We start from the raw sequence: 54,502 nt of genomic DNA on the forward strand, positions 1-54,502 counted from the left end.
GTACACGGCCGTGTACATCCTGGACATAACCCAATGACTGTCGTAAGTAAACAGCCGTGTACATGTCCGGCCCAAGCGAGCCCAGGAGAGCGACGCGCCAGCGCGATGCGGAGCGCACGCGCATCGCGATCCTCGACGCCGCACGAACCCTGTTCTCCACGCGAGGTTTCGCCCACACCGGAGTACGCGAGGTGGCGGAGCTCGCCGGGGTGAATTCCTCGCTCGTCGGCCGCTACTTCGGCTCGAAGCAGGGGCTGTTCCAGGCGACGTTGGAGCGGATGATCGACATCACCCCGATGCTCCACGGAGATCGGCGCCGCTTCGGCGTGGACATGGTGGCGGCCTTCTTCGACGCGCCGGACGCACCGGGCCCGCTGGCGATGATGATCCTCTCGGCGGCCGACCCCGAGGCGCACGCGGCGAGCGTCGAGCTCCTCCAGACGAAGGTGATCACCCCTCTGGCCCGGTGGCTGGGACCCCCGGACGGCGAGGGGCGAGCGGCGCGGCTCAGCATCCTCTGGACCGGCTTCCTCACCAGTTGGAAGCTGCTGCCCATCCAGTCGCTCACCGGAGCGCGCCTCGCCTCCACCCGCCGCTGGCTGGAGGCCGCGACCCAGGCGATCGTCGATGAAGGCTCGGCCTGAGCGTCACCGCCGCCACGAGTCTACTGAGTGAAGGAGCAAAGACATGAAGCCAGCCGCGAATCCGTTTCACCCTGACCTGCAACGCGCAGCGCGCCTCATCCCGAAGGTCACGGTGACCCGGCCGGTGCTCGCCGTGATGCGGTTCCTCACCCGCCTCCAGCCGACGCCCCGCGCCCCCGAGGACGTGGCCGTGGAGGACGTGCGGGTGCCCGGGCCCTCAGGGGGGCAGCCGGTGCGCGTGCGGACCTATCGGCCCCGGAGGGTCCGGGGACGGACGCCGGCGCTCCTGTGGATTCACGGGGGCGGATACATCCTCGGCCGGCCGGAGATGGACGATCTTCTTTGCGTCGAGTTCGCGCGTGAGCTGGGCATCCTCGTGGCCTCCGTGGACTACCGGCTGGCACCCGAGCACCCCTTCCCGGCACCGCTGGAGGACTGCTACGCGGCGCTGCGATGGCTCTTCGCCCAGGCGGGGGCGCTCGGCGTCCTCCCCGAGCGCATCGCCATCGGCGGGGCGAGCGCCGGCGGAGGGCTCACGGCGGCACTGGCTCAGCTGGCGCACGACCGCGAGGAGGTCCGGCCCGCCTTCCAGCTGCTCGTCTACCCGATGCTGGACGACCGCACGACGACGCGCACGGACATCGACGGCACGAACCACCGCGGCTGGAACCAGGGCAGCAACGTGTTCGGCTGGCGGTCCTATCTGGGACGCGAGCCGGGTGGCGCGCAGGTGCCGGCGCATGCCGTGCCCGCGCGGCGCGAGGACCTCTCGGGACTCCCTCCGGCCTGGTTGGGCGTGGGCACCTGCGACCTCTTCCACGACGAGGACCTCGCGTACGCCAGGCGCCTGCAGGCCGCCGGCGTGCCGTGCGACGTCACCGTGGTGCCCGGCGCCTTCCACGGCTTCGACGTCATCACTCGCGGCGCCGGGGTGGCGCGCGAGTTCCGTGGGGTCTACACGGCCGCGCTCCGCCGAGCCCTGTTCCCGGCGCCCGGCGTCACGGAGCTCGCGAAGTCAGGCTGATACAGCACGCCCTCAGGCGGCGAGCGCCTTGTCGATGGCGGACAGCACCATGGGATCGTCCGGCGCCACGTCCGGCGCGAAGCGCGCGACCACCTCGCCGTTCTTGTCGACCAGGAACTTCTCGAAGTTCCAGAGCACACCCGGCTCGGGGTTCGGCGTCATGCCATAGCCCCGCAGCCGCTCGCGGAAGTTCTCGCCAGGCCGCGAGGCCGCCTTGGGGAACCGCTGGGTGAGCTCGCGGTACAGCGGATGGATGTCCGGTCCGGTCACCGTGATCTTCGAAAACATCGGGAAATCCACGCCGAAGGTGGACCGGCAGAACCCCTGGATCTCCTCGTTCGTCCCTGGCTCCTGGCCGGCGAAATCGTTGGCCGGGAAGCCCAGCACCACCAGGCCCTTGTCGCGGCGTTCGGCGTAGAGCTTCTCCAGGGCTTCATACTGCGGCGTCAATCCGCACTTGGAGGCCACATTGACCACCAGCAGGACCTTGCCGGTGTAATCGCCAAGCCTGGCGTCATTGCCCGTGATGGTCTTCAGGGGTACGTCTTGGATGGCGGTCGACATGCGGATTCCTCCCTCAGCGCGGTGTTCTCGTCTCGAGGCCTGGCTGCGGTATCCGATACTGCCGGTCCAGGTTCAAGCCCTTCCGCTCACATGTGCGGCGCCGAGCTGTAGACTTGGCCCATGACATGGGAGCAACTGGTCAAGCTGGGTTGCCAGCTGCCCGAGGTGGAGGAGGGCATCTGGTTCCGTACGCCGGCACTCAAGGTGCGCGGCAAGTCATTCGTCCGCTTGAAGGAAGACGGCGAGTCAGTCGTGTTCCTGTTGGAGAGCGTCGATGAGCAGGAGTTCCTGATCCAGGCGCTGCCAGAGCTCTACTTCATCACGGACCACTACCGGGGCTGGCCCGCGGTGCTGGCGCGGCTCTCGAAGCTGCGCGTGCCGGAGTGTCGGCGGCGGCTCGAGCAGGGCTGGCGGCTCAAGGCGCCCAAGACGCTGGTGAAGCAGCGTGAAGCCCCGCGCGGCCCACCTCCTCGAACTTCGCCTCGCGGAAGGTCGAAACGAAGCCCATGAAGCAAGAGAGGACTCAGGGATGCTCCAGCATGGGGAGCGGCATCCCTTCCCTTGCCACGTACGAGACCGTCACCAGGGTGCCGGCACGGGCGTCACCCTGCACGGAGGAATAGGAGGCTCCATTCCAGAGCACCGGCTCGGGCGCCATCAGGACCTGCTCGCGAAACTGTTCCAGCTCCTCCTGGTTGGGGTGCGAGGTCTCCAGACGGCACAGAGAGGCACCGCAGTGCACCGACTCCAGCCGGGAGGTGGTGAGGATGCGCGCCAGTCTGGCGCGGGCCAGCTCCTCAGCCTGCCGGCTCCACTGGGGATCTCCCGGCTCGGCGTGGACCGCCTCCTCCAGGTTGGCCACCACCTCCTGCTCGGACGGCGGCGCCGGGTGGTCCGGCGGGGCCGGCGAGACCGGGCGCTCCACCCCATCACCGGAGGCGGGCGGCTCGGTGGGGAGTGCCTGGGTCTGGCCCGGCGCGAAGACGGGCGGGCGCGCCACGTCCCGGGAGAGGCGCTCCAGTTGGGCCCGCTGCTCACCCAGGGCCCGGGTCGCCTCTCGAAGCTCGCGGCGGGTGGCCTCGAGCTCCGCCTGCTGTTGCTGGCGTTGCTCCTCCAGCGAGGTGTGTTCCAGCCACTGCCAGCCCAGGAAGGCCAGCAGCACGGTGATTCCGGCCAGGATGGGGGTGCGCTGCATCGCGAGTCTCCCGGGGCGGTGGCGAAGGAACTAGTTGTCCCACTGGATGGAGTAGATCTTGGCGTTCTGCGCCAGGTTGCACAGCACGTAGAGCGAGCTCTTGGTGTCCGTGAAGAGCGTGCCCAGCTCGATGGTCTGCGGGCTGCCCGCGGCCGGCAGCGAGACCCAGCTTCCCGCGTAGATACCGGTCTGGGTGTTGGCGGTGGCCGCGATCCGGCAGCTCACATCGCCGGTGGTGGCCCCCTGCGCCATCACGGAGAAGGTGCGATACCCGGCGGTGCCAGAGAACGGCAGGGCCACGATGAAGGACTTCGTCGTGGTGCAGCTGTTGGCGATCCACCCGTAAGCGTAGACGGGGCAGTTATCGTCCGCCGTGCCGGAGGCCTTCATGGCGGCCCCTCCAATTCCACTCGCGTGGGCGGGGGTCGCCTTGGCAGCGAGGGCGAAGGCGGCGGCGAGGGACAGGGTCTTCAGGGCGGTCTTCATGGCTTGCTCCGTTGTGGTGGGTTCATCCGTTGAGAACCGCGAGCGGACAAAACGGGCAAGCGAGCGCTTTTTTCTTCAGGGCTCCGGCACGAATACGCCCCCGCTCGGTGACTCCGGACACCAGGTGGTGACTGCCGTCACCATGCCGCGTGATGCGGGAGGACGGGCGTGCGCGTCCCAAGTGACTGATTTTCCGGGAGGAGGGATGCCCGGGCATGCGTGGGCGGTGGGGCAGAGGTTGGCATGCGTCCTGCTCCTGGTCCTCACATGCCGCGCAATGGCGGCCCTGGCGTGTTCCACACGCCCCACGCCCGAAAGCAGCCACGCCATGTCCATCTCCTCCATCTCCCACCGTCCCGTCATCGCCTCCCCCATCGAGACCGTGTCCTCGCCAGTTCAGCGGGTGGAGAGCACCCCGGCCTCGCGGCCTGGGAATGACCTGCGGCAGAAGCTCATGGCGGACTCCTTCGAGCAGGGCCCGGGCAAGCCAGGCGCGGTCTCGGGTGTCTTCGAGAACACCTTGAATCAGGTGTCGCAGGCGCTTGGCGACCTCATGCAGCTGCTGAAGGGCCTGGAGGGACAGGGAGGCCAGGTCGGCGACCTGGGCGAGGGACCGTGGGACCTCGCGTCCGGAGTGGATGGCTTCTCGGTGGGCGGAGTGGGCGGCGCGACCGACACCCAGCCCCTGGGTCCTGGCTCCGACGCGGGTCCCGGGTTCGGCGCGCCATCCGCCGGGTCCACCGACCCGGTGAATCCGAGCGAGCCGTGGCTGGCCAAGAACAACGTCGGCTCGCCCTACAACAGCAACATGCGGCTCATCGAGCCGAGCCAGAAGAGCCAGTACAAGTACACGAACACGTTCACCAACAACACGAACGAGCCGCAGACCATCACCCTCTGGAACAAGACGGGCGGGAACGGCAACCCGAACGACGGACAGAACTTCGACAAGAGCACGCCGAAGAAGTTCACGCTCCAGCCCGGCGAGTCGCGGATCGTGGCGTTCGACAGCAACAGCAGTGTGGCGTGGTGCGCATCGAAGGACGGCACGGCGAATCCGGGCGCGAACTCCGGTCAGACCTGGGGCGAGGCGACTTTCGCGAACGCCGCCACGGGCTGGAGTGGCTACGACACCAGCCAGATCAGCCCCGCGGGCCACAATGGCAGGATGTCCATCACGAACGAGGCCACGGGCCACACCGTGACGGAGGCCAACGCCTGGCAGACGCCCTCGGATGACCCCGCTGGCCGCGATGTGGGTGTCCCCGCCGGCCCGCTGAACCTGGTCACGACCTTCAGCTGAGGATCAGGCCGGCCGGCGCCGCCCCAGGGAGTGCCCAGGGGCTGGACGCCGGCCAGCGCGGTGGCTCAGTTCCGCTTGAAGCCGATGGCGTCGGCGTGGCCGTCACCCGTCACGTCCGCCACCGCGCACACATCCTGCGCGAGGCAGAGGCCGGTGCTCCACAGCCAGCTATAGCCGTTGAAGCTCCCGCCGCTGGAGGTGGCGGCGTACACCGTGCCCTGGCTGCCGCGCACGAAGGTGACGATGTCATCGCGGCCGTCACCATTCACGTCGCCCACGGCCGGAATCTCGCCGCTGTAGGCGAAGTCGCTGTGCCACAGCCCGGCGCCGCCGAAGCTGGAGCCGGTGGACAGGGCCACGTACACATCACTGGCGGAGCCCTGGGTGAAGGTGACGATGTCGTCGCGGCCATCACCGTTGAAGTCGCCCACCTTCGGCGTCTCGCCACTGTAGGCGAAGTCGCCGTGCCACAGCCCGGCGCCGCCGAAGCTGGAGCCGGTGGACAGGGCCACGTACACATCATTGGCGGAGCCCTGGGTGAAGGTGACGATGTCGTCGCGGCCGTCACCGTTGAAGTCGCCCACCTCGGGCAGCTCGCCGGTATAGGCGAAGTCGCCGTGCCACAGCCCGGCGCCGCCGAAGCTGGAGCCGGTGGACAGGGCCACGTACACATCATTGGCGGGGCTGTGCGTGAAGACGACGATGTCATCCTTGCCGTCGCCATTGACGTCTCCCACGCGGGGAGTCTCTCCGTCGTAGGCGAAGTCGTCGTGCCACTTCCAGCCACTGCCGTTGAAGCCGGTGCCGGTGGAGAGCGCGACGTAGACATCATGGGCGGTGCCCCGCGTGAAGGTCACCAGGTCCTGCCGGCCGTCACCGTTGAAGTCACCGGTGAGGCAGACCTCGTTGCCGATGCAGAAGCCATCGTGGCGGGCCTGGCCGCTGGAGAAGCCGGAGCCGGTGGAGCTGCCCACGAAGACGTCACCGCCGCCGCCGTACAGGCGAGCCAGGCCAGCCACGTCGCCCTGGCTCAGGTTGCCCCCGTTGTTCCAGGTCGGGTTGCAGTAGGCCATGAGCGAGCCCTGATCGAAGTTGCCCACGTACATGTCGCCGTTGGTGCCCTGCGGCGAGTCCGTGCAGCTCGACGGCTTGTCACCCCGGTTCTGCTCGTGGGCCAGGCTCAGGGCATGGCCGAACTCGTGCACGCCGATGGCCTCGATGCAGTAGCGCCGCCCCGAGTCCCCCACCGTCGCCGTGTTGCAGCTGCCGTAGCCCCAATTGTTGAAGGTGAAGTTGAGCACCATGCCGTTGGCCATGCCGTTCAACCCGCGGCCCAGGGCCTTCACCCGCGGATTGTTGTCGGACGTGGTGTCGGAAAGCTGGATACGGATGCCCGACGAGAACACGCTGCACTGGCCCCAGCCGGTGAAGTCCACGTGGAAGAACGGCTGTCCCTCGAAGCGCGCCTCGACGATGCTGCGCACCCAGCCCTTCTCGGTGTCGAAGCCGGTGCTGTCCCAGCACACGGGGATGCTGGCCACGCCATTGCTCATGGACCACGCATTGCCGTTGTGGATGTACGAGGCATCCTTACGCGAGGCGAGCTGCTCGCCGGTGGCGGGCTGCGATTCCTCGGGGGCGGGACCTCCACAACCCAGGGCCCACGAGCCCGCGAGCACCGAGACGGTCAGGTTGAACAGTCCGTAGGTACGACGCTGCATATCTGTTTTCCTTGGTGGATGAGAAAGCATGAAGAACATGCGCCGTCTGCTCTGTCGGCGACATGTGCGCACCGAGGTGTGTCCGGCTTGCGAGGACACAGGTACAGAATCGCGCGAGCGTCCGTGAGGGCCATGCAGTCAGGCGCTCTGCCCATGCAGTGAACCGGCCCGTCACGCCCGTGAGCTGTCTGGGGGTCGCACCAACTCCGCCGGGTACGGTGCGGCGCCCGGAGTGGTTGGGCTGACGTCTTGCGCGCGTGACTGCTCGATCAGGTCGAGCGCGACGCCCACCGTCGTGCCAACCACGCGGTTGACCCACCGGACCATCCCATACGAGCCCGAGACAGCCAGGTCATGGAGCTCGTGCACGCCCCGGACGGGGACCGCGATCGGGGGCACCTTCTCCAGCAGCTCGAAGGGCTTCGCGGCGGTGCGCTTGTGCACCTGCTCCACCGCCGTCGCGCCCTTGTCCACCGCGTCCCGTACCAGCTCCATCAATCCGTGCCACTTCTTCATGGAAGCTCCTGTTCGCACCAGGCCCTCACCTGGGCATAGACAGCCGCGTGGTGGGCCAGGGCGATGTGATCCACCCCCGCCACGACCTTGACGTTCTCCTGCGGAAACACAGGCGAGCGGTCCTCCGGCTCCGCCCGTCCCGCGGCGCTCGCCAGGGGCACCACGCCGTCTCCGAAGAGCATCGAGAGCAGGTGGCGCTCGTCGTTGCCCAAAGAGCCAACGAGCAGGTGATGGGACAGCTCCGGGAGCAGCGGGACGGGGTGGCGGCGGTTCTGGAGGCGCGCCTCGCCCTCGGTGCCCTCCCAGTCCTGCTTCACCAGGTTCCCGTATCCCAGATCCTTCACGCCGCTGCTGCGCAGGTCGACGACGTCCGCCACCAATTGCGTGTAGGGATTGGGAATCGCTCGCAACACGTGGCTCACCGCCCTGCCCGCCCGTTCGAGCGGCGAGCCCAGGTGCGGTACGCCCAGGTAGAGGGCGCGGCGGACCCGGGACAGCCAGGTGTGCCCCGCCTCGGCGGCCACGTGGCACGCGCTGCGCACCACGAGCCCGCCCATGCTGTAGCCCACCAGGATGAGTTCCTCGACGGGGACGGGGAAACAGGCCACCAGCGTCTCCAGCAGCCGGGCCAGGGCCTCGCCGTTGTCGGAGATGTGCAGGCCCGTGTTGTAGCGGAGGTAGAGCGGCGTCACGCCCTGGTCCCGTTGCAGCAGCGCGCCGTAGGTCACCGCGGGCTCGCCAGGGAAGGACCAGACGGCCTCGGTGACGGCGAGCCCATGTACCCAGAGCGCCAGCCGGCCCGTGGGCGCGGGGTACGCACGCAGGAGCGACTCCCGGTCCAGCCGCACCGGGTGCCCGTCGAGGAAGAGCTCCATCGGCGTGGCCAGCCCGTTGTTCTGGCGGTGGAGGTAGTCCCCCAGGACGCCGTTGAGGACCCCGAGGGCGAACTCCAGCTTGCCGCCACCAGCCCGGGCGGCGGGCAGCGGCGCGGAGAGCGCTCCGGCGGGGACGGGCGGGGCCAGGTCGGTCTGCACCGCTGGAGCTTCAGTGTCTTTGGGTGTCATCAAGGTTCGCTCGCGGCGGACCATGACACGGATGACGCACCGCGTAAATCCTGCGGCCCATGGACGGAAAGATGGAGGCGCCTCAGTCGAGCCCGCGCTTCCCCACGGACCAGTACGCCTTGACCTTCTGCGGCGCGCCCACGCCGTCCGCCCGGAGCCGCGCGCGCAGCGCCTGGATGGCCTGCGCCCGACCCGTCATGACGAGTTGCGCGCCCGGCCGCCGCTTCAGTGCGGCGCCCAGACGCTCCGCCACGGCGGGCAGGTGTCCCTCGTCGGACGCGCGCTCCACCACGGCGCTATCCGACAGCTGGAACTCCCGCAGCACCGTCTCGGACTCGTCTCGGGAGGAAACCTCGAACACCTGCTCGACGCCCTCCGCGCCGGCCCGCAGGTTCCGCAGCGTGTGGGCCACGGCGAAGGACGTCTCGTCTCCGAACAGCACCACGGGCCCCTGCAGGGACATGAGCGCCAGGGAGCCGCGAGGCCCCATGAACTGGCAGCCGTCCCCCACCCGCACGTTGCGGCCCCACTCCGCGCCGGGGCTGTTGCCATGGAGGTAGACGAGCAACTGCGTCGCCCCGCGAGCCGCGTCCCACGCCAGGGGCGTGTACGTCCGCATTCCCACGCGCGGAAAGAACACCTGCACCTTGTCCCCCGCGCTCCAGGAGACGTCGCGCAGCGCCTCGCCTTCCAGCTCCATCCAGCGGAAGCGAGGTGAGATGTCACGCACCTGCGCCACCCGCGCGTCGCGGAACAGGAACCGCCCCAGCATGCCTCCGAGAATCGCCTTCCCTGACGCCATTCCGTGTCACTCCCGGGGGCACCCTGCCCCCCTTCATGCGTGCCATCCTCGCACCGGCCCGCCAGAGCGAGCATGAACTCGTGTGACGGGAATATGAAGAAGCGTGAAGCACCCAGGGGCCATGCGGTTCATTCGGGCCTGCCGGCCTTGAGCCGTTTCATCCACCGGAGCAACAGGCCGGATGAAGTTCCCGCATAGGCGGATGCCGCGTGGATCCGCACTTCCACCTGCGTGCCACCCTCCGGCGCACTGAGTATCCGCAGTGCTCCACCCTGGCGCCTGGCGCGCTCGAACATGCCCTTGATGCCGTAGCGGCCCGGCTTGCCGTTGTGGCTGGCATGGATGGGGTCCAGGCCCATGCCGTCATCCTTCACGCACAGGCTCAAACAGTGCTCGTCATAGCTCAGGGACACGGCGATGGACCGGGCCTTCGCGTGGTGTACCGCGTTGGCCACCGCCTCCCGGGCGATCATGAGCAACTCGTCGCGGACGGCGGCGCGCAGCGGCCGTTCGTCGCCGGTGACGGAGACGTTGACGAGGTGCTTTCCATCCGCCAGTTCCCGCGCCGCACAAGCGAGCGCTGTGCCGAGCGGCCCGTCGGTCGTGCGCAGCTCGGAGACCCGGTCGCGCGCGGCGGAGATCACGCCCTCGGCCTTCACGATCGCGCGCTCCATGCTTTCGTTGAGCTCGGGGTCGACGATGCGCCTGGCCAGGCTGTCGAACTGAAGCACCAGGCCTTGCACGCCCTGGAGCAGCGTGTCGTGCAGTTCCCGGGCAATCCGCTCCCGCTCGCGGTGGCGCTCTTCCAGTCGCAGCTGGACCTGGTTTTCGATGACGCGGGCCCGCATCCGGTACGCGCTCCAGGCGATGGCCAACAGAGAGACCACACAGGCAACGGCGAAAGCCTTCGTCTGGACCAGGGTGGGCTCGATGGTGAAGTCCAGCGCGGCACCGGTTTCGTCCCACACGCCGTCACCGTTGGAGGACACAACGCGGAAACGATAGCGACCGTGGGTGAGATTGGCGTAGGTCGCCTCGCGCAGCGAGCCGCCGTCGTGCCACTCGCCGTCCACGCCCTCCAGCCGGTAGCGGAAGCGTGCCCGGTCCGCCGCCGCGAGCGTGACGGCGGTGTAGCGCAGCGTCACGCTGTGGGTACCTTCCGGCAGATGCAGGTCGTCCCCAGCGAGATAGGTACGGTCGCCGGCCCGCACGCTTTGGATCTCGGTCCGGGGCGGGCGCTCGTTCCTGAGCAACGCGGCCGGGTCCAGCCACGTGACGCCGCGGTTGGTCGCGAACCACAACCGACCGCGCTGGTCCCGCACCGCCGTGGGGACCGGGCCCGCCTGCAAGGCGATGCCGGGCAGCCCGTCGCGCCAGTCGAACAGGCGGTAGTTCAGCGCACCGCCGGGCCGCGAGAACATCCTTTCGATGTCGCCAGCCTTCACCTGGACCACGCCCCGCCCGCCGTTCATCCACAGGTCTCCGTCCGGCGACTCGACGATGCCGGTGATGAGACCAAAGGCGATGTCCCGGCTCGCCAGAATCGTCGCGAAGCGCTGGCCGTCGAAACGCGCGACCCCGCTCTCGCCGGCGACCCACAGGTTCTTGTCGGTCGCGTGGATCGTGGTGGCGCGGCCGATCGCCAGCCCATCACCCGCGCCGTATCGGATCGAGTGGCCGCCGGACCACCGGACCACTTCGTCCTCGAACGCCAGCCAGACCACGTTGCCGGGACCGAGCGCCATGGCGTTGGGGGCGGGGCTGTCGCCGAACCGCCTTTCGGGCTGGATCCCCTTGGGTGTGGCGACGAAGATCCCGTGGCCGACGATGGACAGCCACATGCCGTCCTCGCCGTTGGGCATGAAGGCCATCACATGCGTCTCAACGGCTCCGGCGGGGAGTTCGAACTTCCGCAGCGTGTCGCCTACGCGCCGAAACACCTCCCGTCCGTTGAACCACCACAGCGCGCCATCGGCGGCGAAGATGGCCGTGCGGGTCGGTACCGGACCCCCGTAGGCGCGAGGTGGGGCGGGAGGGTCCACCACCAGCGCGGTCCGCTGATTGCCCGCCATCACCCGGGTATCCAGAACCGCGAGCGTAAAGCCCCCTTGAGACGCTGACGACAGCTCGGGGATGTCATGCAAGCGCTTCTTCTGGAAACTCGCCAGCCCGGCGTTCGTGCCCACCCACACGGTGCCCTCGGTGTCCTCGATCACCGGCACCACCACCGGGGAGGCCAGTCCATCGGGCTGCTCGAACTTCTCCAGCGGGTCCGAGGGGCGCAGGCCGCGCCCGGTCGGAATGCTGGCCGGGGTGGGCAGTCGCCAGATGCCGGCACCCCAGATGGTGAGCCAGAGGCTGCCGTCGCGGGCGAACAGCATCTGCTTGGCCCGTGCGAAGGCAGGCGCGCCCGCCGTCGAAGACGACGAAGATGAGCCGGATGTCGGCGGAGCCGCTGAAGACACGGGTGCGGTGCCCGGCGGGACGGACCGGGCATGATCCGGCAGAGGACGCGTCCCTTGGAGCTCCTCGCTCAGCCAAAGCCGACCGTCGAGGTCCTCCGCGAGCACGGCATCCCGGGAGATCGTTTCTCCCGTGTCCTGGAACCGCCGCTCCCCCGGGCGGAGGAAGACCAGCCGGCGTGGCGTGCAGACCCAAAGCACGCCGCGCCGATCGACGTAGACATATTCCGCGGCGCCGTCGTCGTAGCCCCATTCCCGGCCCACGACATGCCATTGCCCCTCCTCATACCTGGCCAACCCGCCCGCGGCGGCGGCCCAGAGCGCACCGTCCGGGGTGCCGGCGAACCTCAGCACACGGCCGGGCGGCATCCCCTCTCGGGGGCCGAAGACGGTGGAGCGGCCATCACGCAGTCGCGCCGCACCTCCGGCGAAGAAACCCAGCCAGATGTCACCGTTGGGCAGCACCTTCAGCGCGTTGATGTTGGAGGAGGGCAGCCGCTGCCCCTCCCGCAGCGGATAGCGGTCGAAGCGGACACCATCGAATCGATAGAGGCCCATGCCGGTGCCGAGCCAGAGGTATCCCGTGGGCGCCTGCGCCAGCGTCCAGATGTCGGCGGGCGCGCCGTCGTTTACCGGGAGCGGGGTGTAGGCGTAGTGATCGAGGGACGTGGCCGCGGCGTCGCAGGGGCCCAGCGATGCGGCCAGTGCGAGCAGGAGGGTGATGATGGACGACCGGGGACGCATGGAGTCTCGGGCAGGCGGCGAAGTATGGCCGATCGCGCACGGTGCTTCCATTCAGGGGATGCAGCAAGCCCGGTCCGAATGGTGCATCAGTCCTCTCGGTGGCTGGCGTCCTTCGAGAGCCATTCCGACATTCTGGAGCTCGCCGCGTCGATCAGCCCAACGTCCCGGCCTGCCGCGGAGGCTAATTCCAGCCCGGCAGCTGCTCGCGCGTCACGACGTTGCTCGAGGTGTAGAGGTTCTTGATCGATTCCCCCGTCGTCCGCCCAGGCCAGGATCGCCAGCAGCCTGATCGACCGTCACCCCCAAACCGCCGGATGACCTTCAGCGGTTTTTTCCGTGCGGTGTGATAGGGTGCCGGCAGATTTCCATCAAGGAACGTCCCATGTCTCATCGCCGATGGCTGACCGCCGCGCTCTGGTCAGGCTCGTTGGTCGCGGCCTTTTTCATCGGTAGTCTTGTCAGCAAACTTCAGGCCGACACCCCGGAGCGCCCCCCCTCTGCCTTGATACAGGGACTGCCTCCCCATTGGGAATCCGCGACAGCGGAACTTACCCGCCGTGTCCAGGCCGCTTTCCCGATAGGCAGCAGCGAGGCGGCTATGGCTTCAGCTCTTCGAGCGCAAGGGTTTGAGCTACAGACCTGGAACGCCAGGCCGGGCGAGGAGAAACGGGCCGACCGAGACCATCACACCGTCTTTTGCCGGATTCGGGCGTCTGTCCTCTGGCGGATTGACGACGCGGGGAAGCTCACCGAGCTCAAGGCCGACTATCGCGAAGCCGGTTGCCTTTAGAGCGTCTTGGTTTTGTCGGTCGGATTTTCATCCATGACCTGATGCCGGGCAGCGCGAAGAGAACCAGCGGCTCTTATCCTTCCCCCCATGAGCGAGACATGGAGGCGGGCGGACACCGGACGTCGTTCCTCGCGCGGGCGGAGGACGCGCTGATGGGGACGTTCGCCCTCACCCAGCTCGTCGCGGACCGGGTGAAGGCGCCTGTCATCGCCGCCGGTGGCATCTCCGACGCGCGCGGCATCCGCGCGGCGCTCACGCTGGGCGCACAGGCCGGGCAGCTCGGCACCGCGTTCCTCGCCTGCGAGGAGTCCGGCGCCACGCCGAGCACCGCGCCGCCCTCTTCAGTGACAAATCGCACCACACGGTGCTGACGCGCGCCTTCTCCGGACGGCTGGCGCGCGGCCTGCGCAACCGCTGGAGCGAGGATCGGCGGGGTCAGCGCACCTCGAATTCGTAGATGCGCGTCGCCGGGTCACCGTTCTGGGTCGGGGTGGTCACGTTGAACTTGATGTAGCGCGCCGAGGTGGCGCTGATCGAGTGGGTCGAGGTGTTGGCGGTGTTGTTGGTCACCGTCACCGGGGTGCTCCAGCTGGTGCCGTTGCTGGAGGTCTGGATGGTGAAGGCTTTGGTGTTCCAGGTGCTCGATTCTCCGCCGGCGCCGGCATGCTTGACCACGAAGCTGCTGACCGTCTGCACCGAGCCGAGATCGACCTGCAGCCAGGACTGAGAGGTCAACGAGCAGAACTTGTCGGTGGTGCCGCCGGAGACGCTGCCGTTGACCGCCTTGGCCGGCGTTTCGCTGCTGTTGCAGGCGCTGGAGCCGGTCGCCGGTTTGTTGAGCGCCAGGTTGACGTTGCCGACGCCAACCGAGACGGTCTGGGTCTTGGTGTGGCTGGCGCCGCCGTTGTCGGTCACGGTCAGGCTGACGTTGTAGTTGCCGGTGCTGGCGTAGACATGGCTGGGGTTGATCGCGGTCGAGCCGCTGCCGTCGCCGAAATTCCAGCTGCGCGAGGCGATGCTGCCGTCGATGTCGCTGGAGGAGTCGCTGAAGTTCGCGGTCAGTCCGCTCACGCTGACGCCGAAATTGGCCACCGGCGGGGTGTTGCCGCTGACCGCGGTGTTGATCGCCGCCGCGTACTGCGCGGTCGTGCCCTGCGACCAGCACAGCTGGATATCGTCATACAGCCACATGAAGCCGCCGATGATGCCGGCGGTGGCCTTCCAGTTGCTCATCTTGCTCTGCACCGTGGTCGGACTGTCGCCGCTGCCGCAGCCGGTGCCGTGGCGCGACCACAGGCCCGGGTCGACGGTCATGCCCATCGCGGTGTTCCAGCTCGCCGGATTGTTGCCGGCGCCTCCGTCGTACACCTGCAGGTAGATGGTGTCGACCGCGCTGCCGAGGTTGTCCTTGAGGTTCTTCCAGAAGCTCTGATTGGTGTAGGGCGCGAAGGAGATCTTGTAGCCCTGGCCGATCAGCATCTGACCGAACTGGGTGGTCGGGGAGAGGTCGTAGGCGCTCTCGTCGTCGAAGTTGACCGCGTCGGCGCCGGTGACGGTCTTCAGCGCCTGGAAGTTGCGGTACAGGATGCTGTTGCTGCCGGTGCCGCAGACGATGGTGCTGCCGCAGCCGGCGGCGGTGCCGTTGACCAGCCTGGCCATGCGCTCGAAATCGGGAACGCTCCAGGCACCGATCGACACTTCGATGCGATTGACCGAGGTCGGCGCGGTCTTGAGCGTGGCCAGCCGCGTCGGCCAGGCCGGGTCGCCGATGTAGGCGCCGTTCTTGACCACCGGGATGTCGTTGTAGACCAGGTCGCCGTTGTCCTCGATGTGGAAGCTCCACAGGATCACGGTGGTGAAGCCCGAGTTGCGCAGGTCGTCCATCACCGCGGTGCCGCCGGAATAGAACGGGCCGCCGCCGTAGATCGCCGAATCGGCATGGGCCGTCGGCGCGATCGCGGCCAGGGCGAGGACGGCGAGCGCCGGCCAGGCTCGGCGGGCGGAACGGAGGCTGGACGAGAGTTGCTTCGACTTCAACATGGTGCGATCCCCTGCAATGAGCGTCGTGGACGCGATGGCATCGATGCGCGCCGTACGTGCTGCGGGACTGCCCGCGGCGCGATCGCGCGCTCCCTGTCGCCGACCTCGGCGACGGGCCAACATTGCGAGCGCCGAAATCCGAGTGTCAACAGGTTAATTCAATTTAAACGGGGAGATAATGTTTTACCCGGGCGCTGGTCGGGTTTTTGCCTGGCAGCTCGAGACCAACCTCACGCCGAGCGCTTCGACGCGCGATAGGCCGCCCACGCGCCGGTCGACCAGAGCGCACAGGCGACGAGGACGGGCTGGAAGAAGAGCCGGATGAACCGCGCCCTGTCGGTGTCGAGACCGAACGCGTCGATGCCATTGGCGTACTGCGAGATGTTGCCCGGGAAGACCGCGACGAAAAACGCGGCCGTCACCCACCCGACGTGCGGGCGCAGGCGGCGCGCGAAGATGAGCGCCGCGCCGAGCACGAGCTCGACCACGCCCGAAGCGAGGACGACGAAGTCGGCATCGAGTGGCACCCACTTCGGAACCTGTGCCAGGAACTCGGTGCGGGCCCACGTGAGGTGGCCCGCACCCGCGAGGAGCAAGGAGGCTCCCAGCCAGATGCGTGCAAGGGTCTTCAGGAGACTGGGGGCTGCCACGGCAACGTCTTGAGACATGAATCCTCCAAGGAAAGTTCGTGAATGCTGGCCGGCAAGCCGTGAGCAGCGGATGCCCCTCAGCGCTCGCAACTGACCTCGCCCGGCGCGTGGATCACGCGCGTCAGGGCCTGAAGGTCCTCGCGGAGCTTGATGATTTGTTCGAGGGAGACACCGACGCTGCAGACGAGCTTTCCAGGGTTCGGGCTGGCAGGCGTCGACATGGTGGACTCCTTCTGCTCGCGCGGCGCGCGGCTCGGTCGCCACCCATATTGCTTAAAATTAAATTGCATGCAACCTATTTCGAGGTTCGCGCTCCGCACCGCCGTCTCCAACACGAAGCACCCGCCGCGCCCCCTCCGACTCGTCGCCTCCCGCCAGGCACGACGTCTTCAGGACCAGCACGGGCATCTTCAGCTTGGAGCGAAAGGCCGCGCGGTTCCGTCGGCTTCGCGGATTAGAAGCAAGCTGGGCGGTATACGGTGCATTCACGAATGACGAACGAGCCGTCGGGATTCTCTTCAAAGGGAATGCAGGAGGAGGAGGAGGAAAGGCAGAAGGGGTCGGCTACGACCATCATTCCAGTCCCCAGCAGCATCGCCCCCAACACGCCCAGGCCGAGCGCGATCTTATTGGGACGTAGGTATCCAATAACCAAGGCGATGACCCATCCGATGCCCCCCATCAGACTCAAGGACTGCGCCCACCTGGTGGGGATTTCGCTGCAAATAAACACCCAAGTGAGCACCGCCAGGCACACGAGTGAGGTAGCCGCCGGCAGTCCTTGCAAACTCCTCTTCGGTTGGCGATACGCACTGAAAACAAAGGACATACGGTGAGCCTCATCAATCTCCGAGTCTCATTGTACGAGAGGTGCTCGCAGACTTGAAGTAACAAGCTGGGCCAGCGGGAGCGCTCACGACTGCCCACTTCCCCATCGAGTCGTTCACGAGGCCGACTTCGCCACGCACGAGCAGGCTCGCATGGCGCTCTTCGACGTAACCGGGGCAAGCCCCCCTGCCTACTGGAGTCGCACGGGATCGAACACGAAACCGCCACCAGGAATGCTGCGGACACGCCCGAGACCCGGGAACGGGAAGTGGTAGCCGTGCAGGAGTGTGTCGGAGCGATCACTTGCCTCCTGCAGGATGGCGCGGCGGACAGCGACAGTGTGTTCGGGCTCGACGTCCGCCAAGAACCGCCACTCCGGGTGGCGGAAGGACAGGACGTGGTGAGCCAGGGCGTCGCAGCTGAGGATCACCCTCTGACCATCCGATTGCACTTGTAGACCGATGTGTCCAGGAGTGTGCCCCAGCAAAGGGGCCACGTTGACCCCACGTGCCAGCTGCACATCCCGGTCGACCAGCAGTACCCTTCGCTCGATGAGCGGAAAAATCTGCCGGGTGAAGGTGAGGAAGAACGCGCGGCTGCCTTCGTCCAGATTCGGGGTAGGACGCTCTTCCCGCCAAAAGTCCCACTCTTCTCGGGCGAAGACGATCTGCGCTTCGGGAAAAGCGAGCTCCCTTTCCGAGTTGATGAGGCCACCCAGGTGATCGGCACTGGCGTGAGAGATCACGATGGTGTCTACATCCTCAGGGCGGTACCCCGCAGCCCGCAGCGAGGCTTGCAGATGCCCTGCGGTGCGCCGCCCGTCCGGTGTCGGGAGTGCACCAAACCCAGTGTCTAGTAGGACCAGCCGGTCCCGCGAGCGCACCAGTACTGGACTGATCTGACTGCGGACTACGTCGACGGGTAGACCCGCCTCTTGTAACAGCGGCTGCCACTGCGCGGCTGGTACACCGAGGGCGTAGTTCGCGGCCGGTAGCTCCACGAAGCCGTCATCGAGGACCAGCAGTTCCAGGTCCCGGCCGACTCGGTGGCGAAAGAACCGGCGGTCGGCAGACCGCCTGGGCTGGGCTGCGTTGGCCGCGGGAGCGCTCTCACAGGAGAGGAAAGAACCGGCAACGCCGGCCGCCGCCAGCCCCAGCGCCTGCCGGCGCGAAAACCCGGCGGCAGCCGAGGTGTTGCGAGTGTCCGTTGCTGAATCAGTCATGACAGGGCTCCTTGAATCGTGCAGCGGAGGACGGCGCTACCCGCTTCGTTGCCGCCCAGGGCGAAGGCTGGGTAATACGGTCGGGCAAGCTGTGCATCACCCCGAATGAAGCCAGCCCCGGCCACGGGGAGGGCGTGCGCGGGGGACAGCTCAAACATCCTCAACGGCCAGCCGCTCCGGTCTGAAGTCGGATGGCTTCATGAGCGCCTGCACCCGCGTCCAGACAATCCCAGCAGCGACCGCCCTGCACCCCGGCCTCGTGCCCCATCGCGCGGTGTCGTCGAGCTCGCGTCCGTCATCGCTTCATCTCCTTCTCTGCAGGGTGTTGGCCGCGGCCTACAGGTCCGGCGCCCCCTGTTGTCTCGAGCCTACAACCCCCGCACCGCCGCCTCGTCGTTTCGCGGGTTTGGCGTTGGTCCGCCCCTTGCTCATGGGGAGCACGTCGTTGTCCCACCCATCACCCCGTTTCGCGAGTCACCCCCATGCGCATCTCTTCCTCCCTCTCCCTGCTGTCCCTGCTCCTCGTTCTCCCCGCGTGTGGCCCGACCACCCGCGAAGATGCGCAACGCCAGGCCACCGACTCCGCCTGCGACTACTACGATGAGTGTGAGGAAATCGGCTCCGGCGATGGCAAGGAGTTCCAGGACCGGAAGGAGTGCGAGGTGAAGGCCCGCGATTTCTTCCAGGGCGCGTGGACTGCGGACAACTGCCCCGCCATCAACGAGAAAGGGCTCGAGACGTGCCTGGAGCGCATCCGCACCACCTCGTGCTCGAGCGGGACGGACTTCTTCAACACCGCGTTCTTCGTCTGTGGCTCGGGCTCGGTCTGCCAGGACGCCCAGGACTGAGTGTTCGCCCGCTATAGTGGCGCGATGACGCAGTTAGGAGAGGCAGGCACGGTGGGCCGCTACCGGCTGGTGTCCCGCCTGGCGCGCGGAGGGATGGCGGAGGTGTTCCTCGGCGTCCTGCCCGGGCCCGAGGGCTTCGAGAAGCCGGTGGTCGTCAAACGCCTGCTGCCGGAGCTGGCCGGACAGGAGGCCTACCGGCAGATGTTCGCCCAGGAGGCGCGGCTGATGGCCACCTTCGGCCACGCGCACGTCGTCTCGGTGCTGGACTTCGGGCTGGAGGCGGGTGCGCCCTACCTGGTGCTGGAGTACGTGGAGGGGGTGGATCTGGCCCGGGCGCTCGCCGCGCGAGGACCGCTGGCGCCCCCGCTCGTGCGGCACCTGGGCCTGTGCCTGCTGCGCGCGCTCGAGCACGTGCACGGCCTGCGCGACACCCGGGGCGAGTGGCTGGGGCTCGTCCACCGGGACGTGAGCCCCGCGAACGTGCTGCTGGGCCACACCGGCGACGTGAAGCTGGCGGACTTCGGCATCGCCAAGGGGCTGCGCACGCCCTCGCGCACCGCGCCCGGCAGCACGCGCGGCACGCTGCGCTACATGTCCCCCGAGCAGGTGCGCGGCGGCCCCCTGGACGCGAGGGCCGATCTCTTCTCGCTCGGGGTGCTCCTCTACGAGGCGGTGGTGGGCCGCGGCCCCTTCGCGGCGGCCACGGAGGCACAGCTGCTGCTCGCCGTACGGGACGCGCGCCTGGAGCCCGCCGAGCACCTGCTGCAACGGGCTGGGCCGGCTCTGGCGGGCGTCCTCCAGCGCGCCCTGCGCCCCCACCCCTCCGAGCGCTTCGCCTCCGCGGGAGACATGGCGCGCGCCCTGCTGGACGTGGACACCGGCTCCGGGGCGGAGCAGCCCTGGCATGTGGCCGAGCTGGTGGCGGAGACGCTCGCCGCCGGGCGTACCCCGGGGGCCTCCGGGCCCGGGAAGAGAGCCGCGAGCCCGTTCTCCGCCGCCCTGCTCGAAGGCCAGGGGGACGAGGAGACGTGACGCCGGCGGTGCCCGTGCTTCCTCGCCCCGTGCCCTCCCGGACGGAAGGTGCTATGCACGGCGGGCATGTCAGGGCGTACCGAGCTCATCCCCGCGCAGACACCGGCCAGCGGGCTCTCCGTCCGGAGGGTGAACCTCGAGGTGTCGGCCGGCCCGGACGCGGGCACCACGGTGAGCAGCTCCGCCGAGAAGCTCACCGTCGGCACGGCCCCGGGCAATGATCTGGTGCTCACCGACACCACCGTGTCGCGCTTCCACGCCGAGCTGGTGCGCGAGCGTGGCGGCTACCGGGTGAAGGACCTGGGCAGCACCAACGGCACGAAGGTGGACCACGTGCGCGTGCAGGACGCCTATGTGGCGGACGGCTCCACGCTGACCTTCGGCGGCACCACGGTGCGCTTCTCCCTGGTGGCCACGCGGGACGTGTTGCCCCTGCACCCCGAGCCCCGCTTCGGCAAGCTGGTGGGCGAGAGCGCCGTGATGCGGGCCCTGTTCGCCCAGCTGGCACGCCTGGCCGCCACGGACGCCACGGTGCTCGTCGAGGGCGAGAGCGGCACCGGCAAGGAGCTGGTGGCCGAGGCGCTCCACCAGGCCAGCCCGCGGGCCTCGGGCCCCTTCGTGGTGGTGGACTGCGGCTCCATCCCCGCCGAGCTGGTGGAGAGCGAGCTGTTCGGCCACGAGAAGGGCGCCTTCACCGGCGCCACCCACGAGCGCCGGGGCGCCTTCGAGGCCGCCAGCGGGGGCACCCTCTTCCTGGACGAGCTGGGCGAGCTGCCCCTGGCCGTGCAGCCCAAGCTGCTGCGCGCGCTGGAGCGCCGGCAGGTCAAGCGCGTGGGCGCGGATGGGTACCGGAGCGTGGACGTGCGCTTCGTGGCCGCCACGCACCGCGACCTGCGCGAGGCCGTCAACCGCGGGCAGTTCCGCGAGGACCTGTACTTCCGGCTCGCCGTGGGCATGGTGCGCGTGCCACCGCTGCGCGCGCACCTGGAGGATCTGCCGCACCTGCTGGAGCACCTGTGGACGGAGACGTTCCGCTCGCTCGGCCTGCCGCCCCGGCCCTTCACCGCCCCCAGCCCCGAGACGATGCACCAGCTCTCCACCCTGCCCTGGCGCGGCAACGTGCGCGAGCTGCGCAACTTCGTCGAGCGCAGCGTGGCCCTCTCCGGCGCGCTGGATGCCTCGTTCCTCCAGGCGGCCAGCGCCCCGGCGGCGTCGGCCGGGGCCCCCACCGTGCGCGTGGAGCTGCCCTACAAGGAGGCCAAGGAGGCATGGCTCGCCCACTTCGAGGAGACGTACCTGCGCCAGCGCCTGGCGGCCTCGGGTGGCAACGTGAGCCAGATGGCGCGCGAGGCCGAGGTGGACCGGGCCCACGTCATCAAACTGCTACGCAAGCACGCGGTGCGCTGACGTCCATGACCTCTCCTCCCCTCGTGCCATGAAACCAGCTCCCATGCCGCGCTGCCCGACGTGCCAGAGCGAGTACGCGGAGGACGTCTCGTTCTGCCCCCGTGACGGCGCGGCGCTGCTGCCCGCCGTGCTGGAGGGCCGCTACCGGTTGCTGTCCCCGCTCGGCGCGGGAGGCATGGGCGTGGTGTACCTCGCCGAGCACCTGGGACTGCGCAAGAGCGTGGCGGTGAAGCTGCTGCGCGGTGAGCTGTCGAGAGATCCCACCTTCGCCCGCCGCTTCGAGCTGGAGGCCATCGCCGCCAGCCAGATCGGTCACGAGCACATCGTCAACGTGACGGACCTGGGCCGCACCCCCTCCGGTGAGCTCTTCTACGTCATGGAACTGCTGGAGGGAGAGAGCCTCGGGGCGCTGCTGCTGCGCGAGCACTTCCTCCCGCTGTGGCGCGCCGTGCCGATCCTGACGCAGGTGTGCCGGGCGCTCGAGGCGGCGCACGCGCGCGGTATCGTCCACCGGGACGTGAAGCCGCAGAACGTGATGCTCCTGCGGCGCCAGGGGCAGGCGGACTTCGTCAAGGTGGTGGACTTCGGCATCTCCAAGGTGATGCAGGGGCAGCCGGGCAGCGGACTCACCGAGGCGGGCGCCATCCTCGGCACCGCCAACTACATGGCCCCGGAGCAGGCTGCGGGTGGGACGGTGGATGCCCGGGCGGATGTGTACTCGATGGGTGTGCTCACCTACGAGGTCTGCACCGGCTCGCTCCCCTTCCGCGGGGACAACACCTTCGCCACGATGTTGCAGCACCTGGAGGCCACCGCCGAGCCTCCCAGCCGGCGCCGCCCGGACCTCGGCCTGCCGCCGGAGCTGGACGCGCTGGTGCTGAGCGCGCTCGCCAAGGACCCGGCCGCCCGCCCCACCCTGGAGACGTTCCGCGCCGGGCTGGAGGCCCTCGTCCCGGGCCGCGTGCCCCTCCAGCTCACGCCGGCCATGGCCACCGGCCCCGTGCCCGTGCTCCCGCCCGCCGCACCGCCCGCTCCGCCTGCCGTGACCGAGCCCCTCGAGCCCACCATGGTATCCACCCGGAGCCTGGAGCCGGTCCACCGTGCCAGGCGCGGCGGGCTCCTCGTGGGAGGAGTGGGAGTGCTGCTGCTCCTCGGCGGCGTGGGGCTGTGGACGGTCACCTCGCGCGGCCCGGCCGTGGAGCCCCCGAAGGAGTCCTCTCCCCCGCCGGCCCCGGCCCGTTCACGCCTGTCCATCACCTCGCGGCCCGAGGGCGCCACGGTGACGCTGGGCGAGCAGGTGCTCGGAGTCACCCCCCTGGAGCTGGAGCGCCCGGACGGAGACTCCGGCCCCCTGCGCCTCACGTTGGAGGGCCATCTCCCCGAGGTGCTCGAGCGCCTGCCCGAGGGCGATCGGCTGGACGTCACGCTGAAGAAGCCACCGCCGCCGCGCGCGCGGCCCGACAAGCCCCGGACTGGCAAGGCCCAGGACAAGGTCCAGGACCTCAAGCCCAACCCCTTCTGAACCGACGATGACCACCCGCCACCGCCGCATGTCCTTCCCGGCGCTCCTCATCGCGCTGCTGCTCGCCCTGGGAGGAACGGGGGCGAGCGCCGCCGAGCCCGGGGCCGCCCGCGCCGCCGCTCGCAGACACTTCGAGCGCGGAACCACCCTCTACCAGGAGGGCCGTTACGCCGAGGCCGCCGCCGCCTTCGAGGCCGCCTACCAGACGCTCGCCAACGGCGTGGTCCTCTACAACCTGGGCCAATGCTACGAGAAGCTCGGGGATCTCCAGCGGGCCATCGGCTACTACCGCGACTACCTGCGCATGGTGCCCGACGCGGAGGATCGGCCGCTCGTCGAGTCACTCATCGCCCGGCTGGAGAAGCGCTACGAAGAGGAGCGCCGTCCCCAGGTGACCGTCTCCAGCGAGCCCGCGGGGGCGCGAGTCCAGGTGGATGGCGAGGCGCGCGGGGTGACGCCCTGGAGCGACAAGCTGGAGGTGGGCCCGCACCGGCTCGAGGTGACACACGAGGGCTACCAGCCGTTGCGGCGCGACATGGAGCTGCGGCCGGGGGAGCCTCTCGAGCTCCAGTTGATGCTCACGCCCCTGTCCAAGAGCGGCGTGGCGGTCGAGAACCGCCCGGGACAACCGCGGCGGCGCGTCTGGACGTGGGTGGCCGCGGGCGCGGCGGGGGTGGCGACGGCGGGGGCGGTGACGCTCGGGCTGCTGGCGCGCTCCGACTCGCGGGAGCTGCTGGCCCGGCCGCACGAGCGCGCCGAGGCGCAGCGGCTGCACGACTCGGCCCTGGGCCGGGCGCGGGCCTCCAACATCCTCACCGGTACCGCGGGCGTGGCCCTGCTGGCGGGCACGGCCCTGTTCTTCGTCGAGGGGAGCTTCTGACGTGCGCGCATGGCTGATGGTGATGATGATGGCCCTGGCGGGCTGCGGCGTGCAGGTAACGGGCGCGCCGTGCCAGGACGACCTGCAGTGCCCGAGTGCCCAGCGCTGCACCCCCGAGGGGCTCTGCGTGGCGGGTGCCCGCTCCGGAGAGCACCTGCTCGAGTCCTGCCGCACGGCGATGGAGACGCTCGCCCGGCGTGCGGACCAGTGCTACGGCGGGAAGACACCGGAGAGCTACCCGCGGCTGGCGGACGCGGAGTCGGTGTGCGCCTCGGTGATGGCGAGCGTCCAGGCGAACCGGCAGGCCTTCGTCGCGGAGCGGTTCGGCGCCTGCGTCCGCCAGCTGCGCGACCTGCCCTGCGGCGCGATGACGCTCGACGACTTCAGCCAGGGCAACCTGCTGGCGCGCTGCGAGGCCCTGGAGCCCCAGGTGGAGGAAGGCAACCCGTGTGGCAGCAACCTGGACTGCCAGGGCGGCTGGTGCGACACGAACGCCGGCTGCACAGGCGTGTGCAAGCGCTACGTGCCCGCGGGGAGCGGGTGTGACGGCAGCGTGCCGTGCCAGCCCGGCTCCACCTGCTCGCTCAACGTATGCCGCGCGCATGCGAACCTGGGCGAGTCCTGCGCCTGGGGAGTGCGCTGCGCGCCGGAGGCCAATGCCGCGTGCGTGGACAACCGGTGCGTGGCGCGCAAGGCGTCCGGCGCGTGCAAGAGCGCCGACGAGTGCGAGCCCGGCCAGGCCTGCGTGAAGCCGAGCGTGGACGCGGGCCCGGACGCCCCGCGCGAGTGCCGCCCGGCCCGGGGCCTGGACGAGCCCTGCACTCCCGGCGCCTCCGAGTGTGGCGGCCTGCTCTACTGCGAGGCCGCCACGGCGCGCTGCCGTCCCTGGAGGGAGCTCGGACAGACCTGTTACGACCCGGATGGCACCAAGGAGGTGGCCCTCTGCCTCGGGAGCCGGTGCGCCTTCGGGGCCTTCCTGCAGCTCGTCTGCCAGCAGTACGTCGCCCCCGGAGGGGCCTGCTCGGCGGACGGGGACTGCGGCCCCACGGGGGCCTGCCGCAACAAGGTCTGCGTCACCACCTGGTGCCGGTGAGCCTCAGCGCGTGGAGTAGGACGCGCCGATGAAGGCGCAGTCCTTGGACTCGACGCCCCACTTCACCTGCGAGGGCGCGCTGCCGTCCAGGAAGGAGGAGCGGAAGTCCGTGTCCCAGCACTCGTTCAGCGTGACGGGGCTGGCGAGATCGCCCCCGGTGGCGCGCACGTCCGCGCGGCCCGCGCCCGTGGACGTCCAGCGGCTCTTGATGCTCCAGCGCTCCAGGGCCACCCGGGTCAGGTCGAACCAGTGGATGTTGGAGTCGGCGGCGAACTCGAAGGAGCCCTCGCCCCCGGGCACCTGACTGTAGCGGTAGGCGGCCGTGTCGGGCACGGTGGCATCGTTGACGAACTCCTTCAGGTCCACGTCCACGGTGACAGCGGCCGTGGGGTTGGGGCGGGCGTAGTGGAAGCTGACGCGGCCCTTCTTGCTGTCCTGGAACGGGAGGCGGGCGGCCTTGTCGTAGTCGATGTCGAAGCTGCCCTCGCCGTAACCCTTGATGGCCTTGCCGTTGTCATCCACCGCCACCGTGTGCGAACCGGTGATGATGGCGGCGTACTCGCTGTCGGCGGTGCCCCTGGGCTTGGCCTCCAGGGTGTACTTGAAGGCGTTGGGGGCAGTGCGCACGGCAGTGAGCTTCCAGGTGGTGCCCTCCCAGTCCTTGTTGTGCGGACCCCACACGGCGGTGGTGCCGTCGTCGGAGGTCGGCTCGAAGCCCGCCACGAAGTTGAGCGAGCCGAGCGTCCACAGGGTGACGCCGTTGACGAAGAGCACCGTGCCGCCAGTCACCAGCCAGGTGCCGGACAGGTCGCCCCGGGACTGTGCCCGCACGGTGGCGACGCCGTCGTCGATGCTCTGGGAGGTCTTCGAGGGCACGTCCAGCTTGGCCATCTCCTGGGAGGGCATGCCGTCCTTGAAGGACACCGTCTCGATCTGGGGGCCACCGCACGCGGCGAGAGAGAGGGAAGCCAGCGCGCCGAACATCTTCTTCATGAGAATTTCCTCGTGTTTGGGGGTCTCGCGCTCCCCATGAGCAAGGGGCGGACCAACGCCAAACCCGCGAAACGACGAGGCGGCGGTGCGGGGGTTGTAGGCTCGAAACAACAGGGAGCGCCGGGCCTGTAGGCCACCGCCAACACCCTCCCCGGCCAGCACTCGCGGCTCTCCGCGCGCGGCGTGCCGCCCAGGCCAACCGGCAACCCTCACGAGCCATGGCTACTGCTGTTCTAGGGTGGCGCCATCCCGAGGCGCTCGAGAAGGCTCCCGCGGACACGACCACGCCCACGAGGCCACTCGTCCTGGCCGGGCACGGCCATGTGATTGACGGGGCACGCCTCGACCTCCACGTCAGCACGTGGGTTCCGGACCTGGAGGCCCGTCGCCCTGAGTCCGACCGCTCGCATCTACGCGGACGGAGGCGTGCGGTCTCTGATGTGACGCGAGTCACAGGCGCCACGCGCCACCTCGCCGCTACCGCGATTCGTGGACACCACACAACACTCTGTGGAGGACAGTCCACACCAGACATGACGTCGCGTGACGGCAATTCCTCTCACTCAGGAATCATGAAACATCACACCGTCTCATCAATCAGGAAACAGAGGAACTCTTGTAATTTAATTTCAACACGAATACCCTGACATCATCCTATCGTTGGAGACACCTGGGGGTATTCGACATGAATCCTGTTTTGAATTGCGACGTGGGGATGTGGAGAGTGGCGTTCGTATGTCTCGCCTTGGTGGGCTGTGGCGACGGAGCGGTCGACCCTGTGCCGGCACCACTCCCCGAGACCACGACGCCGGCAGCGGAAACCGTGCCCGACTTCGAGTCCACGCTCGCCCCAGCGGGATGGGAGACAGTGGCGAACCAGTATCAGACCTTCACGCTGACCAGTCCGTCGACTGTCAGATTCGGTCAGGGGGATAGCTGGGTCACTCGAGAGCTGCCCGCGGGCAGCGTGTATTGCTTCTTCAATCCGGACCCCGCTCCGGGGCGGTTCAAGACGTGCCAGCGCAGCACGCCGCAGGAACCCGCGAGCGAGCCGGCGCTCAGCCCCGCGTGTGCCACGTTCTATTCCTCCGACTTCGCTCTCACCAGCACCCGCCAGGCCAACCCCATTCCCACGGTGGCGAAGCCCGCCAAGGGCGTGGCGGTTTCGGAGCCCACCTACAAGACATGCGTCGTGCGCGCCACCGACCACGCCGCTGACGGCGTGGCGGGCTTTACCCGAAACGACTATTCGCGCCGGCAGGCCTTCAACGCGAACAGCACGAAGCAACTGGTGTACGCCCTCGATGGATACTGGCATGTGTATGACGCCAACACCCGCGTGCGCCTGAAGAAGCTGTCGGGCCCGGGTGGCGACGCGGAGCCGCAGTGGCACCCGACGAACCCGGACCTGCTGTACTACCTGCCCACCAATGGCGTCGGCATGACGCTCCACGAGCTGAACGTGTCGACCGGGGCCTCCCGCGTCGTGGGCGACTTTGGCGCGAGGCTGAAGGCCCGGTGGCCGACCGCGGCGGCGGCATGGACGAAGTCGGAGGGCTCTCCCTCGGCGGACGGACGCTACTGGTGCTTCATGGTCGACACGAGCGACTGGAGCAGCGTGGGCGTGTTCACCTGGGACCGCGATACCGACACCATCCTGGGCTCGTACGACACCCACGGCGAGCGTCCCGACCATGTGAGCATGTCCCCGAGCGGTAACTCCTGTGTGGTGTCCAGCGACGGTGCGCTGGGCACGGTGGCGTTCTCGCGGGACTTCAGCAAGAAGACCCAGCTGCTCTCGAAGTCCGAGCACTCGGACCTCGCACTGGACACCAACGGCGACGACATCTACGTGGCCGTCGACTACCAGTCCAACGCGGGCGACGTGTTCATGGTGAACGTGCGCACGGGCGTGCGCACGGCGTTGTTCTCGACGTACGTGGGCGGCACCGCGACGGCGCTGCATGTCTCGGGCAAGGCGTTCGCCAGGCCCGGCTGGGTGGTGGTCAGCACCTATGCCGACTACGGCGGCGCCCAGCAGTGGCTGCACCGCAAGGTGATGGCCGTGCAGCTGAAGGCCAACCCGACCATCTACACGCTGGCGCACCACCGCACCGCATCGAACGGTTACTGGACCGAGCCGATGGCCAGCGTCAACCGCGACTTCACCCGGGTGGCCTTCAGCTCCAACTGGGGCAGTGGCAGCGCCACGGACGTCGACGCGTACGTGGTCGAGATTCCGGCGGGCGCGTTGAAGTAGGATCGCGGCCGCTGGCCAACGCATGAGGGCCCCACGGGGCCCTCATGTTCCAGCGCCGGAATGGAGATCGAACGAGCATGTCGAAGAACTCCCCCCCCGACACCGCGGAAGTCATGGCGAAGGTCAGGGCCGTGGCCGAACAGAAATGGAAGGAGTCGCTGGCTCCGAAGAACGCGAATCCGGCCGACGCCGCATTCATCGGCTGGCGGACCGACATCAGCGACCCTTTTCCGATGACATGGCCGTCCGTGGACGGGACTCTTGTTTTCTACGCTCTCGCACGGGGCATGAATCCCCAAGTGCTGCGGGACGGGGAGTTCGTTGGTCCCACCTGGGCCAGGATTACCTACTCGGCCCAGGACAAGAAGGCCGAGCTCACGCTCCTGGACGTCCGACTCGAGTCTCGCGGAGTCCAGGGAGTACGCCCCCTGCGACAAGAGGAGCTCGAGATTCTGAAGTCGAAACCGCTGGATTTCCTACTGGGTTCGCGGACGGCGGCCGCGGATCAGAAGCTCAAGTCTTATTACTGTCTTCAGCGCTCGCTCGGAAACATCCCGTCCGAAGCGGTCACCGCTCATGCGGCATTCTTCAAATGGCTCGACTGTGGAGCCTAGATCCGGAGACACGCGAGTACCGCTGCCAGCCTGACCGCCGTGACGTTCGGGATGAGGCGCGCGGCCTCAGCTCGCGGCGGACGCGTGGAATCGACCGGAAAACATCGCGGCGATCACGCCACCGTCGACGAGCAGGTCCGTGCCCGTGATGAACGAGGCGTCGGGGCCGAGAAGGAAGGCGGTCGCGTTCGCGATGTCGGCGGGGGTTCCGAGGCGTCCTGTTCCGGACGCGGCGACCATCGCCCGCATCATGCCGCCGTGCTCCCCGGCGAGCTCCTGCTGGCCCATCGGGGTGGCGATGACGCCCGGGCTGATGCTGTTGATGCGTGCTCCGCGTCCACCCCAGGCAGCGCTGGCGCCCTGGACACGGAGCTGGTTGGCGCGCTTGGAGAGGCCGTACGCCGCGGCGGGATGGGTCACGACTTCGGGCCGCACGAACGGCAGCTCGAGCAGCCCCTCGCTCGGCGTCATCCGGAGTGCGGCCTCCTGCTCAGGGGTCAGCGGTGCCGCCAGATGTCCTGCCATGCTCGCGATCACGACGCCCGCCCCACCGTCGGCCACGACGCGGCCGAACTCCTCCAGCACGAGCGCGACGCCGAGCAGATCGACCCGGAGGATCGCCTCGACACGCGCCTGGACCGGGGAGAGTCCGGCGGTGTGGATGACCTGCACCACCCTCCCCGCGGAACTGGCGGTCTCGGCGAGCGACCTCACCGATTCCCGCGACGACACGTCGACCCTCCGGGTCGAGACGTCGTGACCGTCGCCCCGCAGGGACGTCGCGACCGACTCCAGGGTGCCCTCGTTGAGGTCGGCCAGGAGAACCGTCCGCCCTGCTCCCTGTCGACGGGCGATGGCCTGCCCCATACCGCCCACACCAATCACGACGACGACTTCCTTTTTCATGGTGCTCCCTCGATTCGCGACATTCTCGAGACAAACATGGGGGGCCTCCGGCGGGGCTCAGGCGCTCACGCCGTGCCAGTAGCGAGAGGTGCTGCTCCTGTCGTGAGTTCCAGGCCCGCGAGCTCATCGCCCTTGCGCCAGCTCCGCAGGACGTCGATGAACTCAAGCGTGTCGCCTCCGAAGGGGGCGAAGCGAATCGCGCTCGGAGGGGGCCGGACTCCCTCGTTGTTGAGGTAGCCGGGCGTGCAGTCGACACCGCCGAAGGTGGCCCCCTTCTGGAGGCGGGTGAAGATCTCTCCCCACCACTGCTCCTGCGCCTGCTCCGTCGGTTCGATCATCTCGACGCCCCGCTTCAAGCAGCGCTCGATGATGTAGGCGGCGTGTTGCGCCTGCTCGCTGAGGATGTGAACGAAGTTGATCGCCCAGCCGCTCTGGGTCGGGCTGAACATCAGGAGGTTCGGATAACCGCGGCTGTGCATGCCGTGGAGCGTCGCCGGGCCGTTGGCCCAGCTGTCGCGCAAGGACTTGCCGCCGCGCCCGCGAATGTCGAAGCCCAGCCGGCGGGTGTATTCGCTCGAGACCTCGAAGCCCGAGGCGTAGACCAGACAGTCGACCTCGTATTCCCTGCCCTTCACCACCACGCCGGTGGGAGTAATCCGCTCCACGCCCTTGCCCTCGGTATCCACGAGCTGGACGTTGGGACGGTTGAACGTGTCCAGGTACTCGTCGTGGAAGCAGGGCCGCTTGCACATCTGGTTGTAGTAGGGCTTGAGCGCCTCGGCCGTCACCGGATCCTTGACGATGGCCTCCACCCGCGCGCGGATCTCCTCCATCTTGCGGAAGTCCGCCAGCTGGCGGAGCTCGGCCGCCTCCTCGGGGCTCCTGGCACGGCGGCTCGCGGTATCATCGAAGATATAGGTCCACCCGTCCCGCACCAGGTCGACGTCCTGCTCGCGGCCGGAGACGAGCGCGGTGAAGTTGCGGATGCGCGCCTCCTGCCAGCCGGGCTGGAGCGTCTTCACCCAGCTCTCGTCCGTCGGCCGGTTGTTCCGCACTCCAACGCCCGAGGGCGTACGCTGGAAGACGTACAGCTGTTTGGCCGAGGCACCGAGGTGGGGGATCGCCTGGACCGCGGTCGCGCCCGTTCCGATGATGCCCACGCGCTTGTCGGCCAGCTTGTGCAGCCCGCCCGTGGGGCCGCCGGTATAGGCATAGTCCCACCGGCTGGTGTGGAAGCTGTGGCCCTTGAAGGTCTCGATCCCCGGGATGCCAGGCAGCTTCGCCTTGTGCATCACTCCGCCGGCGATGATGACGAACCGTGCCGCGAGCTTGTCGCCCCGGTTGGTCGTGATGTTCCAGCGCCGGGCGTTCTCGTCCCAGTCCATCTGCTCGACCTGGGTCTGGAACAGCGCCGACTTGTAGAGGTCGAACTGCCGGCCGATCCGCTGGCAGTGGGCGAAGATCTCCGGCGCCTTGGCGTACTTCTCCGTCGGGATGTAGCCGGTCTCCTCGAGCAGCGGCAGGTAGATATAGGACTCCACGTCGCAGGCGGCGCCTGGATAGCGGTTCCAGTACCAGGTGCCGCCGAAGTCGCCACCCTTCTCGACGATGCGGATGGAGTGGACTCCGGACTGGCGCAGCCGCACCGCCGACAACATGCCGCCAAAGCCACCGCCGACGATCAGCACGTCGATCGTCTCGATCACCACCGGACGGGTGAAGCCGGGCTCGACGTAGGGATCCTTGTCGAAATCCGCGTAGAGGCCGCTGAGGTCTCGGTACTGGGCGTTGCCGTCAGGGCGCAGCCGCTTCTCGCGCTCGAGCCGGTACTTCTCCCTCAACGCTTCCGGAGAGAACGAGGTCACATCCTTCTTCGTCGCATTCATCCGCACACATCCTTCTCGGAAAGCGCAAGGCCTTCCATCTTGATACGTCTGGCCCGATGACTGATTCGGGATTCTGGTCAGTCCCGGGCGTGCGAACACCGCACCACGCGCGCGCGGGAAGAGGCCGAGGGGCGATTCAGCTCTTGCGGCGCGGCGTCGTGCCGGCAGGGGCCAGGCCGCGGATGAAGACATCGAAGTAAGCGTCCAGGGCCGCCCGCCCGTGGGCGTCGAAGCCCTGCGTCAGACCCTTGATGCTGAGTCCCGCGAGGGATTCCACAAGCCCCACGGCCACCTGGTGGGGGTCGGTGACGGCAAACGCCCCTTGGGTGTTGCCCTCGATGAGGATACGGGCCAGCAGTGCCTCCTCCATCCGCTGGTGCTCGGGCAACAGGCGCAGCGCGTGCGAGTGCATCTCCAAGAGCGTCTCGATCCGCAGGCGCTGGCCGTGCACCTGGCGTGTGAGCTGCTCCAGCTTGCAGCTGATGAAGGCGCGCACCTGGGCCTCCGGGGTCTTGGCACGACGTATGGCCGCCTCGAGTTCCGCGACGCGTTCCACGATATCCCGCCGGAGGCACGCCTCGAACAGCGCCTCCTTGCTGTCGAAGTGCAGGTAGATGCTGCCCTTGCCGACACCCGCGAGACGGGCAATGTCCTCCATCGCGGCCTTCTTGAAGCCGAAACGGGTGAAAACCTCGCCGGCCGCGTTGAGGATGGCTGAGCGAGCCTCGGAACTCATGACTGGAATCCTAACCTGGTCACTGGGTCGGCGCAAGTCACCCAGCCGATATGGGCTGTAGGCCGCCTGCCTACCAGGTGGGGACTCCCTGCGGCCTGCTTCAAGGCCGCGTATCGGACTGCCCCAGGATGCGTTGGAAGTAGCGGGCGATGAAGTCCGCGAAGGCTCGCACCTTGGGAGGCGTGAGCCGCCGGTGGGGGTAGACGAGGTAGATGTGGCGGTCGGTCACCGGATGATCGGTGAGCAGTGACACCAGGGCACCCGAGCGCAGTTCCTCCAGCACCAGGTAGCGCGGCAGGTTGGCGATGCCGCGACCCTGGAGGGCCGCCTGTCTCAGGATGAGGTTGTTGTTGGCCACGAAACGCCCCTGGACCTTCACGCTCCGGGTGCCCTCCGCTCCCTGGAACTGCCACTCCCGCACCACCCGGCCGGGCTTGAAGAGCAGACAGTCGTGCCGGGCCAGGTCCTCTGGCGAGCGAGGCCTGCCGGCACGTTGGAGATAGAAGGGATTCGCGCACAAGACGCGCTCCTCGGCCGCCAGGCGCCGGACCACCATCGCGCTGTCCTTCAAGGTGCCGGCGATCCGCACCGCGGCATCGAAGCCCTCCTCCACGAGGTCCACCACCCGGTCGCTCGCCTCGAGCTCCACCTGCACCTCGGGGAAGGAATCCTGGAACGCCGCCGCCGCGGCTCCGACGTGGACTTCACCGAGCACGGTGGGGACGGAGATGCGCAGGGTTCCCTTCGGGCGCTCATCCAGAGCCGCCATCTCGAGCCTGGCGTCTTCCAACTCCCCGAGCACCCGCTGGCAGTGCTCGTAGAAGATGCTGCCCGCCTCCGTGAGGCTCAGATGATGGGTCGTCCTCCGGAGCAACCGGCTCCCGAGCCGCTCCTCCAACTGGGCCACCTGCTTGCTCACCGCGGAGGGCGTCAGCCCCAACCGTCTCGCCGCCGCCGAAAACCCCTTGTCGTCGACGGCTCGCACGAACACCACCAGGGGCATCAGCCCCTCGAGAAGCACCGGGCTCTGCTTTTTCCGTTCAGGCACAAGCGTTTTTCCTGGGGCCCACGTTCGCAACCGCCAGGGCAAAGCGCAAGTAGAGGGTCATGCGACCTTCATCCCCGTCCGATGTCCCCACGCCCTTCTTCCGCGGCATCACCCACGAGATGGCGGGTTATCTCCTGCTGCGTCTCGCCCTCGGCCTGAACATCCTCGTCCATGGCCTGGTCCGGATAGGCAACCCCACGGCCTTCGCCGACACCCTCGTGCAGCTCTTCGCCAATACCTGGCTTCCCTCCCCCCTGGTGCGCCTCTTCGCACTGCTGCTGCCCTTCGTCGAGACGCTCCTCGGCGCGCTGATCACCCTCGGGCTGCTGACGCGCACCGCTCTGTTCGCGGGTGGCCTCGTCATGGTGTCTCTCATCTTCGGCACCGCCCTGCGGAGCGACTGGGAGACGCTCGGGCTGCAGATGATCTACGCGACCCTCTATTCCCTGCTCCTGGCCGCCGCCAGCTTCAACGGCCTCTCCCTCGATGCGTGGCGGGTCAAGGCCCGGAGCCACCCGGCGCCAGCGTCGGTGCGCGGCCCCGCGCCAGTCCCCTGAAGCGCACGGCAGCTCTCTGTCACTCCCAGGAAGAACATCATGGACCCCTCCGAACGAACGTCTCCCCCCTCCCCTCACCCACTCGAACGCCGCGAGTTCCTGCGCCAATCCAGCCTGCTCACCGCCGGCACGCTCGTCGCGGCGGCCCATTCCTCCGACACACTGGCCGCGGCTGCACGCGTCGAGCGCTCCTCGTCCAAGCAGTTCTGGCCGGAGGGGGCGCGACTGGTGATCTCCATCTCCATGCAGCTCGAAGCGGGTGCTCAGCCCGAGCGGGGAGCGAGCAGCCCGTTCCCGCCCATCGATCCGAAGTACCCGGACCTGCCCGCCGCCACCTGGTACGCGTACGGCATCCATGAGGGCATCCCGCGACTGCTCGAGCTCTTCGCTCGCAAACGCGTCAAGGTGACATCCCACATGGTCGGCCAGGCGGTGGACCGCAACCCCAAGCTGGCGCGGGAAATCGTCGAGCGGGGCCACGAGGCCGCCGCCCACGGTCAGACCTGGACGCCCCAGTTCTCGATGACCCCCGAGGAGGAACGGGCTTCATACGAGGCCAATGTGCGGAGCATCGAACGCGCCACGGGCACGCGGCCGTTGGGCTTCAATGCATTCTGGTTGCGAGGGACTCCCCATACGCTGGAGATCCTCCAGAGCCTGGGTTTCATCTACCACATCGATGACGTGAGCCGGGACGAGCCGTTCCTCCTCTCGGTGAACGACAAGCCGTTCGCCGTCGTGCCCTATACCCTGCACCTGAACGACATCGTCCAGTTCGAGGGCCGCAACGCCTCCACCGAGGCTTTCGGGCGCGAGCTCAAGGACGAGTTCGACGTCTTGTACGCCGAGGGCGCCACGCGCCGACGCATGATGTCCATCAGCACTCACGACCGCATCGCGGGCCGTCCGTCGCGCGTCAAGATGCTGGAGGAGTTCATCACCTATGCCCAGAAGCATCCAGGCGTGGTGTTCATGCGCAAGGACGAGATCGCCCGTTTCGCGCTGGAGAGCCCGCTGACCCTCCGGGAAGGGGGCTTCTGACAACACGGACTCTCAGGTGCGGAAACCTGGGAGTCCGTTGGGGATCGGTGCTCTTCACCTCAACGGCAGGGACACATAGGACGGGCTGCTCGCCGACGAGGAGAACTTCACCGTGGAGAAGCTCGGCGCCTTGTCCGCATAGAGCGGATCGACGGTATCGATGACGAGCGAGAGGCGATGGCCGCTCGGAACGTCATAGACGGTCGCCGGGAAGTCCACGTCCACGGCATAGGGGTGGCCGGCGACGGCATCCCGGAGCGTGACCGCGACGTGCGTGACGAGGCTCCCCGTCCCTCCCCAGTCCGTGTCATAGAGGTAGGCGATGACCGTCGTCTGCCCGGAGGTGCCCGGAGTGACGTTCAGGCGCAGGTGCGGAGCCCCGCGCACGCGTTGCGGACTCGTCAGCCAGTCCGACTGCCAGACGACCGCGTTGGACCGGTCCACCGCCGGAATCCACGCCGTGGGGGGTTCACCCGTGATGGCCTCCACGCCGTTCGTCAGCAGCGCCAGGCCTCCGTTGGCGATGGTGTCGTCGCCCGCGATGATCGTCGCGCTCCAGCCCGTCGGCGCGCCCGCCGCGAGCTCGCCCTCGTGGCTCCACCAGTGCACCTCGCTCAGGTTGTAGCGCGCGGTGCTCGTCGAGACAGCGCTCCACGACGGGTACGACTCATAAGAGCCCTGGCCCCGGAGCTGGAGCTGGACCGGATTCTCCGAGGCGATGCCCGTGTTCACGCCACGCAGGTACTGGTCGAACCAGCGACGCGTGCTCGTCCAGGCGTCATTGGGCAGGCCGATGATGCCGGTCAGCTCGGCGATGGCGTGGTCACCCGGGCGGAGCTCCAGCCGCTTCGGACCCGACAGGCGGGTGAAGAAGTCGGTGAGCTGATTCGGACCGAAGAAGCTGTCGCCGTACGCGTTGGCCATGAGGATGGCGGGACGGTTCGCGTTGATCTGCGACAGGTACGTCGCGGCGCTGCGCACCTGGGCGTAGGCGATGACGTCGGGCACGTTCTGGTTGGCGAAGAAATTCGTCAGGGCTTGCCGCAGCTCCGCCGAAGGCTGCCCGGTGAGCTCCGCCGAGAGCCACAGCAGTCCGGCGCTCTGCAGATGGCGCGTCTGGTTCGCGAACAACGAGTACGGCAGATCCGTCCAGCCGCTCAACGCGGCAACGGCGCGGATGCGCGAGTCGAAGGCCGAGCCGATCAACGCCATGCCCGCGCCATAGGAGACGCCCGCCGCACCGATGCGGGTCGGCTCCGCGGGAGTATTGGCGAGCGTCCAGTTGATGACCTCGGTCAGGTCGCCAATGTCCTTGGGGCCAGCGGTGTCGATGGCGCCCCCCGACGCGTAGAAGCCCCGCGGGGTGTACGAGACCACCACGTACCCGGCATCGGCGAACTGCTGCGCCTGCACGAAGTACTCCAGGTTGGGCAGCGCCCAGCTGGTGATGAAGATGATGGCCGGGTACCGCCCGGGCGCATCCGGCGTGTAGACGGCGCTCTTGAGCGCCACTCCATCACGCGTGGAGATGTTGACGATACGCAGAGACGAGGACGCGGACGCGGGAGTGGCGATCACGCACAGCGATAGAACCGCGGATACGGCGATTGCACGCAGCCAGGACATGCACTCCTCCAGCAGGGGGGTGGGGAGTCGGACACGAAGTTCCGATCCAGGGCGAGCCTAGAGCTGTTGGCTCCACCTCGCCCCCTCCGAAAGGAGGGGCGCCGCGGATGCTCCAGATTTTCCGTCCGGGAGTTGGGCATCCGCCATGTCGATGAAGGCCCTGAACGCGGGCGACGTCTGCCTGCGGCTGGGGAAGTAAAGGAAGAAACCGGGCACCCAGGCCGCGTACTTCTCCAAGACGATTCGCAAGGTGCCGTGCTGGAGCTGGGAGAGGACGCCCGGCTCGGGCTCGTACGCGAGCCCCATGCCGGCCTCCGCCATGACCACCCGGGTCCGGCGGTCGTTGCACATCAGCACCGGTACGACAGGAAGCCGCCACGTGCGTTTCCCGGACTCCAGGTTCCAGCGGGAGACAGCGCCCGTCGATTCCTCGCGCATGCCCAGGCAGGCGTGGAGGAGGAGGTCTTCCGGAGTCCTGGGCTCGCCGCGCCGGACGAGGTACGCGGGCGAGCCCACCACCAGGAAGCGGAAGCGGTCTCCCAGGCGCACCCGCACCATGTCCTGGGGAATGGCATCCATCCGCACGCCCCCGTCGAAGCCCTCGCGCACGATGTCCACGCGCCGGTTGTCCACATGGATGTCCAGCGACACCTTCGGGTACGCCGTGAGGAAGCGGGACACGACAGGTGCGAGGGCCTGCTCCATCGCCAGCGCGGGCACCGCCAGCCGCACCGTGCCCGCCACCTCATCGCCCTGCCCTTCCAGCGCGCGCAAGCCGTCGAGTGCCTGCTCCAGGGCCGCCCCGCTCCGCTCCAGCAGCCGCTGCCCCGCCTCGGTGGGGGCGACACTGCGGGTGGTGCGGTACAGCAGCGTCACGCCCAGCCGGGCCTCCAGGTTCCGGACGGATTGGCTCACCGCCGCCACGGAGACACCCAGCTCCCGGGCCGCCGCCGAGAAGCCACGCCGACGCGCCACCATGACGAAGGAATGCAGCCCGTTCAGAGGGGTGAAGGACATGGTCCGGTTCTCCTTCGGAGCCCCTGGCGTTCCACCGGAAGCGCCGCGACGGAGTGGACCCGTCGCGGCGTGGCTGGACTAGTCCAGCTTGATGAGGTTGAGCGTGGCCAGCGGGCCTCCGGGGAACTGCTGCGACCTTCCGCCGATGGCCAGCTCACCGAGGTCGACGGCGGCGAAGCCCGCCTTGCCGAAGAGCTCGCCCACCTCCGCCTTGGCGGGTGCGTCATCCCCGGACATGAACAGCACCCGGCGGCCTCCGGACTGCCGGGGGTCCGCCGCGAGCACCGCGGCGAGGAGCGTGTTGGCCGCCTTGACCACGCGAGCGCCCGGGGCGAGCGACGCCACGACCTCGCTCGACGTCTTTCCACCGAGCTCGGCCAGGCGGAAGCCGGGCAGGAGGACGGGGTTGGTGGCGTCCACGAGGATGCGGCCATTCCAGGCGGGCAGGCCGGACAACGCCTCGGGCACCTGCTCCCACGGCACCGAGAACATCACGAGGTCCGCCTTCGCGGCCTCCTGCCGCGTGCCAGCCCGGGCACGGGGCCCCAGCTGGCGAACCAGCCCTCCCAGCGACTCCGGACCGCGGCTGTTGCTGACGATGACCTCGTGGCCGATCTTCGCCATGTGGCCGGCCAGGGCCTGACCGATGCTACCCGCTCCAATGATGCCAATGCTCATGACACGCTCCTGCGTTCACACGTGTACGAAGGTGTTGCCGTACCGCATGGGGGCCGCCGCACGAGGCGGCCCCCGGGATGCCGCGCCTCAGCTCTTGGGAACCGGCGTGTTGAGCAGCTGCTGCTCCCACACGAAGCTGGTGCCGACGTTGCCCATGTGGTCCACCAGCAGCTTCGCCAGTCCGGGCACGGTGGCCTCGCGGGCCCAGTCCCGCTGGAGCTCCGAGGCGAAGACCGTCCAGGTGATGGGCACGGCGCCGGCCTGGACCATGCGCTGGATGGCAATCTCGTGCGCCTCGAGGGAGACGCCGCCCGAGGCGTCGGTGACGATGTAGACCTCGTAGCCCTCGCCGAGCGCCTGGATGGCCGGCATCGCCAGGCAGATCTCCGTCCACAGCGCGGCCATGACGATCTTCTTCCGGCCCGTCTTCTTCACCCAGTCGGTGACGCGGGTGTCCTCCCAGGTGTTGATGAAGGTGCGGTTGATGGGCTTCTGCTCCGGGAAGACGTCCTGGAGCTGCTTGAGCAGGAGCCCACCGCGCTCCTCGAGCACCGTGGTCAGCAGCGTCGGCACGTTGAACAGCTTCGCGCCACGGGCCAGGCCCACGACGTTGTTGATGATGGTCTGGGTGTCGTGGCTGCGCAGGCCGGCGAACTGGAAGGGCTGATGGTCGATGAGGATCAGCGCGCAGTTGTCGGGCGAGAGCAGGGCGTCGATACCGGCCTTCGGGTTACGGGGGGTGGTCATGGTGACTCTCCAGGGACAGCGGGGATGGGTCATCGCGGAGACCGCGGCCCGCGCCAACGGGCGGACCTGCGGCTCTGCGTTTCGGCGTCAGCACCGCGCCGGGTTGCTGATGGAGAGAACAATGCCGATGGGCCGCTCACCGCAGTAGCGGGTAGTCCGCTGAATCACTTTAAAGATGATCTTCAAAGCGGACCCGGTGGCCTTTAAGGTCCCCGTCCATGGAGACGCTCGTCACCCTGGAATCGTTCATCCGCAGCGCCCAATCCTCCAGCTTTTCCGCCGCCGCTCGCACGCTGGGGCTGACACCCGCGGCCGTCAGCCAGAACGTCGCCCGGCTGGAGACGAACCTGGGCGTGCGCCTGTTCCAGCGCAGCACGCGGGGGCTGACCCTGACGGAGTCGGGAGAGCGCCTGCTGCGCGAGGCCAGCAGCGGGCTGGATGTGCTCCAGACGGCCATCGCCAACGTGACGATGACGGCGGGACAGCCCGTGGGGACGCTGAGGGTGAGCATGTCTCCCGTCTTCGGACAGAACTTCGTGGTGCCCCTGCTAGGGGACTTCCTCTCGCGCCATCCCGGCGTCGTCCCGGACTGGCACTTCGACAACCGGGCGGTGGACCTCATCAAAGAGGGCTTCGACGCGGCGATTGGTGGCGGCTTCGATCTGCCCACGGGGCTGGCCGCGCGGGAGCTGGCCCGGGCGCACATCATCGCGGTGGCCTCGCCCTCCTATGTGGCGAAGATCAAGCCGCCCCGGAAGCCCGCGGACCTCAAGGACTTCGACGGCATCCTGATGCGCTCACCGCAGACCGGACGCATCCGCTCCTGGCCGTTGCGCAACCGCGCGGGCGAGCAGGTCTCCGTCGAGATGCGCCCGCGCATGCTCCTCAATGACCCGGAGGCGTGCACCCACTGCGCGGTGATGGGGCTGGGCATCACCTTCACCGCGATGCAGAACGCGCTGCAGCACCTGCAAGCGGGACGGCTGGTGCGGCTGCTGCCGGACTGGCACGCCGACATCGGGCCGATTTCGCTCTACTACGCGGGACACAAGCAGTTGCCGGCGAAGACGCGCGTGTTCGTGGACTTCATCGTCGACTCGTTCAAACGCCAGGGCCTGGCCCGGCAGCTCTCCGCGTGCTGAGGGAGAGCCCACTTCACACCGCGATTTCGCCCGGCCAGCGTCCCTCCGCGATGCACCGAAGGGTAGACCTTGCCCGGATGGTTTGCCTCATATACCATTTCCTTCATAAATGAACGGAACGAGATTGTCCGCGCTGAGCCCCCATCCCCCTCCAATCCTGTGAGCCGGCCCCCATGAGCGATTCCCCGTCCCTGTCCCTTCCCGACAACGCCTCCCTGTTCACCCGCCTGCGCGTGGCGAGCCAGTGCCTGAAGGTGCTCAAGCACGACGCAACGAATCCCACCGCCGGCCAGACGTTCAACCTGAGCCTGAACGGCAACGTCTACGCATCGCTCGCCCAGCAGTTCCAGCGCAGCGAGGAGGGGCGCCGCATGCTGTCCAAACGCCCGTCCCTGGAGGCCAGGGAGTTGGATCTGGCCGCGTTCGAGCGCCTGCCCGAGGGAACACTCGGCCATGAGTTCGCGCGCTACTACCGCGACAACAAGATCTCGCCCTTCCAGACGACGCTCGAGCTCAAGAACGACGTGGACTTCCTCTCCAAGCGCTACCGCGAGACGCATGACCTGTTGCACGTGCTGACGGGCTACGGCACGGACGTGGTGGGCGAGATGGAGCTGCAGGCGTACGTCCTGGGCAACCTGGGGCTGCGGACCACGATGTTCGTCCTGCTGAATGGCACGCTCGGACAACTCAAGGCTCCGCAGACCGGCGTCGAGCGGTCCGAGTACGTGCGGCGGCTATGGGCCGCGTTCCGCCGTGGCCTCGCGTCCCCGCGGTTCCTCGACTTCTGGTTCGAGGAACACTGGGAGACCCCCGTGGCCACGCTGCGCGCGCGGCTGTGCGCCCCCGCCGCCGCGTAGGGAGCGCTTGGGCCGCCGCGAGTTGGACGCTCAGGAGCGGGCGAGCAACCGCAACGACATTCCGTCTGCTCCAGGCGGGGCGCTAGAAGAGCACCGGGATGTTCTTGAAGCCGCGCATGGCGGCCCCCACTCCCAGGCGGAGCGAGTCGGCGCTCACGGCCAGCCGCAGCTTCGGGAAGCGCCGGAACAGGGTCTCGAAGGCGATCTGCGCCTCGAGCCGGGCCAACGGAGCCCCGATGCACACGTGGATTCCCTTGCCGAAGGCGATGTGCCGGTGGGCGTCAGGCCGCGTGATGTCATACGCCTCCGGATTCTCGAAGCGCCGCGGATCCCTGTTCGCCGAGGCGAGTCCCACCGTCAGCTTCGAGCCCTTGGGAACGTGGACGCAGCCCAGCTCCACGTCCTCCTTGACGGTGCGCGGGCTGCCCAGGAAGTCCACCGGCCCCCAATAGCGCAGCGTCTCCTCGACCATCCCCTTGGCCATGCCAGCGGGGTCCGCGAGGAAGCGGGCGTGCTGCTCGGGGTGCCGCAGCAGCGCGACGACCCCGTTGCCGAGCAGGTTCACCGTCGTGATGTGGCCGGCGAGGAAGAGGATGAACACCATCGACAGCAGTTCCTGCGGGTCGAGCCTGTCGCCATCCTCCTGGGCGTGCACCATCTGGCTGATCATGTCCTCGGTGGGCTCGCGCCGCTTGCGCTCGAACAGGCCCTCCAGGTAGCGCGTGAATGCCATCATTCCGGCCCGCGCCTCCTGGTTGCTCATGTACTGCTGGGGATCCGCCTGGAGGAACCGCTCCGCCCAGGCATGCACCTGGGGTTGATCCTCCACCGGGATGCCGAGCAGATCGCTGATGACCTGGACCGGCAGCGGGTAGGCGAAGGTCTCGACGAATTCCATCCGGCGCTCCGGTGCCGTCTCGCCCCGCTCGGCCGCGGCCCGCTCGGCCTTGTCGAGCAGCTCATCCACGAGCCGCTGGATGCGGGGCTTGAGGGCATCCATCGCCCGGGCGGTGAAGTTCGGCTGCACCAGCTTGCGCAGCCGCGTGTGATCCGGGGGATCCAGCATGATGAGGCTGTAGATGATGGGCCGGAACTCCTCGGGCATGGCGGCCGCCGCGCGCTCGCGCTGCTCCGGCGTCATTCCCGTGCGGAAGTCGGAGGCGATCCGCTCGTCGAGCAGCGCCTCCACCGCCTCGTCGTACCGGGTCACGAAAAGCCAATCATTTCCCGAGCCGCCCTGGGCCTGGCGCTCCGGCGAAGCCGCCGCCCGGGCCCTCTCCGCGAAGTTGGTGCCAAAGGAGACGTGCACGACGGGGCCCTGGGCCCGCAGGCCGGAGTAGACGGCGTGGGCACCGGCCAGGAACTCTGGATCCGCCCTGTCCAGCTTCACCGTGGGGGGCGCGACGGGCGCCTCGTTCGGGGCCGTCTCCGCTCCGAGGCTCGGGTCCGTGTGAGGCGTGGTCTCGCGCTTCTGTACGTCGGGGGGGGTCGTCGCCATGGCGTCCTCAACACGTCCAGGCCCCGGCTCGTCCGAGCCACCGGGCCAGATTCATTAGCGTGGCATACTATATTCCAAGCAAAAGAATTGGCAACGACCGTGGGGCACGCCGCGAGCGTGCGGCTCGAGCCATGGACTCCGCCGCGCGCCGCCCGGCCGGTCTCCGGCCTTTCGCTCCTCCGTGACACACCGATGGGTACACGTGGACCGAAGGGTTCGTATAGCGTTCGTGACATAAACGGCATGGACGAGATTGTCCGCGGCACAGGACCAGGAGCGATGACTCGGAGCGACCCCCTCATCCAGCACGCGGAGCGCGCACTGCAGGTGATGTCGCGCCTCCACCGCTGGGCCGCCGCGAGCGTGCAGGCGAACCAGCTGAGCGGAGAATTGAGTCTGCGCCAGCTCACCATGCTCTACGCCATCCGGCAGGGAATCTCTTCTCCCGGGCTTCTGGCGCGGCGGCTGCTGGTCACGCCGGCCGTCATCACCGGACTGCTCGACCGCCTGGAGCGACAGGGCTACGTGCGACGCGAACCCGAGCCCGACGACCGGCGGCGGCTCCGCATGGTGCTGACGGAGGCCGGACTGGAGGTGAGCCAGCAGGTCCAGCAGGCGGTGACCGGTGACCTGGCCGCCCAGTTCGCGAGCGCCTCCCCGACGGAGCTGAAGGAGCTGGGCCGGGCGCTGGACCTCATGGAGCGTGCGCTCGGCGCGCTGGAGCAACGCACGCCCTCGCCTCCCGAAGGAGGGCTGGAGGATGAGGAGGTGCGCCCCGCGCGGCGCAAACGCGTGCCGCCCGCGGGCAGCCGCCAGAAGAAGTGACACGCCCTGAGCACCTGGGTGTCAACCCCCATCCCCCTCGTTCGACTGCGAGCTGTACGAACGCTCCGATTCCCCGGGGCTCGGAGGCTCAGGTCTCCGGCGGCGCGAAGTGCCGGAGGAGGACCTTCGCGAGGAACGCGCGGAAGCGACGCATCGAATCGGCGTCGCTCGCGAGGCCGCTGTTGCTCAAGAGGCTCGGACCGAGCACTGGCAGCCCGACCAATGCGAGCGCTGCAAGCACCACGAGGTGCGCCGTGTCCTCGCGGGGCAGCGTCTTCTTCCGACCGTGCTTCGACTTGCGCAACGCGTGGGTCGCGTCGACGACCGCGGAGAGCGTGACCTCGCCGCCGTCGACGTGACGCCCTTCGAGCGCGAGCCACATGAGCACGCGCGCATGCCCGGAGCCGGCCATCGCGTCGAAGACGGCGTCGAGCATCGCCGCGAGCTCCACCTCCTCGCCGCGCGACGTCTGGAGCGCTTCGACCAACCGCGCGTTGATCGCCTGCAGCGCGCGCGCGACGACCGCGTCGACGAGGGCCTCGCGGCTGCCGAAGTGGTGGAGCACCGTGGGGTGCGACACGCCCGCGTCGGCCGCGACCTCCTGGAGGCGGATGCCGCTCGGGCCGACGATCACAAGGCGCTTCTCGGCGGCATCGAGAATCTCCGTGCGCGCGAACGCCGCGTCGCGCCTCTTCCGCTTCGTCTCAGCCATGGACGGCAGCATCGCGCGCTGGGCGGCCTACCGACAAGTTTGTCAGCTCATTATTGACAACATTGTTCGTAAGCCACAAAGTCGTGCTCCTCGCAGAGGAGGACGCCCATGACGCACCTGCAGTTCGCTCCCCGTCGCGCGTTCCGCGCCGCCCGCATGCTCGCCAAGGATCCCGACGACCTGCCGCAGGTCTTCACCATCATCGAGTCGCTCTCGTTGGACACGATGCAGCGGATCGCGTCGGGGCTCCGTCGCAGCGAGGCCGGCCGCGCGCTGCTCGAGAAGAAGCCGGACATCGTGGACATGCTCGCCGATCGCGCGGCCCTCGCGCGGCTCCCCGAAGGGTCGCTCGGGCGCGCGTACCTCGACTTCGTCGAACGCGAGAACATCTCCGCGCAGGGGATCCGCGACGCGGGCGCGAAAGGGTCGACTCTCACCGAGCCGCTCCCCGCGCCGCTCGACTGGGTGAACGCGCGCATGCGCGACACGCATGATCTATGGCACGCCGCGACCGGCTATCACGGCGACGTGCTCGGCGAGACGGCGCTCCTCGCGTTCAGTCTGGCGCAGGTGAAGAACCCCGCGATCGGTCTGATCGTCGGCATCGGTCTCCTCAAGACGCGCAGCTCGCCCGACGCACAGATGGCGCGCGCGACCATCCTCGACGGCTTCCGCCGCGGCCGGAAGGCGGCGTGGCTCCCGGCCGTCGATTGGGAGTCGCTTCTCGCGCTGCCGGTCGAAGAGGTGCGCCGCCGGCTGAACCTCGAGGCCCCGCGCGACTACCGTCCGATCCGGAGCGCGGAGCTCAAGGCGCAGCAGGCCGCGGCCTGAACCTCCAGATCTTGGCGCCAACGCAGGCTCCTGCAGTGACAACGAGAACACGGCCCGAGGCGGAAGCGGGAGGACGGCTCATCGGTCATCTCGTCGCGCTTGCTTGCGACGCTGCGACCGCGCCGGAGCGCTCGCCTGCTGCCGCGCCTGGCGCAGGTAGTCGATGAGCGCGCGCAGTGCGGGCGAGGCGTGCCGACGCTGCGGGTAGTACAGAAAAAACCCGGGGTACGGGGTCGAGAACTCCTCCAGCACCGTCACCCATTCACCGCGCGCCACCTGGTCGCGGACGCGGTCGTCGGACAAGGTGATTCCCACACCGGCCCGAGCCAGGCGCAGATTGAACGCGGAGTCGTTGGTGAGGACCCGGTCCGGCACGTCGACGGAGAAGTTCGACGCGCGCGGCGCCAGCGCGGCCGTTGCGGTGAGCGGCGCCGTCCTGCTGCTGGCGACGCTCATCATCCTCGCGGCCCTGACTGTTAAGCGCCGCTTAAGAGCCTATTGGCTCCATGGCGCGTAGTCCTCCGAGGAACCGGGGGTTACTTCTCTTCGTGAATGGGGCGAACGGCTCCCAACCCACGGGGAGAGAAGAGACAATGCGAAAGCGTCAATTGGGAAATAGCGGCCTGGAGGTCTCGGCCATCGGCCTCGGCTGCATGGGTCTGAGCTATGGCTATGGCCCGGCAACGGACACGCAGGAGGCCATCAAGCTGATCCGGGCGGCCTTCGAGCGCGGCGTCACATTCTTCGACACCGCCGAGGCCTACGGCCCCTACAAGAACGAAGAGCTCGTGGGCGAAGCCCTTGCCCCCTTCCGGGACCAGGTGGTGATCGCCACCAAGTTCGGGTTCGAGTTCGATTCCAACGGCGGGCAGAGCGGCATGAACAGCCGGCCGGAGCACATCAAGGAGGTCGCCGAGGCGGCGCTCAAGCGGCTCAAGACCGACCGGATCGATCTCTTCTATCAGCACCGCGTCGATCCGAACGTGCCGATCGAGGACGTCGCGGGCGCGGTGAAGGAGCTGATCCAGCAAGGCAAGGTCAAGCACTTCGGATTGTCCGAAGCAGGCGTGCAGACCATCCGGCGCCCGCATGCGGTCCAGCCGGTCACCGCCCTCCAGAGCGAGTACTCCCTGTGGTGGCGTGAACCCGAGAAGGAGCTCCTGCCGACCCTGGAGGAGCTCGGGATCGGCTTCGTGCCCTTTTCCCCGCTCGGCAAGGGCTTCCTCACGGGCGCGATCAGCGAGAGCACGACGTTCGACAGCAAGGATTTCCGTAACATCGTCCCGCGCTTCACTCCGGAAGCGCGAAAGGCGAACCAGGCCCTGGTTGATCTTCTCGGCGCAATCGCGGCCCGCAAGCAGGTGACACGAGCCCAGCTCGCGCTCGCCTGGCTGCTGGCCCAGAAGCCGTGGATCGTTCCCATTCCGGGGACCACGAAGCTGCATCGCCTGGACGAGAACATCGGAGCGGCGGCCGTCGAGCTGACGCCCGATGAGCTCCGAGACCTCGCAGGCGTCCTCTCGGAGATCAAGGTGCAAGGGGATCGGTATCCCGCGCACCTTCAGGCAAGGGTCGGTCGCTGAGCTCGAAGGGTTGAGGAAACAAGACGCCTGCCACCCGCACCGCACGAATGCGACGACACTACCGAGGTGCTCGGGTCGCACTGTTAAGCACCGCTTAAGAGCCTATTGGCTCCCTGGCACGTAGTCATCCGCGGGCTCGGGTGTTCATCTATTCGTGAACGGGGCGCAACGGCCCCGACCCCACACCCCCCTGGAGAAACATGCTCACCGTCAATGCCTACGCGGCCACGGCCGCGACAACCCCCCTGGGTCCGACGACCATCCAGCGTCGTGACCTCGGCCCGCACGACGTCCTCATCGAGATCAAGTTCTGCGGCATCTGCCACTCCGACATCCACCACACTCGCAGTGAGTGGGGTTCGCAGACCTACCCCATCGTCCCCGGCCACGAGATCGCCGGGATCGTCGCCAAGGTCGGCTCCAAGGTCACCCGGCATGCAGTCGGAGACCGCGTCGGCGTCGGCTGTCTGGTCGACTCCTGCGGCGATTGCGCGAACTGCCGCAAGGGTGAGGAGCAGCACTGCCTCAAGGGGAGCACCCTGACCTACGGCAGCATCGGGAAGGACGGCCAGCTCACCCAGGGCGGCTATTCCACCCACATCGTCGTGACCGAGGACTTCGTCCTCAAGATCCCCAAGGGCATCGAGCTCGACGCCGCCGCGCCGCTGCTGTGCGCCGGCATCACGACGTACGCGCCGCTGCGCCATTGGGGCGCCGGCCCTGGCAAGAAGGTGGCCGTCGTCGGCCTGGGCGGGCTCGGGCACATGGCCGTCAAGCTCGCGCACGCCATGGGGGCCGACGTCACCGTCCTGTCGCAGTCGCTCAGCAAGAAGGAGGACGGCCTGCGCCTCGGTGCGGACCACTACTACGCCACGAAGGACCCGGAGACGTTCAAGAAGCTCGCCGGCTCGTTCGACCTCATCGTGAACACGGTGAGCGCGAAGATCGACCTCGACGCCTACCTGTCACTGCTGGCCCTGGACGGCGCCCTGGTCAACGTGGGCGCACCCGCGGAGCCGCTCTCACTCAACGTGTTCTCCCTCCTCATGCCCCGCCGGTCGTTCGCGGGTTCGCTGATCGGCGGCATCCGCCAGACGCCGGCTTCTCCATCAACACCCTCACGCTCTTTGGCCTCACCCTGGCCACGGGCCTGGTGGTGGACGACGCCATCGTCGTCATCGAGAACATCGAGCGCCTGATGGTGGAGAAGGGCCTCGGTGCCCGGGCGGCCGCGCGCGAGGGCATGAAGGAGGTGGCCGGCGCGGTGGTGGCCATCTCCATCGTGCTGGTGGCGGTGTTCGTCCCGGTGGCCCTCTTCCCCGGCACCACGGGCATCATCTACCGGCAGTTCGCCCTCACCATCGCCGCCTCGGTGGGCCTGTCCACGGTATGCGCGCTCACGCTCACCCCCGCGCTCTCGGCACTGCTGCTCAAACACCACTCCGGGCAGAAGTGGATTTTGTTCCGCAAGGTGGACCAGGTGCTCGACTGGACGAAGCGGGTCTACGGCGGAATGCTGCGCCGCCTGCTCGGGCACCCGATCGCGGTGCTGCTCGTCTTCGTCGCCTTCCTCGGCGCCACAGTGGCCCTCTTCCGCGTGGTGCCCACCGGCTTCATCCCGGACGATGATCAGGGCTATTTCATCATCTCGGTCCAGGGACCCGAGGGCATGCCGCTCGTCCGCACGGAGAAGGTGATCGAAGAGGTGGAGGAGATCGTGCGCGCGCAACCCGAAGCGCGCGTCGTGTTCGTCCTCGTCGGCAGCGCGCTGGGCAATAACGGCCCCAACCTGGCCCAGGTCTGGGTGAACCTCCAGCCCTGGGAGCAACGCAAGGGCGAGGAGCATTCGGTGGCCGCGATTCTACCTTCAGGCCGAGCAGCAGTTCCGCGACACGCCGCAGGACATCGGCGCCTTCTACGTGCGCAGTGACAGCGGGGAGATGATTCCGCTCGAGTCGCTGGTGAAGGTGACGCCCACCACGTCCGCCCAGGTCATCCGCCGCTACAACCTCTTCCGCTCCGCGGAGCTCAACGGCCAGGCGGCCCCCGGCGTCTCCTCCGGCCAGGCCATGTCCGCCATGGAGGAGCTGGCCGCGCAGGTGCTGCCGCAGGGCACGTGCGCCGAGTGGTCCGGCCTCTCCCTCGAGCAGAAGGAGAGCGGCGGCCAGACGCTCCTCATCTTCGGGCTGGGCCTGCTCTTCGTCTTCCTGGTGCTCGCCGCCCAGTACGAGAGCTTCACCCTGCCCCTGGTGGTCATCCTCTCGGTGCCCCTGGCGGTGCTGGGCGCCTTGGGGTTGCAGGTGATGCGCGGGCTGTCCAACGACGTCTTCTGCCAGGTGGGACTCGTCATGCTGGTGGGACTGGCGAGCAAGAACGCCATCCTCATCGTGGAATTCGCCGAGCAACTGCGCGAGCAGGGACGCAGTGCAGTGGAGGCCGCCATCGAGGCCTCCGAGGTGCGCCTGCGCCCCATCCTCATGACGTCCATCGCCTTCCTGCTGGGCGTGGTGCCCCTCATGCTGGCCAAGGGTGCCGGCGCCGCCGCGCGCAACAGCCTGGGCACTACGGTCTTCGGAGGCATGCTGGTGTCCACCGTCGTCAACCTCGTCTTCATCCCCGGCCTCTACGTGCTCATGCAGAAGCTGCGGGGCGAGTCGAAGCGCTCGCGCGATGAGGAGGAGGAAGAGGAGGGCCTGCCCGCGGTGCACTCTCCTTGATTCGTTTCCGGGGCGTACGTCCTCCATGGAAGGTCATCATCATGAAAGGGTTACCTTCATGCCGCTCTCCCGTCGTTCCGTCCTGGGTGTCTTCACCGCATTGGCCTCGCTCCCGGTCCTGGGTCAGGTGAAGGGCAAGTCGAAGGCCATGCGAATTGGAATCATCGGAGCTGGGTGGATGGGCGGTACGGTTGGCCGGGCATGGGGGCGGGCGGGGCATGAGGTCCTTTTCTCCTCACGTCACCCAGAGGAGCTCCGTCCCGTGGCGCGCCAACTGGGCCCGCGCGCCTCGGTGGGTACGCCGCGTGACGCAGCCGCGTTCGGCCAGGTCGTACTGTTCGCCGTACCGTACGGCGCGCTGCCGCAGCTTGGGCGCGACCTGCAGGAGGTGCTGGGCGGCAAGGTCGTGCTCGACGCCTGTAACCCCTACCCGGGCAGCGACGACGAGGCCTTGGTGCGTGAGGCGCACGCCAACGGGGTAGGCACCACTTCGGCGAAGCTCCTGCCGGGCACGCGGCTGGTGCGCGCCTTCAGCGCCGTCGACGCCACCGCCGTCGAGGCGTCGCCCTCCCAGCGGACCGGGAAGCTGGCGGTGCCCATCGCCGGGGACGACGCCCAGGCGGTCGAGGTGGCCGTGCAGCTTGTGCGGGACGCGGGCTGTGAGCCGCTCGTGGTGGGCAACCTCGCCGCGGCTCGCGGTTTCCAGCGTGGCGGCCCGGGCTTCCGTGCCAACACGACGATGGCGGACCTGCGCCGGCGGCTCGGCCTGCCCCCAGGGGATTGAACCCAAGGTCGCGCTCGGGCCTCGTCTCCCAACGCTCACTCCCACAAAGAGGACACCTACGATGGCCATCAGTGTCAGCCCGGGCATCATTGTGACCCCGCTCGCCAAGGACGAACTGACCGGGCCGCGGGGCGAAGGGTACCGGCGCATGATCGAGGTGTCCGCGGCCGGGTGTCCCGGCACTCCAGACGAGGTGGGAACTGTTGGCGCGCTGCTCATGGGCCCGGACGGTGGATTCATCACCGGCAGCGATTTCCTCATGGATGGCGGAGTGACCGCCGCCTATTGGTACGGCGAACTCGCTCCGCACTGAGCGGAGCTCCAGCTCCTCTCCTTCGCTTCCGGCACGCTTCGTAGGACTCAGGGGCGGACGAGGATCTTCAAGGCTTCGCGCTTGTCAGCCCGCCGGCACCTCGTCGAGGCTCACCGTGCGGTCGAAGACCTTGCCGGGGTGGACCTTGCCCTCCAGCACGTCGGGCAGCAGCCGCTCGATGTACGCGCGGACGGGCGCCGGTCCGCCAGTGAGCGTGATGTTGGGACCGAACAAGCTGCCGAAGCCAATGGGCGCGTCCTCGTACTGCGGCACGCCGACGCGGCTGATGACGCCACCCGGCCGCACGACGCCGACGGCCATACGGTCGTGCGCGGGCTCATGCCCGCCTTGAACGCCGCGTGGTACCCGGTGCCGTAGACATCGGACAGGGTCAGGCGGGAGGTCCGTGCCGGCGACGTCATCTGGACGCCGCCGGGCGTGAAGCATTGGCACGGCGCGACGGCGACCAGCCCGATGACGCACATCGCGATTCAGGAGCACGTGAATGGCAAGGTCGTCGATTGGATGGAGCAGGTCAGCGATGAGCAATACCGCGCTCCCGCCGACGCGAGTGGCTCAGACGCCCAAAGCGACCGTTCGTAGGGGCCCACGTTCTCCCAGCGCTGGCATCGACAGCGTCGCTGCACAAGGTCTCTCGTGCATGTCCACGAAGTGCTCCTCAATGACGATATCCACCTCCACGCGCGGGTGTCGGACGTGGCCGGGGGCTGGCTGGCCGGGCTGACCATCGCCTCGGCCTGCGCGGCCCCGTACGACGCCCTCGCGAGGCGCCGAGCGGACGCGCTTGCGCTACGCGCGCTCGAGGCTCGCGATGTCGATGACGAAGCGGTAGCGCACGTCGCCCTTCATCATGCGCTCGTAGGCCTCGTTGATCTTCTGGATGGGGATGATCTCGATGTCCGACACGATGTTGTGCTTCGCGCAGTAGTCGAGCATCTCCTGCGTCTCGGCGATGCCGCCGATCATCGACCCGACCAGGCGCTTGTTCCCGCCGATGAGCGAGAACGCGTGCACGGGCACCGCCTCCGGCGGCACGCCGACCACCACCAGGGTGCCCTGGGGGCGCAGCATGCCCAGGTACTGGTTGTAGTCATGCGGGGCGGAGATGGTGTCGATGATGAGGTCGAAGCGGCCCGACAGCTTCTTGAAGGTGTCCGCGTCCTTGGTGACCGCGAAGCCCTGGGCGCCCAGGCGGCGCGCGTCGGCCTCCTTGGTGCGGGACGTGCTGAGCACCGTCACCTCCGCGCCCATGGACGCGGCGAGCTTCACGGCCATGTGGCCCAGCCCACCCAGGCCCACCACGCCCACGCGGTCGCCCTTCTTGCAGTTCCACTGGCGCAGCGGCGAGTACGTGGTGATGCCGGCGCACAGCAGCGGCGCGGCGGCGGCGGGGTCGAGCCCTTCGGGCACCTTCAGCGCGAAGTGCTCGGTGACGACGATGCGGGACGCGTAGCCGCCGTAGGTCGGCGTCTTCCGGTCCATGTACGTGCCGTTGTACGTGGCGGCCATGCCCCGCTCGCAGAACTGCTCCAGGTCGCGGCGGCACGTCTGGCAGTCGCGGCACGAGTCCACCATGCAGCCGACGCCCGCCATGTCGCCCACCTTCAGCTTCGTGACGTGCTGGCCCACCTGCTTGACGCGGCCGATGATCTCGTGGCCCGGCACCATGGGGAAGATGGCGCCGCCCCACTCGTCACGGGCCTGGTGGATGTCGGAGTGGCAGACCCCGCTGTAGAGGATGTCGATGAGCACGTCATGGGGGCCGACCTCGCGCTGCTCGAACGAGAAGGGCGCCAGCGGCTTTCCAGCGGCGGGGGCGGCATAGGCAGGAGTCTTCGGCATGTGGTTCTCCTTAGGGAGTTTTCGTGACCTGGGGGCCACTCGCCCCCAGGTATGCGCTCCGGGAACAGCGGGCGAAACTGGCAGGATCCACATGGGCCATTTAGAAATACTTCAAGATGGCCTTCACACCGCTCAATGCCCTGAATGCGTTCCTCGCCGTGGCCCGGAAGCGCGGCTTCACGGCCGCCGCCGCCGAGCTCGGCGTCTCTCCGTCCGCGCTGAGCCAGTCCGTCCGCCAGCTCGAGGAGCGGCTTGGCGTCCCCCTGCTCACGCGGACCTCCCGAAGCGTGGCGCTGACGGAGGCGGGGCGGCGCCTGCTGGAGAACGCCGGGCCGGCGGTGGACCAGGCACTGGAGGCACTGAAGACGGCCGCGGTGCAGCCCGGGGAGGTGACGGGCCGGGTGCGGCTGACGGTTCCCGCCATCGCGGTGTCCACCCTCATCGCGCCGCTGCTGCCACGGTTCCTCGCGCGCTACCCGAAGGTGGAGGTGGACGTTCGGGTGGAGGACCGCTTCGTGGACATCGTGGCCGAGGGGCTGGACGCGGGGATCCGGCTGACGGAATCCATCGAGCGGGACATGGTGCAGGTCCGGCTGTCGGACGCGTGCCGGTTCGTGGTGGTGGCCGCGCCCTCGTACCTGGAGCGGAGGGGCACGCCGGAGACACCGGACGACCTGCTGTCCCATGACTGCATCTGCATCCGCTCCACCACGACGTCAGGCATCTACCAGTGGGAGTTGGAGCGCGGGCCGCGGAGCTGGCGCGTGCCGGTGCAGGGGCCCGTCATCACCTCGGACAGCCACCTAATGCTGCGGATGGCGGAGGCTGGGGTGGGGCTCGCCTACGCGTTCGAGCCCATGGTGACGGAGGAACTGCGGCGAGGCACCCTGCGCGTGGTGCTGGAGCCCTACGCGGCGTTGGTGCCGGGCCTGTTCCTCTACTTCCCCAGCCGCGCGCAGGTATCGCCCGCGCTGCGGGCCTTCGTGGACGTGGCCCGCGAGGCGGCGCCACGGAAGAAGAGGGAGGCCCCGGAAGGCGCACGGGGTCCCGCGAGCCCGCGCCCACCGCGAAAAGCATGACCCCAGGCCGCGTGCCTGATTGGCGCGAACCAACAAGACGGGTGGGCACGCCGCACCTCCGATGGAGGGACTGACTGCTGCACACTGTCAACCACCGGTTCACAGCCTGTTTGCTCCCTGAACGTAGTCATTCGAGGGGCTGGAGCGTACTTCTATTCGTGGACGGGGCGCACCGGCTCCGGACCCGATCGACACGCCGAAGGTCCAACAAGAAAGATCATCATCATGAGAAAGATCATTGTGTTTTTAGGACTTCTGATCAGCTCATTCTCGGTAATGACTGCCTGCAGCCCGCTGGCGAGTCCGGCGAGAAACCTGGCGCTCGGAGATATGTCCAATGGCGCGGACAATTTCTACACGAGCGATAGGGTAACCATGCAGAAGGTTACCTTGAAGAATCAATACAAGATGAACGTCGCAGGGAATCTTTTCATTCCCAAGGACTTGAATCGGAATGCGAAGAATCCGGCGATCGTCGTCGGGCATCCCATGGGTGCGGTGAAAGAGCAAAGTGCGAATCTGTATGCCACGAAAATGGCTGAACAGGGATTCGTTACTTTGTCCTTGGATCTGTCTTTCTGGGGCGAGAGTGGTGGCCAGCCTCGCAACGCTGTTTCGCCGGACATCTATGCCGAGGATTTCAGTGCCGCGATCGATTTCCTGGGCACCCTGCCATTTATTGACAGGGAGCGGATTGGTGCCATTGGGATTTGCGGCAGCGGGAGCTTTGTCATCAGTGCGGCCAAGATTGATCCGCGCATGAAAGCCATCGCGACAGTCAGCATGTACGATATGGGCGCCGCCAACCGAAACGGGCTCAGGCATTCCGTGACCCTCGAGCAGAGAAAGAAGATCCTCGAGGAGGCAGCGCAGCAGCGCCATGTGGAGTTCTCGGGAGGTGAAACCCGATACACCAGCGGGACGCCTGAGCAGCTGGATGAGAATTCAACTGCGATTGATCGCGAATTCTATGACTTCTACCGCACTTCCAGAGGTCATAGCCCGAACACCACGACGCATCCAACGCTGACCAGTAACGTCAAATTCATGAATTTCTACCCGTTCACGGACATAGAGACGATTTCTCCTCGTCCTATGCTCTTCATCACGGGTGAGAACGCTCATTCCAGAGAGTTCAGTGAAGATGCCTACAGGCTTGCCGGTCAACCCAAGGAACTGGTCATTGTTCCTGGCGCTGGCCACGTGGATCTCTACGATCGTGTCAACCTCATTCCATTTGACAAGTTGACCACCTTCTTCCGGGACAATCTGAAGTAACCCAAGCATCTCATGTCTGCTCAGGTTCAACCACGTCCGGCGAAGTCCGGTCTTCCTCTCGTCACCTACGT

At 68.1% G+C, this 54,502-nt stretch carries 53 protein-coding genes and 1 pseudogene; 27 read left to right on the plus strand and 27 right to left on the minus strand.

Annotated elements, in window-relative coordinates; all coding sequences use genetic code 11:
- Positions 1-62: 62 nt before the first annotated feature.
- Together JRI60_RS30540 and JRI60_RS30545 are read left to right on the plus strand one after the other, a co-directional pair.
- Entirely contained in the window at positions 63-644 is a 582-nt protein-coding gene (locus tag JRI60_RS30540) for a TetR/AcrR family transcriptional regulator (protein WP_204219444.1), read from the plus strand.
- A gap of 43 nt (positions 645-687) precedes the next feature.
- Positions 688-1,668 (plus strand): alpha/beta hydrolase, encoded by a 981-nt coding sequence (locus JRI60_RS30545; RefSeq protein ID WP_204219445.1) that lies wholly within the window; start codon positions 688-690, stop codon positions 1,666-1,668.
- 12 nt (positions 1,669-1,680) lie between these two features.
- Here JRI60_RS30545 and JRI60_RS30550 read toward each other — a convergent pair whose 3' ends face one another.
- Complete coding sequence (locus JRI60_RS30550) at positions 1,681-2,232, minus strand: glutathione peroxidase (protein WP_204219447.1); 552 nt, start codon at positions 2,230-2,232, stop codon at positions 1,681-1,683.
- Positions 2,233-2,352: 120 nt separating this feature from the next.
- Here JRI60_RS30550 and JRI60_RS30555 point away from each other — a divergent pair, with 120 nt between their 5' ends.
- A complete protein-coding gene (locus JRI60_RS30555) occupies positions 2,353-2,742 on the plus strand; it encodes an MmcQ/YjbR family DNA-binding protein (RefSeq protein ID WP_204219449.1) in 390 nt (129 codons plus the stop codon).
- Between the two features lie 13 nt (positions 2,743-2,755).
- Here the strand turns inward: JRI60_RS30555 and JRI60_RS30560 are convergent, their stop codons facing one another.
- Together JRI60_RS30560 and JRI60_RS30565 are read right to left on the minus strand one after the other, a co-directional pair.
- Positions 2,756-3,427, minus strand: a complete 672-nt coding sequence (locus JRI60_RS30560) for a hypothetical protein (RefSeq protein WP_204219451.1) — start codon at positions 3,425-3,427, stop codon at positions 2,756-2,758.
- Positions 3,428-3,457: 30 nt separating this feature from the next.
- Positions 3,458-3,913: a hypothetical protein gene (locus JRI60_RS30565; protein WP_204219453.1), complete on the minus strand. Its 456-nt coding sequence runs from the start codon at positions 3,911-3,913 to the stop codon at positions 3,458-3,460.
- A gap of 328 nt (positions 3,914-4,241) precedes the next feature.
- Between JRI60_RS30565 and JRI60_RS30570 the strand changes: the two genes are divergently transcribed.
- Complete coding sequence (locus JRI60_RS30570) at positions 4,242-5,216, plus strand: hypothetical protein (RefSeq protein WP_204219454.1); 975 nt, start codon at positions 4,242-4,244, stop codon at positions 5,214-5,216.
- A 65-nt stretch (positions 5,217-5,281) separates the two neighbouring features.
- Here the strand turns inward: JRI60_RS30570 and JRI60_RS30575 are convergent, their stop codons facing one another.
- The 5 genes from JRI60_RS30575 to JRI60_RS30595 all read right to left on the minus strand — a co-directional run bounded on the left by JRI60_RS30575 (position 5,282) and on the right by JRI60_RS30595 (position 12,525).
- A complete protein-coding gene (locus JRI60_RS30575; RefSeq protein WP_239469804.1) occupies positions 5,282-6,937 on the minus strand; it encodes an FG-GAP-like repeat-containing protein in 1,656 nt (551 codons plus the stop codon).
- A gap of 171 nt (positions 6,938-7,108) precedes the next feature.
- Positions 7,109-7,453: a hypothetical protein gene (locus JRI60_RS30580; protein WP_204219456.1), complete on the minus strand. Its 345-nt coding sequence runs from the start codon at positions 7,451-7,453 to the stop codon at positions 7,109-7,111.
- Complete coding sequence (locus JRI60_RS30585; RefSeq protein WP_239469805.1) at positions 7,450-8,487, minus strand: esterase/lipase family protein; 1,038 nt, start codon at positions 8,485-8,487, stop codon at positions 7,450-7,452. The genes JRI60_RS30580 and JRI60_RS30585 overlap by 4 nt, the downstream gene beginning before the upstream one ends.
- Positions 8,488-8,599: 112 nt before the next feature.
- Positions 8,600-9,319 (minus strand): siderophore-interacting protein, encoded by a 720-nt coding sequence (locus tag JRI60_RS30590; RefSeq protein WP_204219460.1) that lies wholly within the window; start codon positions 9,317-9,319, stop codon positions 8,600-8,602.
- Between the two features lie 128 nt (positions 9,320-9,447).
- Positions 9,448-12,525, minus strand: coding sequence for a sensor histidine kinase (locus tag JRI60_RS30595; protein WP_204219461.1), 3,078 nt, complete (start codon positions 12,523-12,525; stop codon positions 9,448-9,450).
- An 888-nt stretch (positions 12,526-13,413) separates the two neighbouring features.
- Between JRI60_RS30595 and JRI60_RS30600 the strand changes: the two genes are divergently transcribed.
- Entirely contained in the window at positions 13,414-13,686 is a 273-nt protein-coding gene (locus JRI60_RS30600) for a nitronate monooxygenase (protein WP_239469806.1), read from the plus strand.
- 64 nt (positions 13,687-13,750) lie between these two features.
- On the opposite strand, the gene JRI60_RS30605 is transcribed toward JRI60_RS30600, so the two are convergent.
- From JRI60_RS30605 to JRI60_RS30625, 5 genes are all read right to left on the minus strand, one after another.
- A complete protein-coding gene (locus JRI60_RS30605; protein ID WP_204219463.1) occupies positions 13,751-15,355 on the minus strand; it encodes a PKD domain-containing protein in 1,605 nt (534 codons plus the stop codon).
- 230 nt (positions 15,356-15,585) lie between these two features.
- Positions 15,586-16,023: a DoxX family protein gene (locus JRI60_RS30610; RefSeq protein ID WP_204219465.1), complete on the minus strand. Its 438-nt coding sequence runs from the start codon at positions 16,021-16,023 to the stop codon at positions 15,586-15,588.
- A 59-nt stretch (positions 16,024-16,082) separates the two neighbouring features.
- A complete protein-coding gene (locus JRI60_RS30615; RefSeq protein ID WP_204219467.1) occupies positions 16,083-16,226 on the minus strand; it encodes a hypothetical protein in 144 nt (47 codons plus the stop codon).
- 233 nt (positions 16,227-16,459) lie between these two features.
- Positions 16,460-16,834, minus strand: coding sequence for a hypothetical protein (locus JRI60_RS30620; RefSeq protein WP_204219468.1), 375 nt, complete (start codon positions 16,832-16,834; stop codon positions 16,460-16,462).
- A gap of 189 nt (positions 16,835-17,023) precedes the next feature.
- Positions 17,024-18,055 carry an MBL fold metallo-hydrolase gene (locus JRI60_RS30625; RefSeq protein WP_204219470.1) on the minus strand — a complete coding sequence of 344 codons (1,032 nt, stop codon included), beginning with the start codon at positions 18,053-18,055 and terminating at the stop codon, positions 17,024-17,026.
- 482 nt (positions 18,056-18,537) lie between these two features.
- Between JRI60_RS30625 and JRI60_RS30630 the strand changes: the two genes are divergently transcribed.
- The 6 genes from JRI60_RS30630 to JRI60_RS30655 all read left to right on the plus strand — a co-directional run bounded on the left by JRI60_RS30630 (position 18,538) and on the right by JRI60_RS30655 (position 24,837).
- Positions 18,538-18,903, plus strand: a complete 366-nt coding sequence (locus tag JRI60_RS30630; RefSeq protein WP_204219472.1) for a DUF6184 family natural product biosynthesis lipoprotein — start codon at positions 18,538-18,540, stop codon at positions 18,901-18,903.
- Between the two features lie 24 nt (positions 18,904-18,927).
- Positions 18,928-19,935, plus strand: coding sequence for a serine/threonine-protein kinase (locus JRI60_RS30635; protein WP_204219474.1), 1,008 nt, complete (start codon positions 18,928-18,930; stop codon positions 19,933-19,935).
- Positions 19,936-20,001: 66 nt separating this feature from the next.
- A complete protein-coding gene (locus JRI60_RS30640) occupies positions 20,002-21,342 on the plus strand; it encodes a sigma 54-interacting transcriptional regulator (protein WP_204219475.1) in 1,341 nt (446 codons plus the stop codon).
- 28 nt (positions 21,343-21,370) lie between these two features.
- Complete coding sequence (locus JRI60_RS30645) at positions 21,371-22,864, plus strand: serine/threonine-protein kinase (RefSeq protein WP_204219477.1); 1,494 nt, start codon at positions 21,371-21,373, stop codon at positions 22,862-22,864.
- 7 nt (positions 22,865-22,871) lie between these two features.
- Complete coding sequence (locus JRI60_RS30650) at positions 22,872-23,744, plus strand: PEGA domain-containing protein (RefSeq protein ID WP_204219479.1); 873 nt, start codon at positions 22,872-22,874, stop codon at positions 23,742-23,744.
- Position 23,745: 1 nt separating this feature from the next.
- Positions 23,746-24,837, plus strand: a complete 1,092-nt coding sequence (locus tag JRI60_RS30655) for a hypothetical protein (protein WP_204219481.1) — start codon at positions 23,746-23,748, stop codon at positions 24,835-24,837.
- Between the two features lie 3 nt (positions 24,838-24,840).
- On the opposite strand, the gene JRI60_RS30660 is transcribed toward JRI60_RS30655, so the two are convergent.
- Positions 24,841-25,830 carry a hypothetical protein gene (locus JRI60_RS30660; protein WP_204219482.1) on the minus strand — a complete coding sequence of 330 codons (990 nt, stop codon included), beginning with the start codon at positions 25,828-25,830 and terminating at the stop codon, positions 24,841-24,843.
- A gap of 823 nt (positions 25,831-26,653) precedes the next feature.
- Between JRI60_RS30660 and JRI60_RS30665 the strand changes: the two genes are divergently transcribed.
- Entirely contained in the window at positions 26,654-28,090 is a 1,437-nt protein-coding gene (locus JRI60_RS30665) for a hypothetical protein (RefSeq protein WP_239469807.1), read from the plus strand.
- A 77-nt stretch (positions 28,091-28,167) separates the two neighbouring features.
- Positions 28,168-28,704 (plus strand): hypothetical protein, encoded by a 537-nt coding sequence (locus JRI60_RS30670; protein ID WP_204219484.1) that lies wholly within the window; start codon positions 28,168-28,170, stop codon positions 28,702-28,704.
- A gap of 66 nt (positions 28,705-28,770) precedes the next feature.
- Here JRI60_RS30670 and JRI60_RS30675 read toward each other — a convergent pair whose 3' ends face one another.
- From JRI60_RS30675 to JRI60_RS30690, 4 genes are all read right to left on the minus strand, one after another.
- Positions 28,771-29,610, minus strand: coding sequence for an SDR family oxidoreductase (locus JRI60_RS30675; protein ID WP_204219486.1), 840 nt, complete (start codon positions 29,608-29,610; stop codon positions 28,771-28,773).
- Positions 29,611-29,675: 65 nt separating this feature from the next.
- Positions 29,676-31,496, minus strand: a complete 1,821-nt coding sequence (locus tag JRI60_RS30680) for a flavin-containing monooxygenase (RefSeq protein ID WP_204219488.1) — start codon at positions 31,494-31,496, stop codon at positions 29,676-29,678.
- A 136-nt stretch (positions 31,497-31,632) separates the two neighbouring features.
- A complete protein-coding gene (locus JRI60_RS30685; RefSeq protein WP_204219490.1) occupies positions 31,633-32,232 on the minus strand; it encodes a TetR/AcrR family transcriptional regulator in 600 nt (199 codons plus the stop codon).
- A 100-nt stretch (positions 32,233-32,332) separates the two neighbouring features.
- The gene (locus JRI60_RS30690) at positions 32,333-33,280 is read right to left on the minus strand and encodes a LysR family transcriptional regulator (protein ID WP_204219492.1); all 948 of its coding nucleotides are present in this window, start codon (positions 33,278-33,280) and stop codon (positions 32,333-32,335) included.
- Between the two features lie 59 nt (positions 33,281-33,339).
- Between JRI60_RS30690 and JRI60_RS30695 the strand changes: the two genes are divergently transcribed.
- Both JRI60_RS30695 and JRI60_RS30700 read left to right on the plus strand, forming a co-directional pair.
- The gene (locus JRI60_RS30695; RefSeq protein ID WP_204219493.1) at positions 33,340-33,837 is read left to right on the plus strand and encodes a DoxX family membrane protein; all 498 of its coding nucleotides are present in this window, start codon (positions 33,340-33,342) and stop codon (positions 33,835-33,837) included.
- Between the two features lie 39 nt (positions 33,838-33,876).
- Entirely contained in the window at positions 33,877-34,878 is a 1,002-nt protein-coding gene (locus JRI60_RS30700) for a polysaccharide deacetylase family protein (RefSeq protein WP_204219494.1), read from the plus strand.
- Positions 34,879-34,932: 54 nt separating this feature from the next.
- Here the strand turns inward: JRI60_RS30700 and JRI60_RS30705 are convergent, their stop codons facing one another.
- The 4 genes from JRI60_RS30705 to JRI60_RS30720 form a co-directional block, all read right to left on the minus strand.
- Positions 34,933-36,504, minus strand: coding sequence for a CocE/NonD family hydrolase (locus tag JRI60_RS30705; protein WP_204219495.1), 1,572 nt, complete (start codon positions 36,502-36,504; stop codon positions 34,933-34,935).
- Between the two features lie 57 nt (positions 36,505-36,561).
- Entirely contained in the window at positions 36,562-37,521 is a 960-nt protein-coding gene (locus JRI60_RS30710; RefSeq protein ID WP_204219496.1) for a LysR family transcriptional regulator, read from the minus strand.
- 78 nt (positions 37,522-37,599) lie between these two features.
- A complete protein-coding gene (locus JRI60_RS30715; protein ID WP_204219497.1) occupies positions 37,600-38,199 on the minus strand; it encodes an NADPH-dependent F420 reductase in 600 nt (199 codons plus the stop codon).
- Between the two features lie 87 nt (positions 38,200-38,286).
- Complete coding sequence (locus JRI60_RS30720; protein ID WP_204219498.1) at positions 38,287-38,946, minus strand: hydrolase; 660 nt, start codon at positions 38,944-38,946, stop codon at positions 38,287-38,289.
- A gap of 218 nt (positions 38,947-39,164) precedes the next feature.
- Between JRI60_RS30720 and JRI60_RS30725 the strand changes: the two genes are divergently transcribed.
- Positions 39,165-40,088: a LysR family transcriptional regulator gene (locus tag JRI60_RS30725; protein WP_204219499.1), complete on the plus strand. Its 924-nt coding sequence runs from the start codon at positions 39,165-39,167 to the stop codon at positions 40,086-40,088.
- 173 nt (positions 40,089-40,261) lie between these two features.
- Complete coding sequence (locus tag JRI60_RS30730) at positions 40,262-40,948, plus strand: Coq4 family protein (protein ID WP_204219500.1); 687 nt, start codon at positions 40,262-40,264, stop codon at positions 40,946-40,948.
- Between the two features lie 82 nt (positions 40,949-41,030).
- Here JRI60_RS30730 and JRI60_RS30735 read toward each other — a convergent pair whose 3' ends face one another.
- Positions 41,031-42,446 carry a cytochrome P450 family protein gene (locus JRI60_RS30735; protein WP_204219501.1) on the minus strand — a complete coding sequence of 472 codons (1,416 nt, stop codon included), beginning with the start codon at positions 42,444-42,446 and terminating at the stop codon, positions 41,031-41,033.
- A gap of 279 nt (positions 42,447-42,725) precedes the next feature.
- On the opposite strand from JRI60_RS30735, the gene JRI60_RS30740 reads away from it, so the two are divergent.
- On the plus strand, positions 42,726-43,271 hold the full coding sequence (locus JRI60_RS30740; RefSeq protein WP_239469808.1) for a MarR family winged helix-turn-helix transcriptional regulator: 546 nt from the start codon (positions 42,726-42,728) through the stop codon (positions 43,269-43,271).
- 88 nt (positions 43,272-43,359) lie between these two features.
- Here JRI60_RS30740 and JRI60_RS30745 read toward each other — a convergent pair whose 3' ends face one another.
- Positions 43,360-43,983 (minus strand): TetR/AcrR family transcriptional regulator, encoded by a 624-nt coding sequence (locus JRI60_RS30745; protein ID WP_204219502.1) that lies wholly within the window; start codon positions 43,981-43,983, stop codon positions 43,360-43,362.
- 108 nt (positions 43,984-44,091) lie between these two features.
- On the opposite strand from JRI60_RS30745, the gene JRI60_RS30750 reads away from it, so the two are divergent.
- Positions 44,092-44,814 (plus strand): Coq4 family protein, encoded by a 723-nt coding sequence (locus JRI60_RS30750; RefSeq protein WP_204219503.1) that lies wholly within the window; start codon positions 44,092-44,094, stop codon positions 44,812-44,814.
- A gap of 78 nt (positions 44,815-44,892) precedes the next feature.
- Here the strand turns inward: JRI60_RS30750 and JRI60_RS30755 are convergent, their stop codons facing one another.
- Complete coding sequence (locus tag JRI60_RS30755; protein WP_204219504.1) at positions 44,893-45,273, minus strand: LysR substrate-binding domain-containing protein; 381 nt, start codon at positions 45,271-45,273, stop codon at positions 44,893-44,895.
- A 134-nt stretch (positions 45,274-45,407) separates the two neighbouring features.
- Here JRI60_RS30755 and JRI60_RS30760 point away from each other — a divergent pair, with 134 nt between their 5' ends.
- From JRI60_RS30760 to JRI60_RS30780, 5 genes and pseudogenes are all read left to right on the plus strand, one after another.
- Entirely contained in the window at positions 45,408-46,397 is a 990-nt protein-coding gene (locus tag JRI60_RS30760) for an aldo/keto reductase (protein ID WP_204219505.1), read from the plus strand.
- Positions 46,398-46,597: 200 nt separating this feature from the next.
- Positions 46,598-47,596, plus strand: a complete 999-nt coding sequence (locus tag JRI60_RS30765; RefSeq protein WP_204219506.1) for an NAD(P)-dependent alcohol dehydrogenase — start codon at positions 46,598-46,600, stop codon at positions 47,594-47,596.
- Positions 47,497-49,114 (plus strand): annotated as a pseudogene (locus JRI60_RS30770) (efflux RND transporter permease subunit); the annotation flags it as partial. The gene JRI60_RS30765 and the pseudogene JRI60_RS30770, both read left to right, overlap by 100 nt.
- A 178-nt stretch (positions 49,115-49,292) precedes the next feature.
- Positions 49,293-49,898: an NADPH-dependent F420 reductase gene (locus JRI60_RS30775; RefSeq protein ID WP_239470858.1), complete on the plus strand. Its 606-nt coding sequence runs from the start codon at positions 49,293-49,295 to the stop codon at positions 49,896-49,898.
- A 61-nt stretch (positions 49,899-49,959) separates the two neighbouring features.
- On the plus strand, positions 49,960-50,211 hold the full coding sequence (locus tag JRI60_RS30780; RefSeq protein ID WP_204219507.1) for an SDR family oxidoreductase: 252 nt from the start codon (positions 49,960-49,962) through the stop codon (positions 50,209-50,211).
- Positions 50,212-50,295: 84 nt separating this feature from the next.
- Here the strand turns inward: JRI60_RS30780 and JRI60_RS30785 are convergent, their stop codons facing one another.
- Entirely contained in the window at positions 50,296-50,532 is a 237-nt protein-coding gene (locus JRI60_RS30785) for a hypothetical protein (RefSeq protein WP_204219508.1), read from the minus strand.
- Positions 50,533-50,649: 117 nt separating this feature from the next.
- Here JRI60_RS30785 and JRI60_RS30790 point away from each other — a divergent pair, with 117 nt between their 5' ends.
- Positions 50,650-50,814 carry a hypothetical protein gene (locus JRI60_RS30790; protein ID WP_239469809.1) on the plus strand — a complete coding sequence of 55 codons (165 nt, stop codon included), beginning with the start codon at positions 50,650-50,652 and terminating at the stop codon, positions 50,812-50,814.
- A 207-nt stretch (positions 50,815-51,021) separates the two neighbouring features.
- On the opposite strand, the gene JRI60_RS30795 is transcribed toward JRI60_RS30790, so the two are convergent.
- The gene (locus JRI60_RS30795) at positions 51,022-52,074 is read right to left on the minus strand and encodes an NAD(P)-dependent alcohol dehydrogenase (RefSeq protein ID WP_204219509.1); all 1,053 of its coding nucleotides are present in this window, start codon (positions 52,072-52,074) and stop codon (positions 51,022-51,024) included.
- Between the two features lie 116 nt (positions 52,075-52,190).
- On the opposite strand from JRI60_RS30795, the gene JRI60_RS30800 reads away from it, so the two are divergent.
- Together JRI60_RS30800 and JRI60_RS30805 are read left to right on the plus strand one after the other, a co-directional pair.
- Positions 52,191-53,153: a LysR family transcriptional regulator gene (locus JRI60_RS30800; RefSeq protein ID WP_204219510.1), complete on the plus strand. Its 963-nt coding sequence runs from the start codon at positions 52,191-52,193 to the stop codon at positions 53,151-53,153.
- Between the two features lie 225 nt (positions 53,154-53,378).
- The gene (locus tag JRI60_RS30805; protein ID WP_204219511.1) at positions 53,379-54,431 is read left to right on the plus strand and encodes an alpha/beta hydrolase; all 1,053 of its coding nucleotides are present in this window, start codon (positions 53,379-53,381) and stop codon (positions 54,429-54,431) included.
- The last annotated feature ends 71 nt before the right edge of the window (positions 54,432-54,502 follow it).

The sequence above is a fragment of the Archangium violaceum genome (genome assembly GCF_016887565.1).
GTDB classification, from domain to species: domain Bacteria; phylum Myxococcota; class Myxococcia; order Myxococcales; family Myxococcaceae; genus Archangium; species Archangium violaceum_B.

What these genes read in the sequence shown, in the direction of transcription:
- JRI60_RS30540 (WP_204219444.1), top strand. Translation starts at nt 63, where the DNA reads ATGTCCGGCCCAAGCGAGCCCAGGAGAGCGACGCGCCAGCGCGATGCG.
- JRI60_RS30545 (WP_204219445.1), top strand. Translation starts at nt 688, where the DNA reads ATGAAGCCAGCCGCGAATCCGTTTCACCCTGACCTGCAACGCGCAGCG.
- JRI60_RS30550 (WP_204219447.1), bottom strand. Translation starts at nt 2,232, where the DNA reads ATGTCGACCGCCATCCAAGACGTACCCCTGAAGACCATCACGGGCAAT.
- JRI60_RS30555 (WP_204219449.1), top strand. Translation starts at nt 2,353, where the DNA reads ATGACATGGGAGCAACTGGTCAAGCTGGGTTGCCAGCTGCCCGAGGTG.
- JRI60_RS30560 (WP_204219451.1), bottom strand. Translation starts at nt 3,427, where the DNA reads ATGCAGCGCACCCCCATCCTGGCCGGAATCACCGTGCTGCTGGCCTTC.
- JRI60_RS30565 (WP_204219453.1), bottom strand. Translation starts at nt 3,913, where the DNA reads ATGAAGACCGCCCTGAAGACCCTGTCCCTCGCCGCCGCCTTCGCCCTC.
- JRI60_RS30570 (WP_204219454.1), top strand. Translation starts at nt 4,242, where the DNA reads ATGTCCATCTCCTCCATCTCCCACCGTCCCGTCATCGCCTCCCCCATC.
- JRI60_RS30575 (WP_239469804.1), bottom strand. Translation starts at nt 6,937, where the DNA reads ATGCAGCGTCGTACCTACGGACTGTTCAACCTGACCGTCTCGGTGCTC.
- JRI60_RS30580 (WP_204219456.1), bottom strand. Translation starts at nt 7,453, where the DNA reads ATGAAGAAGTGGCACGGATTGATGGAGCTGGTACGGGACGCGGTGGAC.
- JRI60_RS30590 (WP_204219460.1), bottom strand. Translation starts at nt 9,319, where the DNA reads ATGGCGTCAGGGAAGGCGATTCTCGGAGGCATGCTGGGGCGGTTCCTG.
- JRI60_RS30595 (WP_204219461.1), bottom strand. Translation starts at nt 12,525, where the DNA reads ATGCGTCCCCGGTCGTCCATCATCACCCTCCTGCTCGCACTGGCCGCA.
- JRI60_RS30600 (WP_239469806.1), top strand. Translation starts at nt 13,414, where the DNA reads ATGGAGGCGGGCGGACACCGGACGTCGTTCCTCGCGCGGGCGGAGGAC.
- JRI60_RS30605 (WP_204219463.1), bottom strand. Translation starts at nt 15,355, where the DNA reads ATGTTGAAGTCGAAGCAACTCTCGTCCAGCCTCCGTTCCGCCCGCCGA.
- JRI60_RS30610 (WP_204219465.1), bottom strand. Translation starts at nt 16,023, where the DNA reads ATGTCTCAAGACGTTGCCGTGGCAGCCCCCAGTCTCCTGAAGACCCTT.
- JRI60_RS30615 (WP_204219467.1), bottom strand. Translation starts at nt 16,226, where the DNA reads ATGTCGACGCCTGCCAGCCCGAACCCTGGAAAGCTCGTCTGCAGCGTC.
- JRI60_RS30620 (WP_204219468.1), bottom strand. Translation starts at nt 16,834, where the DNA reads ATGTCCTTTGTTTTCAGTGCGTATCGCCAACCGAAGAGGAGTTTGCAA.
- JRI60_RS30625 (WP_204219470.1), bottom strand. Translation starts at nt 18,055, where the DNA reads ATGACTGATTCAGCAACGGACACTCGCAACACCTCGGCTGCCGCCGGG.
- JRI60_RS30630 (WP_204219472.1), top strand. Translation starts at nt 18,538, where the DNA reads ATGCGCATCTCTTCCTCCCTCTCCCTGCTGTCCCTGCTCCTCGTTCTC.
- JRI60_RS30635 (WP_204219474.1), top strand. Translation starts at nt 18,928, where the DNA reads ATGACGCAGTTAGGAGAGGCAGGCACGGTGGGCCGCTACCGGCTGGTG.
- JRI60_RS30640 (WP_204219475.1), top strand. Translation starts at nt 20,002, where the DNA reads ATGTCAGGGCGTACCGAGCTCATCCCCGCGCAGACACCGGCCAGCGGG.
- JRI60_RS30645 (WP_204219477.1), top strand. Translation starts at nt 21,371, where the DNA reads ATGAAACCAGCTCCCATGCCGCGCTGCCCGACGTGCCAGAGCGAGTAC.
- JRI60_RS30650 (WP_204219479.1), top strand. Translation starts at nt 22,872, where the DNA reads ATGACCACCCGCCACCGCCGCATGTCCTTCCCGGCGCTCCTCATCGCG.
- JRI60_RS30660 (WP_204219482.1), bottom strand. Translation starts at nt 25,830, where the DNA reads ATGAAGAAGATGTTCGGCGCGCTGGCTTCCCTCTCTCTCGCCGCGTGC.
- JRI60_RS30670 (WP_204219484.1), top strand. Translation starts at nt 28,168, where the DNA reads ATGTCGAAGAACTCCCCCCCCGACACCGCGGAAGTCATGGCGAAGGTC.
- JRI60_RS30675 (WP_204219486.1), bottom strand. Translation starts at nt 29,610, where the DNA reads ATGAAAAAGGAAGTCGTCGTCGTGATTGGTGTGGGCGGTATGGGGCAG.
- JRI60_RS30680 (WP_204219488.1), bottom strand. Translation starts at nt 31,496, where the DNA reads ATGAATGCGACGAAGAAGGATGTGACCTCGTTCTCTCCGGAAGCGTTG.
- JRI60_RS30685 (WP_204219490.1), bottom strand. Translation starts at nt 32,232, where the DNA reads ATGAGTTCCGAGGCTCGCTCAGCCATCCTCAACGCGGCCGGCGAGGTT.
- JRI60_RS30695 (WP_204219493.1), top strand. Translation starts at nt 33,340, where the DNA reads ATGCGACCTTCATCCCCGTCCGATGTCCCCACGCCCTTCTTCCGCGGC.
- JRI60_RS30700 (WP_204219494.1), top strand. Translation starts at nt 33,877, where the DNA reads ATGGACCCCTCCGAACGAACGTCTCCCCCCTCCCCTCACCCACTCGAA.
- JRI60_RS30705 (WP_204219495.1), bottom strand. Translation starts at nt 36,504, where the DNA reads ATGTCCTGGCTGCGTGCAATCGCCGTATCCGCGGTTCTATCGCTGTGC.
- JRI60_RS30710 (WP_204219496.1), bottom strand. Translation starts at nt 37,521, where the DNA reads ATGTCCTTCACCCCTCTGAACGGGCTGCATTCCTTCGTCATGGTGGCG.
- JRI60_RS30715 (WP_204219497.1), bottom strand. Translation starts at nt 38,199, where the DNA reads ATGAGCATTGGCATCATTGGAGCGGGTAGCATCGGTCAGGCCCTGGCC.
- JRI60_RS30720 (WP_204219498.1), bottom strand. Translation starts at nt 38,946, where the DNA reads ATGACCACCCCCCGTAACCCGAAGGCCGGTATCGACGCCCTGCTCTCG.
- JRI60_RS30725 (WP_204219499.1), top strand. Translation starts at nt 39,165, where the DNA reads ATGGAGACGCTCGTCACCCTGGAATCGTTCATCCGCAGCGCCCAATCC.
- JRI60_RS30730 (WP_204219500.1), top strand. Translation starts at nt 40,262, where the DNA reads ATGAGCGATTCCCCGTCCCTGTCCCTTCCCGACAACGCCTCCCTGTTC.
- JRI60_RS30735 (WP_204219501.1), bottom strand. Translation starts at nt 42,446, where the DNA reads ATGGCGACGACCCCCCCCGACGTACAGAAGCGCGAGACCACGCCTCAC.
- JRI60_RS30740 (WP_239469808.1), top strand. Translation starts at nt 42,726, where the DNA reads ATGACTCGGAGCGACCCCCTCATCCAGCACGCGGAGCGCGCACTGCAG.
- JRI60_RS30745 (WP_204219502.1), bottom strand. Translation starts at nt 43,983, where the DNA reads ATGGCTGAGACGAAGCGGAAGAGGCGCGACGCGGCGTTCGCGCGCACG.
- JRI60_RS30750 (WP_204219503.1), top strand. Translation starts at nt 44,092, where the DNA reads ATGACGCACCTGCAGTTCGCTCCCCGTCGCGCGTTCCGCGCCGCCCGC.
- JRI60_RS30755 (WP_204219504.1), bottom strand. Translation starts at nt 45,273, where the DNA reads ATGATGAGCGTCGCCAGCAGCAGGACGGCGCCGCTCACCGCAACGGCC.
- JRI60_RS30760 (WP_204219505.1), top strand. Translation starts at nt 45,408, where the DNA reads ATGCGAAAGCGTCAATTGGGAAATAGCGGCCTGGAGGTCTCGGCCATC.
- JRI60_RS30765 (WP_204219506.1), top strand. Translation starts at nt 46,598, where the DNA reads ATGCTCACCGTCAATGCCTACGCGGCCACGGCCGCGACAACCCCCCTG.
- JRI60_RS30775 (WP_239470858.1), top strand. Translation starts at nt 49,293, where the DNA reads ATGGGCGGTACGGTTGGCCGGGCATGGGGGCGGGCGGGGCATGAGGTC.
- JRI60_RS30780 (WP_204219507.1), top strand. Translation starts at nt 49,960, where the DNA reads ATGGCCATCAGTGTCAGCCCGGGCATCATTGTGACCCCGCTCGCCAAG.
- JRI60_RS30785 (WP_204219508.1), bottom strand. Translation starts at nt 50,532, where the DNA reads ATGGCCGTCGGCGTCGTGCGGCCGGGTGGCGTCATCAGCCGCGTCGGC.
- JRI60_RS30795 (WP_204219509.1), bottom strand. Translation starts at nt 52,074, where the DNA reads ATGCCGAAGACTCCTGCCTATGCCGCCCCCGCCGCTGGAAAGCCGCTG.
- JRI60_RS30800 (WP_204219510.1), top strand. Translation starts at nt 52,191, where the DNA reads ATGGCCTTCACACCGCTCAATGCCCTGAATGCGTTCCTCGCCGTGGCC.
- JRI60_RS30805 (WP_204219511.1), top strand. Translation starts at nt 53,379, where the DNA reads ATGAGAAAGATCATTGTGTTTTTAGGACTTCTGATCAGCTCATTCTCG.